This is a genomic window from Bradyrhizobium sp. GCM10028915 (assembly GCF_042666195.1).
In the GTDB taxonomy this organism is placed as follows: domain Bacteria; phylum Pseudomonadota; class Alphaproteobacteria; order Rhizobiales; family Xanthobacteraceae; genus Bradyrhizobium; species Bradyrhizobium canariense_D.
Genome location: NZ_JBHTFN010000048.1, coordinates 53,799 through 111,469 on the forward strand (window position 1 = coordinate 53,799; position 57,671 = coordinate 111,469).

General features: G+C 60.2%; 46 protein-coding genes and 2 pseudogenes (1 of these 48 only partly in view). 28 read left to right on the top strand and 20 right to left on the bottom strand.

Going from position 1 to position 57,671, the window contains the following annotated elements; genetic code table 11:
- Together ACFQX9_RS28250 and ACFQX9_RS28255 are read right to left on the bottom strand one after the other, a co-directional pair.
- A protein-coding gene (locus ACFQX9_RS28250; RefSeq protein WP_377791173.1) for a 4Fe-4S dicluster domain-containing protein crosses the window boundary here: on the bottom strand, nucleotides 1–2,219 show its 5' portion. The gene continues 637 nt to the left of window position 1, outside the view; the window shows 2,219 of its 2,856 coding nt (coding positions 1–2,219); its start codon is at nucleotides 2,217–2,219; its stop codon lies beyond the left edge, outside the window.
- Complete coding sequence (locus ACFQX9_RS28255; protein WP_204512652.1) at nucleotides 2,207–2,860, bottom strand: cytochrome c3 family protein; 654 nt, start codon at nucleotides 2,858–2,860, stop codon at nucleotides 2,207–2,209. The genes ACFQX9_RS28250 and ACFQX9_RS28255 overlap by 13 nt, the downstream gene beginning before the upstream one ends.
- A 1,028-nt stretch (nucleotides 2,861–3,888) precedes the next feature.
- Between ACFQX9_RS28255 and ACFQX9_RS28260 the strand changes: the two are divergent.
- A pseudogene (locus ACFQX9_RS28260) lies at nucleotides 3,889–4,716 on the top strand (YihY/virulence factor BrkB family protein).
- Here the strand turns inward: ACFQX9_RS28260 and ACFQX9_RS28265 are convergent.
- From ACFQX9_RS28265 to ACFQX9_RS28275, 3 genes are all read right to left on the bottom strand, one after another.
- Entirely contained in the window at nucleotides 4,679–6,055 is a 1,377-nt protein-coding gene (locus ACFQX9_RS28265; protein WP_204512649.1) for a DUF2254 domain-containing protein, read from the bottom strand. The pseudogene ACFQX9_RS28260 and the gene ACFQX9_RS28265 sit on opposite strands and share 38 nt — an antisense overlap.
- An 83-nt stretch (nucleotides 6,056–6,138) precedes the next feature.
- Entirely contained in the window at nucleotides 6,139–6,894 is a 756-nt protein-coding gene (locus ACFQX9_RS28270) for a PRC-barrel domain-containing protein (RefSeq protein WP_204512648.1), read from the bottom strand.
- Between the two features lie 73 nt (nucleotides 6,895–6,967).
- Nucleotides 6,968–7,390 (bottom strand): BA14K family protein, encoded by a 423-nt coding sequence (locus tag ACFQX9_RS28275; RefSeq protein WP_377791174.1) that lies wholly within the window; start codon nucleotides 7,388–7,390, stop codon nucleotides 6,968–6,970.
- A gap of 475 nt (nucleotides 7,391–7,865) precedes the next feature.
- Between ACFQX9_RS28275 and ACFQX9_RS28280 the strand changes: the two genes are divergently transcribed.
- The 5 genes from ACFQX9_RS28280 to ACFQX9_RS28300 all read left to right on the top strand — a co-directional run bounded on the left by ACFQX9_RS28280 (nucleotide 7,866) and on the right by ACFQX9_RS28300 (nucleotide 13,698).
- The gene (locus ACFQX9_RS28280) at nucleotides 7,866–8,039 is read left to right on the top strand and encodes a DUF1328 domain-containing protein (protein WP_204512647.1); all 174 of its coding nucleotides are present in this window, start codon (nucleotides 7,866–7,868) and stop codon (nucleotides 8,037–8,039) included.
- Nucleotides 8,040–9,030: 991 nt separating this feature from the next.
- Entirely contained in the window at nucleotides 9,031–10,770 is a 1,740-nt protein-coding gene (locus ACFQX9_RS28285; RefSeq protein WP_204512646.1) for a molybdopterin-dependent oxidoreductase, read from the top strand.
- A gap of 134 nt (nucleotides 10,771–10,904) precedes the next feature.
- Nucleotides 10,905–11,225, top strand: a complete 321-nt coding sequence (locus ACFQX9_RS28290) for a hypothetical protein (protein WP_204512645.1) — start codon at nucleotides 10,905–10,907, stop codon at nucleotides 11,223–11,225.
- Nucleotides 11,226–11,458: 233 nt separating this feature from the next.
- Nucleotides 11,459–13,291: a PQQ-binding-like beta-propeller repeat protein gene (locus tag ACFQX9_RS28295; RefSeq protein WP_231189956.1), complete on the top strand. Its 1,833-nt coding sequence runs from the start codon at nucleotides 11,459–11,461 to the stop codon at nucleotides 13,289–13,291.
- A gap of 200 nt (nucleotides 13,292–13,491) precedes the next feature.
- Entirely contained in the window at nucleotides 13,492–13,698 is a 207-nt protein-coding gene (locus ACFQX9_RS28300; protein ID WP_204512643.1) for a hypothetical protein, read from the top strand.
- 596 nt (nucleotides 13,699–14,294) lie between these two features.
- On the opposite strand, the gene ACFQX9_RS28305 is transcribed toward ACFQX9_RS28300, so the two are convergent.
- Entirely contained in the window at nucleotides 14,295–14,699 is a 405-nt protein-coding gene (locus ACFQX9_RS28305) for a DUF1622 domain-containing protein (protein ID WP_311979605.1), read from the bottom strand.
- Nucleotides 14,700–15,128: 429 nt separating this feature from the next.
- On the opposite strand from ACFQX9_RS28305, the gene ACFQX9_RS28310 reads away from it, so the two are divergent.
- Nucleotides 15,129–16,289, top strand: coding sequence for a sensor histidine kinase (locus ACFQX9_RS28310; RefSeq protein ID WP_377791175.1), 1,161 nt, complete (start codon nucleotides 15,129–15,131; stop codon nucleotides 16,287–16,289).
- A 134-nt stretch (nucleotides 16,290–16,423) separates the two neighbouring features.
- On the opposite strand, the gene ACFQX9_RS28315 is transcribed toward ACFQX9_RS28310, so the two are convergent.
- Nucleotides 16,424–17,224 carry a Crp/Fnr family transcriptional regulator gene (locus ACFQX9_RS28315; protein ID WP_231189973.1) on the bottom strand — a complete coding sequence of 267 codons (801 nt, stop codon included), beginning with the start codon at nucleotides 17,222–17,224 and terminating at the stop codon, nucleotides 16,424–16,426.
- A 371-nt stretch (nucleotides 17,225–17,595) separates the two neighbouring features.
- On the opposite strand from ACFQX9_RS28315, the gene ACFQX9_RS28320 reads away from it, so the two are divergent.
- The gene (locus ACFQX9_RS28320) at nucleotides 17,596–18,309 is read left to right on the top strand and encodes a PRC-barrel domain-containing protein (protein ID WP_204512639.1); all 714 of its coding nucleotides are present in this window, start codon (nucleotides 17,596–17,598) and stop codon (nucleotides 18,307–18,309) included.
- Here the strand turns inward: ACFQX9_RS28320 and ACFQX9_RS28325 are convergent, their stop codons facing one another.
- Entirely contained in the window at nucleotides 18,310–18,693 is a 384-nt protein-coding gene (locus tag ACFQX9_RS28325; protein WP_377791176.1) for a hypothetical protein, read from the bottom strand.
- Nucleotides 18,694–19,413: 720 nt separating this feature from the next.
- Between ACFQX9_RS28325 and ACFQX9_RS28330 the strand changes: the two genes are divergently transcribed.
- Nucleotides 19,414–19,986 (top strand): mechanosensitive ion channel family protein, encoded by a 573-nt coding sequence (locus ACFQX9_RS28330; RefSeq protein ID WP_268738924.1) that lies wholly within the window; start codon nucleotides 19,414–19,416, stop codon nucleotides 19,984–19,986.
- Between the two features lie 1,476 nt (nucleotides 19,987–21,462).
- On the opposite strand, the gene ACFQX9_RS28335 is transcribed toward ACFQX9_RS28330, so the two are convergent.
- The gene (locus ACFQX9_RS28335) at nucleotides 21,463–22,713 is read right to left on the bottom strand and encodes a cation:proton antiporter (protein ID WP_377791177.1); all 1,251 of its coding nucleotides are present in this window, start codon (nucleotides 22,711–22,713) and stop codon (nucleotides 21,463–21,465) included.
- Between the two features lie 321 nt (nucleotides 22,714–23,034).
- Between ACFQX9_RS28335 and ACFQX9_RS28340 the strand changes: the two genes are divergently transcribed.
- The gene (locus ACFQX9_RS28340) at nucleotides 23,035–23,265 is read left to right on the top strand and encodes a hypothetical protein (RefSeq protein ID WP_204514109.1); all 231 of its coding nucleotides are present in this window, start codon (nucleotides 23,035–23,037) and stop codon (nucleotides 23,263–23,265) included.
- 684 nt (nucleotides 23,266–23,949) lie between these two features.
- On the opposite strand, the gene ACFQX9_RS28345 is transcribed toward ACFQX9_RS28340, so the two are convergent.
- Nucleotides 23,950–24,624, bottom strand: a complete 675-nt coding sequence (locus ACFQX9_RS28345; protein WP_085402319.1) for a response regulator transcription factor — start codon at nucleotides 24,622–24,624, stop codon at nucleotides 23,950–23,952.
- Entirely contained in the window at nucleotides 24,596–26,689 is a 2,094-nt protein-coding gene (locus ACFQX9_RS28350; RefSeq protein ID WP_204512636.1) for an ATP-binding protein, read from the bottom strand. Before ACFQX9_RS28350 ends, ACFQX9_RS28345 begins: the two co-directional genes overlap by 29 nt.
- Before the next feature lie 985 nt (nucleotides 26,690–27,674).
- Between ACFQX9_RS28350 and ACFQX9_RS28355 the strand changes: the two genes are divergently transcribed.
- From ACFQX9_RS28355 to ACFQX9_RS28390, 8 genes are all read left to right on the top strand, one after another.
- Nucleotides 27,675–28,013, top strand: a complete 339-nt coding sequence (locus ACFQX9_RS28355; protein WP_204512635.1) for a hypothetical protein — start codon at nucleotides 27,675–27,677, stop codon at nucleotides 28,011–28,013.
- 404 nt (nucleotides 28,014–28,417) lie between these two features.
- A complete protein-coding gene (locus ACFQX9_RS28360; RefSeq protein ID WP_204512634.1) occupies nucleotides 28,418–29,185 on the top strand; it encodes a gluconate 2-dehydrogenase subunit 3 family protein in 768 nt (255 codons plus the stop codon).
- Between the two features lie 12 nt (nucleotides 29,186–29,197).
- Nucleotides 29,198–30,964 carry a GMC family oxidoreductase gene (locus ACFQX9_RS28365; RefSeq protein WP_377791178.1) on the top strand — a complete coding sequence of 589 codons (1,767 nt, stop codon included), beginning with the start codon at nucleotides 29,198–29,200 and terminating at the stop codon, nucleotides 30,962–30,964.
- Nucleotides 30,965–30,977: 13 nt separating this feature from the next.
- Nucleotides 30,978–32,225, top strand: a complete 1,248-nt coding sequence (locus tag ACFQX9_RS28370; protein ID WP_204512632.1) for a cytochrome c — start codon at nucleotides 30,978–30,980, stop codon at nucleotides 32,223–32,225.
- Nucleotides 32,226–32,252: 27 nt separating this feature from the next.
- Complete coding sequence (locus ACFQX9_RS28375) at nucleotides 32,253–32,477, top strand: hypothetical protein (protein ID WP_204512631.1); 225 nt, start codon at nucleotides 32,253–32,255, stop codon at nucleotides 32,475–32,477.
- 831 nt (nucleotides 32,478–33,308) lie between these two features.
- Complete coding sequence (locus ACFQX9_RS28380; protein WP_283842365.1) at nucleotides 33,309–33,434, top strand: hypothetical protein; 126 nt, start codon at nucleotides 33,309–33,311, stop codon at nucleotides 33,432–33,434.
- Nucleotides 33,435–33,500: 66 nt separating this feature from the next.
- Nucleotides 33,501–34,232: a peptidoglycan-binding protein gene (locus ACFQX9_RS28385; protein WP_377791179.1), complete on the top strand. Its 732-nt coding sequence runs from the start codon at nucleotides 33,501–33,503 to the stop codon at nucleotides 34,230–34,232.
- A 258-nt stretch (nucleotides 34,233–34,490) separates the two neighbouring features.
- Complete coding sequence (locus tag ACFQX9_RS28390) at nucleotides 34,491–36,251, top strand: peptidoglycan-binding protein (RefSeq protein WP_377791180.1); 1,761 nt, start codon at nucleotides 34,491–34,493, stop codon at nucleotides 36,249–36,251.
- Between the two features lie 317 nt (nucleotides 36,252–36,568).
- Here the strand turns inward: ACFQX9_RS28390 and ACFQX9_RS28395 are convergent, their stop codons facing one another.
- Nucleotides 36,569–36,766 (bottom strand): hypothetical protein, encoded by a 198-nt coding sequence (locus tag ACFQX9_RS28395; protein ID WP_204512627.1) that lies wholly within the window; start codon nucleotides 36,764–36,766, stop codon nucleotides 36,569–36,571.
- A gap of 885 nt (nucleotides 36,767–37,651) precedes the next feature.
- Between ACFQX9_RS28395 and ACFQX9_RS28400 the strand changes: the two genes are divergently transcribed.
- The gene (locus tag ACFQX9_RS28400; RefSeq protein ID WP_204512626.1) at nucleotides 37,652–38,215 is read left to right on the top strand and encodes a DUF488 family protein; all 564 of its coding nucleotides are present in this window, start codon (nucleotides 37,652–37,654) and stop codon (nucleotides 38,213–38,215) included.
- A gap of 304 nt (nucleotides 38,216–38,519) precedes the next feature.
- Here the strand turns inward: ACFQX9_RS28400 and cax are convergent, their stop codons facing one another.
- The 7 genes and pseudogenes from cax to ACFQX9_RS28435 all read right to left on the bottom strand — a co-directional run bounded on the left by cax (nucleotide 38,520) and on the right by ACFQX9_RS28435 (nucleotide 45,597).
- Nucleotides 38,520–39,578 (bottom strand): calcium/proton exchanger, encoded by a 1,059-nt coding sequence (gene cax / locus ACFQX9_RS28405; RefSeq protein ID WP_311979603.1) that lies wholly within the window; start codon nucleotides 39,576–39,578, stop codon nucleotides 38,520–38,522.
- Nucleotides 39,579–39,625: 47 nt separating this feature from the next.
- Entirely contained in the window at nucleotides 39,626–40,669 is a 1,044-nt protein-coding gene (locus tag ACFQX9_RS28410; RefSeq protein ID WP_204512625.1) for an AI-2E family transporter, read from the bottom strand.
- 85 nt (nucleotides 40,670–40,754) lie between these two features.
- Nucleotides 40,755–40,835: pseudogene (locus ACFQX9_RS28415) on the bottom strand (BA14K family protein); the annotation flags it as partial.
- 571 nt (nucleotides 40,836–41,406) lie between these two features.
- Nucleotides 41,407–42,159, bottom strand: a complete 753-nt coding sequence (locus ACFQX9_RS28420; protein ID WP_231190011.1) for a carbohydrate ABC transporter permease — start codon at nucleotides 42,157–42,159, stop codon at nucleotides 41,407–41,409.
- Between the two features lie 94 nt (nucleotides 42,160–42,253).
- The gene (locus ACFQX9_RS28425) at nucleotides 42,254–43,183 is read right to left on the bottom strand and encodes a carbohydrate ABC transporter permease (RefSeq protein WP_204512624.1); all 930 of its coding nucleotides are present in this window, start codon (nucleotides 43,181–43,183) and stop codon (nucleotides 42,254–42,256) included.
- An 11-nt stretch (nucleotides 43,184–43,194) separates the two neighbouring features.
- Nucleotides 43,195–44,226, bottom strand: coding sequence for an ABC transporter ATP-binding protein (locus tag ACFQX9_RS28430; RefSeq protein ID WP_204512623.1), 1,032 nt, complete (start codon nucleotides 44,224–44,226; stop codon nucleotides 43,195–43,197).
- Nucleotides 44,227–44,304: 78 nt separating this feature from the next.
- Nucleotides 44,305–45,597, bottom strand: a complete 1,293-nt coding sequence (locus ACFQX9_RS28435) for an ABC transporter substrate-binding protein (protein ID WP_204512622.1) — start codon at nucleotides 45,595–45,597, stop codon at nucleotides 44,305–44,307.
- A gap of 1,184 nt (nucleotides 45,598–46,781) precedes the next feature.
- Between ACFQX9_RS28435 and ACFQX9_RS28440 the strand changes: the two genes are divergently transcribed.
- From ACFQX9_RS28440 to ACFQX9_RS28480, 9 genes are all read left to right on the top strand, one after another.
- The gene (locus ACFQX9_RS28440; protein WP_204512621.1) at nucleotides 46,782–48,557 is read left to right on the top strand and encodes a thiamine pyrophosphate-requiring protein; all 1,776 of its coding nucleotides are present in this window, start codon (nucleotides 46,782–46,784) and stop codon (nucleotides 48,555–48,557) included.
- On the top strand, nucleotides 48,558–49,655 hold the full coding sequence (locus ACFQX9_RS28445; RefSeq protein WP_204512620.1) for an enolase C-terminal domain-like protein: 1,098 nt from the start codon (nucleotides 48,558–48,560) through the stop codon (nucleotides 49,653–49,655). It begins immediately after the preceding gene.
- A gap of 156 nt (nucleotides 49,656–49,811) precedes the next feature.
- Nucleotides 49,812–50,603, top strand: coding sequence for a hypothetical protein (locus ACFQX9_RS28450; protein ID WP_231190086.1), 792 nt, complete (start codon nucleotides 49,812–49,814; stop codon nucleotides 50,601–50,603).
- Nucleotides 50,596–51,264 (top strand): gluconate 2-dehydrogenase subunit 3 family protein, encoded by a 669-nt coding sequence (locus ACFQX9_RS28455; protein WP_377791182.1) that lies wholly within the window; start codon nucleotides 50,596–50,598, stop codon nucleotides 51,262–51,264. Before ACFQX9_RS28450 ends, ACFQX9_RS28455 begins: the two co-directional genes overlap by 8 nt.
- The gene (locus ACFQX9_RS28460) at nucleotides 51,254–52,906 is read left to right on the top strand and encodes a GMC family oxidoreductase (RefSeq protein WP_204512618.1); all 1,653 of its coding nucleotides are present in this window, start codon (nucleotides 51,254–51,256) and stop codon (nucleotides 52,904–52,906) included. The genes ACFQX9_RS28455 and ACFQX9_RS28460 overlap by 11 nt, the downstream gene beginning before the upstream one ends.
- 38 nt (nucleotides 52,907–52,944) lie before the next feature.
- A complete protein-coding gene (locus ACFQX9_RS28465; protein WP_204512617.1) occupies nucleotides 52,945–53,388 on the top strand; it encodes a PPC domain-containing DNA-binding protein in 444 nt (147 codons plus the stop codon).
- Nucleotide 53,389: 1 nt separating this feature from the next.
- Complete coding sequence (locus tag ACFQX9_RS28470) at nucleotides 53,390–53,764, top strand: sensory rhodopsin transducer (RefSeq protein ID WP_204512616.1); 375 nt, start codon at nucleotides 53,390–53,392, stop codon at nucleotides 53,762–53,764.
- A 55-nt stretch (nucleotides 53,765–53,819) separates the two neighbouring features.
- On the top strand, nucleotides 53,820–54,866 hold the full coding sequence (locus ACFQX9_RS28475) for an SDR family oxidoreductase (protein ID WP_204514017.1): 1,047 nt from the start codon (nucleotides 53,820–53,822) through the stop codon (nucleotides 54,864–54,866).
- A gap of 124 nt (nucleotides 54,867–54,990) precedes the next feature.
- On the top strand, nucleotides 54,991–56,196 hold the full coding sequence (locus ACFQX9_RS28480) for an ABC transporter substrate-binding protein (protein ID WP_377791183.1): 1,206 nt from the start codon (nucleotides 54,991–54,993) through the stop codon (nucleotides 56,194–56,196).
- A 226-nt stretch (nucleotides 56,197–56,422) separates the two neighbouring features.
- Here the strand turns inward: ACFQX9_RS28480 and ACFQX9_RS28485 are convergent, their stop codons facing one another.
- Nucleotides 56,423–57,526 carry a DNA topoisomerase IB gene (locus ACFQX9_RS28485; protein WP_377791184.1) on the bottom strand — a complete coding sequence of 368 codons (1,104 nt, stop codon included), beginning with the start codon at nucleotides 57,524–57,526 and terminating at the stop codon, nucleotides 56,423–56,425.
- Between the last annotated feature and the right edge of the window lie 145 nt (nucleotides 57,527–57,671).

Sequence of the window (57,671 nt, forward strand, 5' to 3'; positions counted from 1 at the left end):
CCGACCACGGGCACATTGTTCTCGGCTTGACACGCGACGACGCATGCATTGCAGCCGATGCACAGCGAGGTGTCGATGACCATGGCCCAAGCGTTTCCATCGCCGCTGCGAGGCGGTGCTTCCGGCAGCAAACTGGGGGGGCGCTCCGCTTCCGGAGCAGTGAGCGTCCTTGCAGCATCGGCGACTTTGCGCACCGGGTAGAGCTCGGAAACATAGTCCGAAGCGCGGACGATATTCTGGGTTGTGAGCGGTTCTTGATTTCGGCCGGTCCTTGTGATGACGGCTTCCGCGATGGTCCATGGGTTTTTTGTGTTCCGAAGCCGATTTGCATCGCATCCGATGCCATTTCCGATAGCGCCGGCGCGATTGCGGCCATAGCCGAGCGTCAGACTACCGACACCCAGGGCAGCACCCGGCTCTACAAGCACGGGGGCCTCGATCGTGGCCCCGCCTGATCGGATCGAGATCACCTCGCCGACAGAGACACCGAGCTGCCGAGCGTCTTCAGGGTTGAGCGCGAGAGCGTTTCCCCAGACCTGTTTCGTCAGGGGCTTCGGACATTCTTGCAGCCAGGCGTTGTTTGCGAACGAGCCGTCCCAGAGACCTGGATCGGGCTGCAGCACCACCTGGAATTCGGACGCGGCACGAGGTTCCGGCATCTGCGGTAGTTTGGGCTCTGCAGGTCGCAACGGCTCCGCCGCACTGCCGGCGATGACACCATCGTGAAGCGCGCGTGTCCACCAGGTCTCGAAGTCAGCTCCGGCCTGCGCCTGCCAAGTCCGTCGAACGAGATCGCGCGGCGAGGCCATATCGCCGTTCGTGAGAAGCGCAATGTATTCGTGCTCCGTATGGCTGCGATACAGCGGTCGGATCAGCGGCTGAACCAGACTGGCTGTCCCGTCGATGCTACGCAGATCAGACCAGGCCTCGAGTGGATGGCTCAGGGGAACGTGCCAGTTTGAAAGCTCTGCGGTCTCGTCCGCATAGCAGCCCGCGTGCAGTCGAAACGGCGCTTTTCTGGAAGCGTCGGGGAAATTGAGATCGGCAGGAGCGTCGTACGCAGGGTTGACGCCGAGCGTGACGAGCTGATCGACGCCGCCCCCTTTCAGATCGCGAACCAGTTCATCGAGCGCTTGGGGCTGGCGCCCGGCAGGTGTGCGGCCCACTGGATCAATGAGGTCCACTGGCGCATTGAGGCGAGCGTTGATCCAGTGCACGACCGCGTGGGCTTCGGCGGAAAGCGTTCGGCCCGCGAGAACGATGGCGCTGCCGGGACTGGAGTTCAGATCGGAGCTAATTTTCCGCACGAGTTCTTTCAAATGATCGGGCACCGCGGCGTCCCGGACAGCTGCGCCAAGCGACTTGGCAATCGCGAGCGCCACTTCGCCGATGATCGCCGGCCGGAGGGCGAGCCGATGATCAGCTTTCGCCCCGGTTAGCGTCGGGACCGCCTCAAGGCAGTAAAAACGCGAGAAGCCCTCGTTCTGCGGCTGACGGCGCTCGGCAAATCCCCTTGCGCTTCGGAGTTGATCCGGACCATGGCCCAGCGGGTCGGCACCAAGCGCGATTACCACGCGCGCGCGCGCGAGGTGTGGCACTGTCTCGATCTCTCGTCCGTAGGCCAACATTGCGCCGGCGCGGGCACTGCCATCGTCGGCGGGATCATAGGCATGCCACGCGGCTTTCGGAAATTGCCCTAGCAGATCGTCGATCTGTCGTAGCAGGGTGGGCGAACTCACCCGACCTGTGACAAGTCGTAGCCCCTCGCCACTGCGTTGCTTGAGCAGTCGGTTCTGGCCAAGCACAGCTGCGCGGAATGCCTCAGCCGGAGCGATGGCCCCTTCGTGAAGCGTTGTCCGCGAGCGGTCCGGATCGTAGAGGGACAAAACGGCGGCCTCCATGAACACGTCGGTCGCACCGAGGCTCGCAGGATGCTTAGGGTTGCCTTCGAGCTTGATCGGGCGCCCGTCGACGGAACTAACGAGCACTCCACGCCCGTAGCCCGAGAGCGCCAGAGTGGTCGCAAATTTCAAGGGCTCGCCCGGCACAAGGCGGTCCGGCATTCTCACGTAAGGAATTATCTGTTCGTCCGGACGGCTACAAGCGGCCAGTCCCGACGCGACGCCAGCTGCGAGGAAGCTCAATGCCTGCCGGCGGTCCAGCTCGGGGCGGGCTACGCGTGAGACCCGTTTGACGGGCAACTCATCTACCTGTGACATACCGAGCAATCCGTCAGATGATCAACACGAATGTGGTACTTCGCCATTAGCTCGCGGCCGAGCTGTTCCTGATTCTTTGCTGGTGACCATCCGGTGTCGAACACCGCCTCGCGCGGGCGCAGTGCTTTCTCGGGCGCTCGGTGGCAATCGATGCACCATTGCATGGTCAGGGGCGCCGCTTGGCGCATCAGTGGCATCTGATCAACCGCGCCGTGGCAGGTTGTGCATCCAACCCCTTTCGCGACATGTATTGAATGGTCGAAGTAGACGTAGTCGGGGAGTTTGTTCACCCGCTGCCAGGCGATTGGCTCATCCTTCGCCAGGCTCGCACGCACCGGGGCGAGCATGCCTGCGTTTGTCCAAAGCTGGGAGTGGCAGGTCATGCACGTCTCGGTCGGTGGCAGCCCGGCGAAGCGCGCCTTTTCGACCGAGGTGTGACAGTAGCGGCAATCAAGCCCCAAGCCGCCGACGTGATGCTGATGGCTGAACGGAATGGGCTGGTTGCGCGTCACATCTTGTCCAGTCGCGTAAGGCGAGCTCATGACACCGTAGGCTAACCCGACCAAAAGGATCGGGGCGGCGCCGCACGAGGCCAGGAGCACCTTCGCGATCGTGTCAGCGCCTGGGCGGAAAATCTGCATGCACCTGGCTCTGTCGGCGGCTTCTCATCGCCAATCCCGTTCATTGGTCAATCTCGGTTTAGGGCTGCTGGTGCCGAACTCTGCGCTCGGCCTGCTTACGTCGCCGTGAGCGTTCGTGAGCGCGCTTACTGTCGGTACGCAAGGTGGCCGAAGAAAAGGTGTGATGGATCCATCTTCCAGCATGAGCCGGCCCCCGAACGCGCTTCAGCCTGCGGCGGCCTGCGGCCGAAGCGACTGCTCAACGATTTGACCGCAGCTCTGTGCCTCCGGGGAATGCGAGGCGCTCAGAATCTTTGCGCGGTAGCGTACAAACGGAGTTCGCGGGCGCGGCCCATTCGGAAACTTGCCCGGCTGCTTCCGATGACACATCCCGAGTACATCGCCAGATCGCGGGCGAACGGCCCCTAGCTATTGCCACCGCTTCGCAATTGGGCGCAGAGCTTCTAGGTACCAGGTGCCTACGTGCTCGTGGATGGTCGGGGCGACGCCGCGCGGAGTACCGCTTTTGGCAGAATGACCGCAAGCGCAGCCGCAGCAGCGGCGTTCGCAAGGTTCTGCAGCCTGCCGGAGGTTCGATGCGCCCAGCCGTCGAAGGTTCTGCTGCGTCCGCACCGGCTCAGATGCTCGACGTTGACTCCCAAATGGGTCCTGTCCAACCGGAGCGCCAGGCGCATCCTCCCCGGGCTGTCGGCCGGAAGCGGGGAGACGAGAATCCGGACGGAGGAAGCTCGGCCATTCGGGGTAGAGACTTTAATGCGTTGCTCCAGATCCAAAGTGCGTCCGAGGCTGTGGTTCCCAAACTTGCGGGTACGCTTTCGGAGGGCGGTGCTCTCTCGGCCCGGCAAATTCATTTCCTCGAGCGGCCCTCAGCGCCCGTTGAGATGGCCATTCATCTCTCGACGATGGCGTGGAACGCCAGCAGCAGCTGAGGGGTTTTGTGTGCTTTCGTGAAAGCTGGCTACGGGATCAACCTGAACGGAAAGGCAAATTGCAACGTCGAGGTGGTAAGCGCCGGTGGCCCCGGACTTGTGCGCAGGCTCATCTCCGTCGCGGCCGCCGTTTGGGCCAGGCTGGACGATCACAACATTTCGATCTTGTCTGCCGCCGTCGCCTTCTATTCCTTTCTCTCGATTTTCCCCGCGATTGCCGCGCTGGTGTCAGTCTACGGTCTCCTTGCCGACCCCAACGATATCGTGCGAAAGCTCAATGCGCTCCAGATCATCCTGCCAGGTGAGGCGACTGCGCTCATTTCAGAATGATTGAAAGTGCTCGAGCAAGGCACGCATCCTCCCTTCGGCCTCGGGCTGATGGTCAGTGTAGGGATCTCGATTTGGAGTGCGCGTTACGCCACCGGGACGCTCATGACCGCCTTGAACGTGACTTACGCGGTTTCCGAGGAGCGTGGGCTTGTTGTCTTCAATGCCGTCGCTCTGCCGCTGACCGTGGCGTTGATCATCCTCGCAGGCGGCGCCGTGATCCGAATAGCGTTGATTCCCCTCCTGCTCAGCTACCTCCCAATTCCAGCCGGGTGGCGGACTACGGCAATGTTGATACGCTGGCCGCTGCTCGTGTGCATGATCATCGCGATTGTCGCTCTGCTCTACCGCTGCGCACCCAACAGGTCGAAGCCGACATGGGACCTTGCTTCGGCCGGCGGGCTCCTCGCTACTACCGGATTGATTGCCGGTTCTTATGCATTCTCAACGTACGTGAACACGTTCGCAGCCTACCAAAAGACTTACGGATCGCTCGGCGCAGTTGCCGTGTTGACGACATGGCTCTGGGTCGCAGCCTACTTCATCCTGGCGGGCGCCGAGCTCAACGCCGAGATCGGAAGGCGGCTGACTCAGCGTTAAGCTTTGGCGCATCATCATCCGGCAGAGGCAAGATCTCTTCGGTGAATCGCCCCATCGGACCTGCCCGGACCATCAGAGTAAACAGCTGATATCGGCCTTCGACATCCTCCCTATCGCTGCGAGCGTCAATCAGGCGATGAGCGTCCGCAAGGACAAGGTCGGCGTGGCTGGAGAGCGCCGATAGCCGGGCGGGATCGCGCTCGCAGCTTGCGACCTGGGTCATCACCTCGATCATCCGGATCGACACTGCAGGTTGTGCGCCTGCGCTTTGCCGGATCATATGGAACATCGTCCCGAGCAATTGATCGTATTGCACATGCGGCACCACCAGGACCGGCTGACTTCCTCGGATCGACACTCCTGATGGCAGATGCAGGGGCACAAGATCGCACAACGCCGCGCCCAGTCGATCCAGGACCGAGAGGGCGGTGTGCGGATCATTGATGCCGGGGGAAAGAGCCCTCACCGCGACTTCGACAAGTTGGCGAACGGCAAAGCGCAGATCGGAAGCAATGCTGCTTGTTGCGCCGAGCGCCGTCGCATCCCGGATAGCCGCTTCGGCACCGTCGACGGGAGGGTTAACCAGAGCGACGGTCGCCCCCGGGAAAACATAGTCGCCGGGGCCGATCAACAGCCGAATGGTAACTCTATGCTTGGCCGCCCAGGTGGCGAGGCCCTCTTCGTCAAGATGTTGCAGATAACCGCGCCGCGAGTCCTTCAGGGGCAGGGAGCCGGTCCAGTACTCGCCCGGAGGAGGTTTCGGCTGCGGATCCTTGACGGTTAGCTGGCGCATAGCGCCGCCGAGGTCTTCACTGACGAGTTCGATGACAGTTTCCACGTTGATCCGGCCGGCAACGTGACCGACGAAATACACGAGCATCGCCACACAAGCCAAAGCGAGCAGAATTCGAACGCTCATTGATAGATGAGGGACGAAGCCGCCCTCGGCCTCCGTCCGGATGCTTCTCAGCACCACGAGGGTATAGCAGAATGTGCCGAGCAGCATCCCGAGCGTGGCTTGATTGCCGCGATCGCGGATGAGATTGCGCAGGAGCCGCGGCCCCACCTGACCAGCAGCGAGAGACAAGGCGGCGATGGTAATAGAGAACACCGTTCCCGCGACGCCGATCGTCGCGCCGGCGACTGTGCCGAGCAGGGTACGCGCGCCCGTCGCGCCGCCATCGTACAGCCAACCCTGCAGATCTGCGAGCGAGACATTGCTCCGGTCGATGTGAACGAGAGCGAAGGCGCCGCTCAGGCTGCGAAGCACCAGGAGCATGGGCAGCAGCCAGAATGTCTCGCCCAGATCAGCCAGCAATTGTTCAGCGCGGGCAAGCATAATCGAGCCGGCAAGACCGAATCCACTTGGAAGCAACAGCCGGAAGGTGGAGCGGTTCCGCTGAACCGCTCCACCTCACACAATTACCCGTTGCTTGGGTACTTGAACTCAGGCGCCGACTTCAACTGGTCGGCCGTCGTGTCCATCGTAGCGGTCCACTTCTTGGCCGCATGATCGAACTTCAAATTGATCGCCGAAGGTCGCACTGCAACGTAGTGGTCACCGATGCCCAGGAACCCTCCCACGGAAAGAATATAGCCGTCGATGCCGTTTTCATTCAGCGCAACATCCTTGATCGTGCCAATGTCCTGTTTCGAGTTGTTGTACACCTGCAGACCCATCAACTGCGAGCTCAGGCCGTCCTTGGGAGGCACCGACGTGAAGGCTCCGCCCGGGCGATCCGAAGTCGCGTTGGCGCTGCCGCTGGATGAGTTTGCGTTTGAGGAGTTCTTCTGCGCATTCGCCCCGATCGTTTTCACCTCGGCGAAAGTGTTGGGGCCAACGAACATCGTCACCGGATTTCCTGACCGATCTCTAGCCTCCACCAGGAATGACTGCGGCCGTACCTTTACGTCGGAGAAACCGGCCTGCTGCAAGTCGTTGACCATCTGCTGCCGAACGCCCGCCTCACTGCTGTCGGACTGGATCGCGTCGGCCTTGTTTGTTCCCTTGTTGTTGGTGGTGCCACCATCGGCGCGGTGGTCCACCGACTGGTTGGGAGGCGAGTTCTGCACAGCGCCATGATCCGCAGAGCCGGCAGCTCGCGGTGCGTTTTGCGCCACTGCAACGGATGATACGCCAACAAGAAATGCCGCAGCCAAGAATGAGGTTGCCTTCATAGGTAGATCTCCTTTTGCTCAGTTTCGGATCTTTGACATGCCGGACGGCCGGGTGCCGCGGGACACCTCCGGCCTAGGGACACGGGTGCCTGATGCCGTCGTAGCCCATGTAGGTCCCGGAGCTCGGGTCGTACGATTTGTACCGCTGGGAACAATACGTGTTGTTCTCAGCGGCTTGCGCCCGGCTATTGGCGAGGGCGCTTCCAATCGCCGCACCTGCCACAAAGCCGCCTACGGCTGGACCCCAGCCCCGACCATAGCGGTGCCGGTATCCGTCCCGCCAATGGTGCAAACCATGGCGGCGGTCATGCCTCCATTGAACCTTCACCAGATTGGCATCGTTTTTGGCTGCTCCACTCGCCGTTATCATCGGCGCTGCCTGCATCGGCGCTGCCTGCGCGGCTCCAATCGGGACCGCCAGAGCCAGCACGGCGGCCGCGCCGCACCATTTATTCGAGTGATAACAAGTCTTCATGCGCTCTGCTCCTTGCTGCATTCCATCAACGGAAATGCGCGAGCGGCGGTGCCGTTGCAGAGACACTCGGTACGGATGTGTACCTCAGTGCTGGCTGCAGTCGCTGGTGGCGGCTGAGTGCAGCTCTTGAGCTGCAAAACGAGCTTCAGCTACGAAGCGAGCTCCCGGCCGTTGCGGAAGCGGACAAACTTTGCGCAAACGACTCGGCCGCGGCTCGATCACCGCGACGACCAGTGACAGTCCTGCACCAACGTGAGGCCAAGGCATATCTCATTGTGGCGCGGAGTTCTCGGCCAGGCAATTGCTCAAATGCAGTGCTAGTCAGGAGTACGTTAGCGCACCCACCGTGTACCGTGGCAGGCGTTTTGATCGGAACGCCAAAAACTCATGGCGATTGTCGCGGGGTAGGCCGACAGCGCTTTGCGAACCGTCGGCCTCGATCTATCAGTCACGGAATTGGCATACCTGTCTGTGACGAAGCCAGTAGGAGCGTGGCATGCTGAAGTGGGCGTTGATATTTTTTCTAGTGTCAATTGTGGCCGGATTCTTGGGCTTCAGTGGAATCGCCGCTGGCGCATCTGCGATCGCCAAGTGGCTATTTTTCGCGGCCGTCGCGGTTTTCTTGATATTCCTGGTCTTAGCCTTCGCGGCAGGTGAGGTGCTTCTCTAGCTCTCGTCAGGGAGCGCCACGGCGGGCGAAGCCGATCCGTAGGTTCGACGAACACGTTCAAACCGAGGGGCTCGATAGCGATACGTGCGAGAGACGTGGCGTTTCAGGAGTCTGTCAGTGCGGAACTCTGGCAGGCTCGCACGCGGCTCTTCGTTGAGAGCTCATAAGTCGTCGTTGGAGAAGATGCCGTGTCCACTAAGCGAATCGGAAATGTAGCGGCCGGGATAATTGCTGCGTCCGTTGTGTTAGTGAGCTCGGAACGAGCCAAAGCCCTGGAGTGCCCCACACCTCATCCGAACCACTCGGAGTTGGCAATACCTCAAACCCAAACGGAGATCAGATCTTATTCTAAGCTCATTGCCGCGCAGGGGGGGGCGAGCAATACCTACCATCCTTTATGGGCTGAAGAGCCGCTATCCTCACGCGACCGACGCTGCGCTGACAAACTTCATGATCGGCTTGTTCTGTCCATTAATCAAAAACAATGCGGCGTTGTCGGAGGAGCAAAAGAGGCGCGCCCTGAAGGTGATCGCAAAGAAAATCTACGCCCGGATAGCCGAGTGAAGCTGTTGTCGTGGTACCCGACTGATGAGCGTTGGCGTATGCGATCGAGTGCCTGTTACTAGCCCTCGCGCAGCGACCCACCCTAAACGGGCACGACCGCACTGTGGTTAAATCGCCATGCTTGAAGACGCAGCAAAGGGTGCCGAGCAGCCTGTGCGGGTCCAGAGAGGCCAAAGCGCGGCGGCAGGAGCTAAGACGATAGCCAGAGAGAAGGGTTCTGAGCTGAACCCCGGCGGCAGTCTTTGGTTGGTCCGTTACCGCACAATGCACAGCGATAAGTCGGAACGCAAGATCCTGCGTTCATGTTGTTAGGTACCGCTGTTGTCGCTGCCGCGAAACTGTGGTGCGAGCTCCCACGCACGCAGCTCCCTAGAACACTTCGCGTTCGAGATCCGCAGAGCGGGCCGTCAGAGCGACGAGAGGCAGAATGCACGACTCTGTCGAAATCAAACATGCGCGGGATGGAGCAATCAACGACACGTTGAGCTCGGCGGATGATCGGATCGTGCTTTCGAAATGGACGCCACCCCGTGAGGGCATCGTTCCGCACATCCGGCTCGGGAATCGATGGTTCAACGTTTTGTGGGTCATCCCACTCGGCGCTGCAGCATTAGTCCTCCTGATAGCCTTGGCGCAAAATCTTCGAGAGCTCTCAACCGTCCAAGACTTCATCAGACGGTATCCAGGAATCGCGCAAAACGCACCCTCCGTCGATACTGGTTTTCCATGGTGGCTCCAGCTCCAGCATTTCTTGAACATGCTCTTCATGATGTTGATCATGAGGGCGGGCATCCAGATACTGGCCGATCATCCTCGCCTGTATTGGAACAGGGATTGTACGCCAGGTACAGAGTGGTTCCGGTTTCAGCACCCCGTACCCAAGGATCGTATCTGGACCGCAAAGGACGATGCGGTGAGCCTTCCGGGCTGGCTCGGCATTCCCGGGCTGCGCCACACCATTGGCCTCGCCAGGTGGTGGCACTTCTCTGTTGATCTTCTTTGGGTGCTGAACGGCGTCGTCTTCTACATCATGCTGTTCTCCACGGATCAGTGGCTGAGACTTGTGCCCCTGACGTGGGACGTCTTCCCGAACGCCCTCTCGACCGCCATCCAGTACGCCTCCCTGAACTTTCCGACGGAATCCAGCTGGACCCGCTATAATGGTCTGCAGCAGCTCAGCTACTTCGTGACGGTCTTCATAGCGGCGCCGGTTTCCATTGCGACAGGACTCCTGCAGGCTCCTGCGATTTCCAACCGTCTAGGCTTGCTCGGGACCGTGCTCAACCGGCAGGTCGCCCGCTCGATACATTTTATCTCATTCACCTGGTTTGTCTTCTTCATCCTCGCGCACGGGATAATGGTTTTTATCACTGGGTTGCGGGAAAATACCAACCACATGTTCGCTGGGGTGAAGAGCCAGCACTGGGTCGGATTTCCGCTGTTCCTGCTGGCGCTCATTTTGGTGGGCTTGGCTTGGTGGGCCGCTTCGCCGTTCACGGTCAAGCACGCCCGTCTGGTGCAAAAGACAGGGCGTCTAATGGTCGGCTGGATAAAGGCCGTCGCGGAGTGGTGGGCACCGACCGCGGAGTTGCGCAAATCTGACATATCGCCGCATTTCTGGCCGAACGGCACTATGCCCAACTCCGCCGAATACGAACGTCTGCTCGAAGGCAAGTTTCGCGACTATCGCTTGCGGGTCGGCGGGCTAGTGGAGACTAGCCGGGAATTCTCGCTGGCCGATCTCAAGCGGATGCCGAAGCAGAAACAGATCACCACCCATTTCTGCATCCAAGGATGGTCGGGCGTGGCCGAGTGGGGCGGCGTGCGCATGAGCGATATCCTTGATGCGGTGAAGCCCTTTCCAGAGGCTCGCTACGCCGTCTTCTACTCGCTCGCGGACGGCTCTGACGGAGGCCGCTACTACGACGTCCACGAGATGTTCAACATGCGTCACCGCCTGACAATCCTGGCCTACGAAATGAACGGTCATGCGCTCAGTGTGCTGCACGGCGCGCCGCTGCGGCTCCGGTGTGAGAACGAACTGGGCTTCAAGATGGTCAAATGGATCGAAGCCATAGAGTTCGTACGCGAGTTTAGCGATCTCGGCGCCGGACAGGGCGGTTACAACGAGGATCATGAATTCTACGGCTACCGAATGCCGATTTGAAACTGGACGCTTCCGTCCTCGGCCGGCTGCGACCACAGAAGAGAAACGTGAGGAAACGAATGGTTAGAACATCGGCTCGGCCCACGAGTTATGGGCTTTGGGTGCTGCTCTCTAGTTCTCTAGCTGGCTGCATCGTGGCAGGGATCGCCACTTTTGATCAGGGCAATGGAATCGCCCATTCCGGCGGAGCCTATCTCGTGCTGGTCACCACGCTCCTTCTCGCCGCGGCGTCTCTGTTCCTCGCGCTTTATCAACACAAACGCAAATGGCTAAGGGTCGTTCTTGCCGTCCTCGTCTTGTTCGATCTCCTCGGCACCGCATTTGCCGCCTACTTCCTGGAGACGCCAATCCTCGTCGGATCCATGGCACTCGGGCTCGTCGGATGGATTGTCTACATTCTCTCAAATCCGAGCCAGAATAATTTTTTACTCGCCTCTTCAAGGAGCAACAGATGAGTACAACCCACGGAATTTCGTTCTCTTTGGCAGCGTGCCTCCTGCTCCTTGCGGCCCCCTCCCTCGCATTCGGACAATCAAAGGGCCCGGCGCAGACTGCAGGCGAACCATTGTCTGTCGGCCAGGATGGAGTTGCAACAAATGGCTCTGCCAACCGACTGCCGAGAGGAGAGGAAGGCTCCTCCGAGGCGACTGCTCAGGTACAGCCCTCACGCAAGGGACCTGACAAGTGGATGAACGCGCGGAACACGTGGGCGACATTCAACGGTGACCTCAACGCACAGAAGTTTTCGACGGCCGACCAGATCACGCCCGAGAACGTTAAGGGCTTACGGAAGGCCTGGGAATACCACACGGGCGACGTCTCTGATGGTACTGGCGAGAAGCCAATGAGCGTTTGGTCCGCGACGCCGCTGTTTGTCAACAAAACCCTGTATGTCGGCACTCCGTTCTACCGGATCGTAGCGCTCGATCCGGGTACCGGAAAAGAGAAATGGAAGTTCGACCCCCACGCGGTGCTCAAAGCGCTGACGCAGCCGGACCTGAAGAACCGCGGCGTAGCCTACTGGCAGGCCGAGAATGTGCAAGGTGGAATGGAGTGCCAGAAGATTGTCTACATCGGCACGATGGACGCCAAGCTCTACGCCGTCGACGCCGACACCGGCAAGTCTTGCAGCGATTTCGGTCAGCATGGCATGGTCGATGTCAACCAGTGGAACACCGTGAATGCGAAATGGCCGCTATCGCTTCTGCAGCCGCCGACCGTTTATCATGACACACTCTATCTCGGCTGGGCAGGCAAGGACTGGGCTGACGAGCAGGCTCCCCCGGGTACCGTATTTGCGCTCGACGCCCGCACCGGAAAATTGAAATGGACCTTTCACGCGCTCGACCCCACCATTGCTCAGCACAGTGGGACCTCAAACGTCTGGGCATCAATCTCGATCGACGCCGAAAGGGGACTCCTTTACATCCCGGTGAGCTCCCCGAGCCCCAACTTCTACGGAGGGGATCGGAAGGAGAAGATCCCGCTGGCAACCTCCGTAACGGCACTCGATGCGGAGACAGGCAAGATGGTCTGGAGCCGGCAGCTCGTGCACCACGACATTTGGGACCTCGATACCAACGCAGCGCCCACCTTGGTCGACCTGGAGAAGGACGGAAAGAAGGTCCCTGCGCTAGTGCAGACGACAAAGCAAGGCTTCTTGTTCGTCCTCAATCGCGAGACCGGGGAGCCGATCTATCCTATCGAAGAACGACCGGCGCCGAAATCTGACGTCCCGGGCGAAGAGGCTTCGCCAACACAGCCGTATGTGGCGACGCCAGCTCCCACGATACCCGACAAATGGCCGGGCGTGTTTCCGCTCGCCGACTGGATCGGCTTCGGCAGTTGCAGCCGGGAAGCCAAGAAGCTGCGTTACGACGGTCGCTTTACGCCTCCCAGTCTGCAGGGCACGATCACATATCCTCCGACAACGGGCGGGACCGAATGGGGCGGCGGCGCCATCGATCCGCGCACGGGCGTGTTCGTCGTGAACTCCAGCAGCGTCGTGCAGATCTATCGGCTGATCAAGCGCGAAGATTTCAAGCAACAGGCGCAAAATGGCGAAAGCTCAGGCTACTACGCTCAGGAGGGGTCTCCATACGGCTTCAAACTGGAGACCTTCCTCAACTGGGCCGGTATGCCGTGCTGGAATCCGCCTTATGGCATGATCGCAGCTTATGATCTGAAATCGGGTAAGCGTCTGTGGAATGAGCCTTTTGGGCAAGTGCAGAAATACGGGTTCTACATGCCGAAATCCTGGGGCTCCGTGACGATCGGAGCACCCGCGATTACCCAATCAGGCCTGATCTTCATAGGCGCATCGATGGATTCGCGGGTGCGCGCTTTGGACCTGAAATCGGGTACGGAATTGTGGAGTAACCTGGTCGATGCGCCGGCTGTCGCCATGCCGGCCATCTATAACTACAACGGGAAAGAATACGTAACATTTGTGGTGGGCGGCAATTCGATCCTTTTGCCGAAGGTGAGTGATCAGGTGGTCTCTTTCGCTTTGCCGGGCTGAAAAACAGGAGCTAAGGCGGCGGGCTGCGGCAACCGAGATCAACGCGATGCTGCTTTGGAGACCGTGCCCATAAGCGGAAGGCACAAGACCGTATCGAACCCGCTACTCCGTCACTCGAACCTTTCCCGACGGGAGGCTTTTTGGGAGGAGAGAGCGAAGGCGGGTTGCCGTGAAACGACAGCGTTGGCGAGTTCTTTGAAATGGCGACGAAACAAACAACCCCGCAACAGAAAAAGGCGAAGCAGATGACGCGAGCAGATAGGATCGCCAGGCTCAACGAGAACGTGAGCGGGCAAGTCGCGCGCCGCCGGCAAGAAGCGGATCAGCTAGGTCCCCCCTTTCCGGAAGCGAACTCCAAAGCCAAAGAACCAGTGATCCAGTCCGACGAGTCGCTCGAGCCCGAGTAGACGCTGGCTCGAATGACGCATCAGAGTTTAACAGAGATTGTCGGGCATACGGTGAGCCAACGGAAACGTGAGATTCATGCGGCGAAGGAAGGCCCATTGATGGCTTCGAGTGTCCATAGTAACCATGCATCCGCTGCGTCACCACCACGCCGTTCTGTGCTCGACGCGAATGTACCTATTGAGACGACCGACCAGTTGCGTATCGCGATTGATCAGGGGGGAGCCGGGAGAAGGTCGACGCCACGGATCCTGCGGCGGCTCCGCTCGGGACAGACGACGAAGCAGGCGGATCGCCGGATAGTGCAGCTCAGGTTCGCCTAGCTGCTGCGCAAGAGGTGAGGGCTTGGCCTGGCGCGGAGCGACAGCGCAGGTCTGGCCTCGGTAGTGCATGGTGGCTTATCGGATTTTCGGTTTTGATGAGCCTTGGTATTCTCGCTTCCTTGCTTTGGGTTAGAACCTAGAACTGACGTGTTAGTCACGACTATAGGGTATTAGCGGCTCCGCAGTATAGTGCAGGTTGGCGCCGCAGCTAACCGCTTGTGCGGCGACGAATCGAGTTCAAGTTTCTGCAAGAAAGTGCCACGCCTCGCGTCCGGCTATCCGCTGGCGGCGATTAACTGATCTTCGCGACGCGGCTGTGTTAGCCCTCCCGGCGGCGGAGGGCCCGGCTGGTGCTTGGCGCGCGCCCCTCTCGGTCCTTTCCTGCCACGGAAGGGGGCTTCAGGTGCGACCTCCAAACTGAAGCTCAGGAAGGTTCTAATCAGCATAACGCCAGCAAGTACGGCCACACTCGTTGGCGTCGGAGTGACTGCGACTGTTCTAATGATGTCAGCGGCAACGAGAACCTCCAAGCCAAGTAGGATGGGCCGACCAGTGTCTTGGCGGAAGAGTCGGCCATCTGGCTGCTGCCGAAGCGCGAACAAGTACGGCCGGTTGCGACCAGCAGCCCGACGATGATCAGAAGTACACCCGCAACATTCGTAGTCTTGCCCCGCAGCCACACGGGCCCTGTCCTGCTTCAGGCCAGGGCGGTGTCCTGGTCGCCCGCGAAGCGAAGCCGGACGACGGGACCATCATGGTGCAGATCCTGACAGGACCATCCAAGTGGACAATGGCCAAGGAACGGGCGGCAACGGGTATTGCTCACCGTGCCGTTTGACCGAATCGCCGAGCAAGAGGGACCCGTCGCATGACAAAGCCGAGACCCGCGGCGTGGGCCAGCTTGCCCGACACGATAGCTCCTCCTGAGGAAACGTGCCAAGAGGCTGTGCTCGTTCTATGCTCTACGTTCTACGAGCCCTAGCCGGAGAGGCGACGATGTTTCCCTTTGATCCCTTTTTCCGTATTTTTCCGGACTGATGTTTCTGGTTATCAAAATAGTAGGCTGTCTTCAGTGATCGGTTGGTAGACGCTTAGCGGGGTACAAGGCAATGCAGCCCGAAGTCGCATCCGTTTTCATCACTGATCAGCTTGCCCTCAGGGGTGCGGTGCGTCCGCGACTTTTTCAGGAGCGGCTGCCCATGCGGGATCTCGCCCGCGCTATGATTGACAATCCGCAGCAACTGCTCCCCGTTCTCGTTGATACGGCTATGGATCAGTGCGAAGCGGTGTCTGGCGGCATGAGCCTTTATGAGACTGAGCCTGCACCTGGCATTTTCAGATGGCATCACCTTCGCGGGGACCTGCAGCAGTTCAATGGCGCGGTGACGCCAAGGTTCTACAGCCCCTGTGGCGTTACCCTTGATCAGAGGAAGCCCATTTTGGTGCAGAGGCCCGAGCGCGTCTACCAGTGGCTTCAGGACGCGAACGTCTCCTTGCCTGAATGTCTGCTCGTTCCTCTCTACAGGGGTGCAGACGAGCCGCTTGGAACCTTGTGGCTTGTCTCTAAAGATGAAGGTCATTTCGACGCTAACCATGCCCAGATCGCAACCGAGATGGCGTCGTTTGCAGGCTTGGCACTCCGGCTGGCCGACCACGACCGAAAATTGGCGGCGGCGCTCGAGCGTCAGGAAATGCTTGTTAGGGAAATGTCGCACCGAATGAAGAACGTACTATCCGTTGTTCAGTCGCTGCTAAATATGGCGGCGCATCGCGAAAGTACGGCTCAAGAGTTAGCGCAAGCCATGGCCGGCACGTTGCAGGCGCTTTCAGCGGCGCATGACACAATGCGCACTCCTTCGGATGAACGAAACGCGCCGCGCTCAACTCTAAAGGGTCTTCTTAAGACTATACTCCTACCGTACTCAGGACACACGAGTTGGCTGGAAGGTGCTGACATCCCGATCGGCCCGAACGCAGCCAACGTGCTCGCACTCATCTTCCATGAACTCGCCACAAATGCCGCCAAATACGGCGCGTTCTCATTGCCCGGGGGAAGGCTCGACGTCGTTTGGCAGGAAGGTGATCGCGTTCGCCTGACGTGGAAAGAGAGTGGCGGCCCGCTGCTTACGGGTGAACCAAAGACCAGCGGTTTCGGATCTCATCTCGCAGCGAAAAGCATCATTGCCTTGAGGGGATCCCTGACACGCAGTTGGGGGAATAGCGGGCTAAAAGTGACGATCGATGTACCCATGGCTCAGCTGAACTCGTGACTTCGAACACAGCTTGATTCAGAGAACTGCTTTGAGGTGACAGGCATCCACACTGACGGCTTGGCTGCTTCGGTCAAGGCACCGGAGACAGATTCGCTCTGGAGTGCCGCCGCCGCAGTGTGACCAGCTTGCAATTACGAACAAATCTCTCGCGTATCGGTCGCACTTAGGGAGTTCTCATGGGCAGACAAGATCACACGATAGCAGTTGCAGGACATCTCCTTCAGGCGCGCCTTATCCACAACCTCGATGTGAGCACGGCGTTGCATGACGATGCCTCGCCCTTCCATTTCGCCCATGGTTGCTGTGATGCCAGCGCGCCGTACTCCGAGTGCCTGCGCCATGCATCGATGCGTGAGCGGGATTTCGTCAGAGGCTAACTTGTCCTGTGCAACCAACAGCCACCGAGCCAGCCGCTGTTGCAAGCTGTGTCGTGAGTTGCACGCTGCAAGTTGCGAGCTTTGGATCAGAGTAGCCTGAACATAGCGCAACAGCAATTTTTCGATTTCGGTGCGTGTCCTCACCAGTTCAATCAGTGCATCAGCTTCTATTTGCAGCGCTCTGCCCGGAACCTGAACGATGCACCGGTGAGAGGAGACACGCATTCCAAGGATCAAAGCAATGCCGATGAAGTCCTTGGCTCCGATGGTCTGGATTTCAACTGGAAGGCAATCTCCGGCCCTGGCGGTCAAGGAGGCTGCGCCGTCTTCGAGGAAGTAGGCATACTTTAGCGGGAGATTCCGCTCTTGCAACATTTGTCTCGGGGTCAGGCGTACCTCGCTGCAACGTTCAATCAGCAGGCTGCGTGATGAAGATGATAGCCGACGGATCAGATCGTTGCTTGATCGGCGGGCAGGCGGCGCTTCCTGTGCCGGTTTGAGCGATCGCGTCTGACTTGACGGCGCAAGCCCGCTTTCGAGTTCTTCCCTCAACATGATCGCCTCCGTGCGAAAACCGTTTGTCCAGATGTGGGGAGGGTGCTCTCCGTGTCACAGTCAGGCTGAAGTGAAGGTGGGTCAGGAGAAACCTGACAATCAGCAGGACCTGACCCACAGGCTTTGCGACTTCGTCTACCTGAGGCGCTCAAGCACCGGGAACGAAACGGATCGTGAGCGAAAGCATGCTGAACGCTTCGCTGGCTCGTGGGCGCATCTGCGCTTTCCAGGGAGGGCTCATCGTTGGACGCGGGCTCCCTGTGCTTGGCACGGCAGCGGACCATCTGTTGGGTGATGCGTAGAACTAGAAGCGCCGCAAGCGATTGTGAGTAAGGAGCAACGGTCGCATCTCAGGTCGCAGGAGTATTGGAATGCGTGGTAAGAGCAGGATCGCCCTCGCACTTCTTCTTGGTGCAATTGCAAACTCAGCTCTTTCCGGTATCGGACGAGCCGAGACGGCGAAGCCGGTTGGGATGGAACAGCCGGCCCAATCCCAGCAGTTCGCAAACACGGTTTATAGCGGCTACCGTGCCTCCCGCTTGCTCGGGAGTGCGGTGTTTTCGCTGAAAGGTGAATATTTGGGGAGCGTCCGAAACGTGATTGTTGCAGACGACGGGCAGATCGTTTCCTTGGTCGTTGAGGGATTTAGAACCAAAGACGAACCGGAGTTCATCTCTCGAATTCCGTTCAAGCGGGTACTACGGCCGCTTCATGAAGGCGCTATCGTGGCGGACTTCTCCGACTTGAGGTCCCGAGAATATGGGCTCTTTTTTGATCCCGGTCGGGCGCAAGAAGAGTCACACGAGTTCTCGATCTCGAAAATAATTGGAGACTACGCGCGTTTGCAGGCAGGCCAGGGTTACGGCTATGTCTCCGATTTAGTATTCGATAGGGCCGGAAAGCTTGCGGCAATTGTAATATCTCGGGAAGCGTCTGCCGGTGGAGGCACCTATGCCTTCCCGTACCCGGGCCAGACGGGGCACTGGAGCCCGACACTAAGCTATTACGGCCTGCCTTACGTCACGGCAGATCAAGCAAACAAAGCCGGTCTGCGCCTCGACATGAAGGAGTTTCAGAACTCGTGATCACGGCGGCGGTAGATTGTTGCCCCGGTCTCCTCCGGATCCATCGCTGGCTTCACGCCGGCGGCCTCGAGCTCCTTCTTGACGCCATGTGATGCCGGCCTTGCTGGCGAGCGAGCGCGAACAGGTGACGAATTCGGCGTTGAACCGCTCGATATCCTCCGTCGGGACGATCGTGACCGGGCAGCGGCTCACGGGGTTGATCACGGTGACGGCGCGCAGGTGACCGCCTGCGATCAGCTTGCGGGTGACCTTGTCGGCGACGCGCAGCCTGTCTGCCCACCTCTCGGTGGTGAGCCGCCGATGTCGGCGCCGCGGACGAGGACGGACCTCCTCCAGGTCGGCAAGAAGGGCCATGTAGCCGCGCTGGCAGGCGAACCCGGCCATCCGCGTCGGGCGGCTGTCGAGGACCGCCCGCGTGACGTCGACCGAGCCGCAGCAGGCCAGCCTGCGGCGCTCGGGACAGCCTGGGTGGGCCCGGCGGCCGCGACGGGCATGGCGCCATCGAGCAGGCGGACCAGGAAGGCGTCCAGGTCCTCGGGCGCGAACGTCCCGGACGGATAGGGTGGCCGGAGCCACCGCCTGAGCCAGGGAAGCGGTCTTCTCGGCATCGTTGCGTGGCGGCGAGTGGAACCCCGTGGCCTCCGCGGCGTCGTCACAGCATCTTTGATTCAGCATGAGAGCAGAGGTGGAACCCTCACACGCACCCGGGTTCAAGCTTTTCGGTGTCCCTCTGATCGGCGCGACGCCCGAAAACGCACATAAGCTTCTCTTGACGATCGGCCTCGTAGGATGCGTGCTTGCGCTCGGGTGGGGCTGCGCAGAGTCGTCGCGCCGGGCAAAGACTGGTCAGTTGGCACAGAGTCCTGTTTTGGGTGCGGCAGGCGATAAACCTTCTGCTCGCTGTGACCCTCGTCCTCGGTGTGCTCTCGATCTGGTTTGATGATCCAGCGCGGCTCGGTACCGCCGCTGGCCTTCTGTCGGCGGGGCTCGCTTTTGCTTTGCAGAAGGTCATCACAGCAACGGCAGGATACTTCGTGATCCTAAGGGGCCGAACATTCAACCTCGGTGATCGCATCGTGATGGATGGGAGGCGTCCGCGGAGACGTGATCGCGCTGAGTTTCATGCAGACTACCATTCTTGAGATGGGGCAACCTCCACCCGTTCAGTCGGATTCGCCTGCAATGTGGATTAGAAGCCGTCAATATACGGGACGCATCGTGACTGTGTCGAACAGCAAGGTGTTCGACGAGCCGGTCTACAACTACACCAGAGAATTCCCGTTTATATGGGATGAGATTAAGATACCGGTACGGTACCAGGATGACCGATCAAGGGTCGAGGAGTTGCTGGTCGACGCCGCGCGGGCGCATACCGCGGGTTTTAAGTCGACGGCCGAAGAGTTCTCGGACGAAATGAAGCGCGTCTACGGTCACACAATGTCGGATTTTGATCCCCGCGTTTACTGGCGATTGACCGACAATTGGCTCGAGTTGACGCTTCGCTTTCTCGCTCCAATCCACGGTGTTCGCGAGCTGAAGGACGCGATCAGCCGGGACATCTTGTCGGGCCTCGATGGCGAAGGAATTTCCGTGGCTTCTGCGACCTACGACGTCGTTGGAATGCCAACTTTGCGGATCTCGGCAGATGCTCGCCCAGGGGCCCCGCCTGCTTCTTAGCACGCCAGATCCGCATCGTTGCGTTGCGGGTAGGGTGGCGTCACAGGGCGCCCTGACCCACGACGCGGATCGGGATGATTAGTACCAAACACGAGAGCGCAGCGACCATTGCAGCGCGGATGAGCGCGTGCCAGCAACAGGCAAATTTAGCCGTACAGTAGCTTCCCAGCAAAGTGCCTGTCCGGCGCGTTCCTCTGATGAGTGAATGTGCGGGCACTTCGGTAGAAGCGCGGTGCATCACCAACGATGATACGCGCGGATGACCCCGTGATGATGATGATGCCGGTGGTACCTTGGCGCCCAACCGTAGCTATGACGCCAAGCGTGTGCGTGCCGGACGGTATATCCCCACGGCCGCGGCGCGGACCAGCCGTAGCTATAGCGCCAAGGCCGAGGCCCCCAAGCGTACGGTCGCGGTCCCCAACCATAGCCTCCCCAGTAAGGCGTATAGGCGTATGCTGGATAATACCCACCGTAACTGTACTTGTACCGGAAGCCGTAGTACGGCGGTTCATAATAGTAGGGAGCCGCGATGGCGGAGCCTATCAACGCTCCTGCAAGTAGTCCCGCGCCGATCCCCCAGCCGCCACGCCAGCGAATCTGCGTGAGATTATCCTGCACTGTGGACGTGTGCTGCGTCGGGCTCGCGGCAGCCGAGAGCGCGGTCAAGGGTGCAGCCTGGCTACTGCCCACCGGAGAAATCGCGACGAGGCCGGTGAGAGAAAGCGCAATTGTAAATCTCCGCATCTGTGGCTCCTGTAGCTTCAGAATGCGGTCTCAACTTGAGCCTGCTATCTTGGTTTCTCGCGTCAAGAGTTTAGGACACTTTGTCGCGCCGAGTGCCCGGCCAGAGTCGCGAGTGTACGACACCGTACCAACTGAGAGGACACCGATCATGGCCCGGCAACGATCAACCCAATCAAGAGAGTGCTCAAACCGGTTTGGGAGAGTATCCTAAGTGCGGGCGGCAGCGAGACCGTTGGTTTCTGAATCCATCGTGCGATGACATTTTCATCCAACAGCTAGATCGTCAAAGCAAGAGAGCGATCCAAGCGGCAAGGGCTGGAGACTGTGCCAGAGCCACAAGGATCGCCGGCGCTGCGCGCCTGCAAGTGCCCCGATGCAAGTTCAGCAGGGCCGCAGATAGTGGCAGGGGCAAGCCGATGAGGAGGACCCATCCAGGAGCAGGCCGCACGATCAGCATGTCGACAGTTGTCCGAGAAACCAGAGCTTAAGCGTAGCCACGGAGCTCTCCATCAACTTCGCGGCCGCGAGGTCGCCACGCCGTTTTCAGGTGAAGCGCCATCGGGCCGGCGCGGCAATGGCGGTCCGCTCTGCCTCGCCCCGCCTGAACGATATAGTCGGCGTCCTAACCAAACGCGCGGTCGCAGATGCTGGCATCGACAGCTGCGAGGATTGAACCGGGTAGAGCGAGCGCGTCTAGCCCCGCGCTTTAACGACAGTTCGAGACGAGACTTATTGTCCGACCGTCCGCTTTGCCACCCAGCCTAGAGTCGAGCCTTGGATGATGATGCTGAACAGGACCACCCCATAGGTTGAGGCGAGCATTGCGGCCTTGGCCGGGTTATCCGGCATGGACAGGGCGAGTGCAACTGAAATTCCGCCTCGGACGCCGGCCCAGGTGAGAAAAGGCGCGTTGCGCAAGGAGAGCAGCCGAGTCCATCCGAACAGAAATGGTTGAACCGAAACAGAAACAAAGCGGGCGAAGAGAACGATTGGCACCGTCGCTGCTGCCAGACCGAGGCTGCGAGGATCGAAGCGCAGTATCAACGTCTCGAGCCCGATGAGCAGAAAAAGGACCGAGTTGAGAATTTCGTCGACGAGAGTCCAGAGCGCGAACAGATATCCTTGTGTCCGCTCGCTCATTGCGTATCGAGGTCCTCGGTCGCCGATGAGTAGGCCCGCGGCGACCATGGAGAGCGGGCCACTGACGTGCAGATGCAGCGCAAGTGCGTAGGTTCCAGTGACGAGGGCAAGCGAGATCAGCACCTCGATGGCGTAGTCGTCGATGAGCCGCATCGCGCGATACGCAACATAGCCAGTCAACAAGCCCAACATTATTCCTCCACCAGCTTCGCGAACGAGTAACTCAGCGACATCGGCGGCCGAAACCTGACCGCCGTCTCCGGTGCGCGCAAAGCGAAGCATGATCGTGAACAGAACAATCCCGACGCCGTCGTTGAACAATGCCTCGCCTTCCGTCTCGATCTGCAGTTCTTTGGGCACTTTGGTGTTGCGAAGCGTACTCAGGATGGCAACGGGGTCAGTCGGGCTGATCAGTGCGCCGAACACGAATGCCCAAGCCAACGATACGGGTAGGTTCAAAAGGCCGCAGATGAACCAGAACATCAGGCCTACGAGGACGGTTGAGATTGAGGTGCCTAGGACGGCCAGAATAAATACCGGAATGGCGCGGCTTCTGAGTGTGTCCAGATCTACGTGCAACGCGCCGGCGAACAGCAGAAATGCAAGCATCCCATTCACCACGACTTCGGCAAAGTCGATCTGCCGGAGCCCATTGGCAAGCTGGTCTAGTAGTTGAATCGTCGGAAACGCCGCATCCAAGCCGATCAGGAGCAGTGACGTCAGGACGCTCATCACGAGAAGACCTACGCTGCGGGAGAGCGGCAGGAACTTGTGATTGAGCCAGCCGAAGACGGCACACAATGTAAGCAGAACGGCAGCGATATCCATCAGCGAAAGCACGACAGGCTCCCTTGTGCTCTGGCGAGAGTGCCTGTTCACTCCCTTCCATTAAGGCCGCTGTTCGCTCTACTCATTGAAGGCAGTGCGTTCGAGATGGCGACTTTTGAAACGTTAATAATCAAAAGCAACTTCGGCAGTTCCTGCGGGACATGTAAGCGGACTAGGATGCGCCTCAATCCCAACCCGTCTCCGCGACCGAGTCAGCCGTCGATTCTGCATCTGCGGCGAAAGATCGCGACGACGATTGTCAGTATCGTCGTTCACTCCGCATTCATTGGACCGACCTAGAAGTGCGGAGGGGGCGTACGACAAGGAAAAACTATGAAGAAAATCGCCTATGGATTTGCGGCCGCTGCTATGCTTGCGGGCACTCAGTTCTTGGTTCCTGCCAATGCGATGATGGCGCCACCGGTCGGCGCCGCGGCAACATCCGAGACGATGCAGGCTGGCTATCACTATCATCATCATCGGAGGGTCTGCACCGTGCGGACCGTAGTCACCCGCGGCTATCATGGTCGGCGTATCGTCAAGCACGTGCGTGTCTGCCGATAAACGCAAACTTGGAGGGCCGTCGATCGGGGCGGCCCTCACCTTGCATAAGAGCAATCTTTGCGCAGTGAGATGGGTGCGCCGCACGTTACATCGGAAGCTGACGCTCAAGAGTCCGGGAAAATCGACGTGCCGCGATCTCCAGCGCCGCGATACAAAGAGCCGTGAACAACATACCGAGCACCAGGAGCACCGCGACTGTATCCATGATCGAGCGAGTTCCTGCAAAGGATCGGGGCGACGAATCTGACTTCGTCATTCCTCGGTGTCGGTTGCCACACGCCTATTGCCGTCAAGCAATCGCGTATGCCGAGAACAGAAGGCAGGTGAGATAGATGCAAGCGAGGCAAATGCCAGCGGTTCTCGCCGTGCGGGCATCTAGCCGCGAGCTCGTTCGGGTAGCGAGCCCGGGCAGTTTCTCATACTGTGCAAAGAGCTGGCGACCGGCACGTCCTCGAAAAAGTACATTTCTCATGTGTGCCTCCACACAAACCTGATCCGATCCAACAAGGTGCGGAGCGCAGAAGCCGGAAAGAACGTGGCCGGCGATCCGCGTTGGTTCTCTCGTCCGCTTCACGCAAGATAGTGGACGGCGTCCCATCGGTCAGTCAGGAGATGAGCGGGGCTTGTCGGGATAATCCTGACGTCCGCACGTACGCACGGCCGTTTGGCCCACCTACTTCCCGGTCAAACTTGATCCGCACTCTTTCCCGAATGGCTCAACCAGCCAAGGGCCACGCCGTAGCGCACTATGTCGGCACGCGTGAACAGTCCGAGCTTTTCGACCGCCCTGGCCTTGTAAGTTTCGACGGTCTTGATGCTGATGCTTAGCTGAGTGGCAATTTCCTTGTTGCTGAATCCTTGTGCGATGAATCTGAGGACCTCACTCTCGCGCGGTGTCAGCTCGCCGGCTGTGGAAGCGCCGGAAGACGAGTGGGCGCCCTGCGCCGATGGAAGTGCTTTCTCCGCTATTGCTGGATCCAGATACAAACCACCGCCAGCGATCGCGCGAACTGCGCGCTCGAGTTCGTCGGCCGCAGAGCGCTTCAGCAGATAGCCGCGAGCTCCCGCTTGCAGCATCGGCTGAACGTAGGCGTGATCCTCGTGCACGGTCAGCGCCAGAAGACGAACTTGAGGAAGCTGCGTCGCTAAGGTGCGAGCAACTTCGAGGCCACTGATACCGGGAAGTGAAATGTCCAGGATGGCAATGTCCGGTGTGGCCTGGCGAATGATGTCTAGGGCGGCCTGTCCATCCGTTGCTTCCCCGACGATCTCGATGTCATGCACGTCCTGAAGCAACGCCTTCATTCCGGCCAGAACAAGCGGATGATCGTCAGTCAACGTGATCCGGATCGGGCACATAGCCCATCTCCTCTATTGGCACCGGTATTCTCATGAAAAGAGAGGTGCCGTGGCCGGGTTCAGATTCAATCGCCAAAGATCCACCGAGCAGCGTGAGGCGCTCCTCGATGACGGACAGGCCCAATTTTGCGTGGCGGCTCTCACCCTGCGAGAATTCCTGAAAGTCGAAGCCGTTCCCGTCGTCTTCGACGACGATCCTAAGCTCCGTTGTGCGTCGGTCGATGACCACGCTGACGTTTCGAGCTTGCGCGTGTTTGACCACGTTGTTCACGGCCTCCTGGACGGCGCGGTAAACCGCGATTTCGACGTCCTGGCCGAGACGATCTCTTCTGCCCAGAGGCTGAAAATCAACGCTGATCCCGAACCGGCGCCGGATCTCCGCGCAGAATGCCTCCAGCGCCTTGTAAAGTCCCAGGTCATCAAGGGCGGTCGGGCGCAGGTCAGAGGCGATTTGATGGATATCGCGCCCAATTCCTCTCGCGAGTCCTTGCAGCCAATTGAGCCTCTCCAATCCGAGCTTGCGTTTGGGGCTCGTGCCCAGAAGCGGCTCCAGGTTCTTCAGACCGAGAAGTAGACCTGTGACCGTCTGGCCGATCTGATCGTGAAGCTCTCTTGCGATTCTACGGCGTTCATTTTCTTCCGCTTCGGAAAGACGTCGAAGCAGTTGCTGTCGCTCCAGCTCGGCTCGCTTGGTCTCGTCGATATCCAGAATGACGCCATACACGACGTCCAAGTTCTTATCATCGATGCGAGACAGCCGCCCGCTGGCCCGCAGCCACCGGCTGTGAGGGGGAGCGGTCCGGAAATCAGCAATCGCCACGTTTCCCGAACGGCAACTCAGCAAGGAAGCCTCAAAGTTCCGCTGGTCGGCGGGATCAATACAGCTCAGTATCCGATCGATCGGAAGGATCGTATCTCCTTCGGAGCGCGAACCGTCTATCCGGAGCATCTCTCGGGCGCGGGGCGACACGATCGCTTCTCTGCTCGCAAAATCACAGCTGAACACGCCGAGATCTGCGGCATCAATCGTCAGCCTCCGTCGCTCTTCACTTGCGCTGAGTGCCAATGCTGCCTGCGCTTCTTGCTCGCGCCGGCGAAGCGAAATGTCGCGTATGGTGTACCAGGCCAAAGTCAGAGCCAACACGAAGCTCAATACCCCACCCCCGGCTAGGAAAATGGCTGAGCGCTGGACGGGACCATTCAGTTCCTGCGTCGGTATTCCGAAATGGACCGACCATCCGCTGGTTCCGGGGATGACTTTGTAGATCGAGTCGACTTGTTCGCCGGCAGGCGTGGTTTTGACGTAGCTTCCTTCTGGCGCTGAGGCTATCGCCTGGCGGACCGTAGCGCTGGCAGATTGTCCGAGTTCGGATTGTTCACCGAAGGTGCGGGCGACGATGTTCCCCTTGGCATCGACCACGAAACCGACCCAGCCGGCCGGGGCTCCTGCGCTCTTCAAAATCTGGCTTATTGCATCAGGCACCAGGGCCACCGTGAGTACAAACTTCAATTGCCCATCGCGCTCTACAGGGGCCCTGACGGCCACCACGCGTTTGCCGGTGATGGGACCACGTGGCCCAATTCCGCCGATCGCCGGCTTTCTCGTTTTCAGGATCTGTTCGAAATTCTCTCGGTCGGCGGTGGCGCGCATCCCATCTCCGAGTGGACGGCTGACATCAAGCACCTGATTCCCATCAGGATCGACGAGCTGAATCGTCTGCCAAAGAGGACGTGCTTCGTTGACACGCGTCGCTTCGCGATAGAACGCGTCAAGGTCCGGCTTGTCGAGTGTTGCGGACGCCGCGACGGTCTCGGCGATCTCGAGCTGGAGACTGATTTCGGAGGCAAGCCGGTTGACGACGCTGTCGAGCGTCTCCACGGCGGCAGCCTGAGAGCCCCTGCGCTGCTGCTGCGCGTTCAGGAAAACGACCCAACCCGCAAAAAGCGCAAGAGGCATCGCTGCCGCGATGAAGACGAGGATCAAGGGGCGGCGGGCTGCGCGCCGGGAGATTGAGGTGGGGGCCTCCTTGCCGGTGGGTATCAAATGAGACAGCAAAACGCCCACGTGCTGGCACTTCCTCGATGTTTTCTGGGTCAGGTTTTTCCCGACAGGACTAACGGACGCCCGACTCCCAGCATCGCTCGACCCGTCCCATCGTACAGGCAATCATTGTTGCGGTCTAGAATCGGGAATTGACATGGAACATCAGCATTGCCGCTGCTGCCGAGCGAAGGAGATCGTAGGGACGGAAATGTCATCGCAAGAAATCAAAGTCCGAACCGATATCGAGGTGCTGGTTGGGGCCTTGGAAGAGGCACAAAGGCTTCTTGCGACTTACGAGAGCCCTTGCTGCAATCGTAGCAGGGACGACATTCTCGCTATGCTCGAGTTCGTCATATGCGACCCTTCCGTGAGAACTGCGCTGCTTCGTCAAAGGAGCGCAGCCGCCCTAGGGGATAGGTCTTGCGCGAGAGCGCAGCTCCCAACCAAACGAAACTCCCGAGCGTGCTAAAACGGGCGACACTTTGTATCCGTTCTTTGCCACTGTGTTTGTGATCGACGCGTCCAGAGTTTTGCTGCGTGGCGCCGCGGCGGGTGAAGGCTCCGACTGTGAGTGCGGCATCCGTAGTGGCCTAGCCGAGGCCGCCGGGGTATCAACGTCAGCTGACCCTTAATTCACTGGGGCATGCTGCTAGAAGCGATTATCTTCGGCCCACGCGCAGCAGCGTGCTCCATGACGAAACCCGGTGGCCCTCGAAAATCGTCAAGAGAGGTGCCCTCGACAAGAAGCCATACTCTGCGTCTGATCGCAGCTCCCTGCCTCCCGGAATGGGAGGCGCTCAGGATAGTTGTGCGCCAGAGTACAAACCGCCTCGTGGGTCGGGAGCGCGAGGCCTTACCATCTGTGTTCGCTTACGTACCGACCTTTACTCGGCGTCGGCCCTAAGTCTCGGAACGTAGTGGCCGCCCGTTAGCTATATGGATGTTAAATCCTCCAAGTTGGAAAGGTCATCACATGAACAGGATGCTCATTGCGGGTTCGGCCGTCGTGCTGATGGCGCTGGCGACCCCCGCCGCCGCACAGAACGCCACGAACGGATCTCAGGCCTCATCACAACCTTCCGGTAACTCGAACCAGAATCTTGCCGCGGCGCAAAAGATCCAGCAGGATCTGCAGAAGGCCGGCTTCACCGACGTCAAGGTCGTAGCCGAATCCTTCGTCGTGCAGGCCAAAAGCAAGGACGGCAATCCGGTGCTGATGACAATCGGCCCGCATGGAATGTCGGTTTTCGAAGCCATGAATGTGAATCCGCCCGATTCCAAGTCGGGCAGCTCATCTCAAGGGACCACCGGGTCGAATTCGCCGCGGCAGGGCACTTCCAAATAGAGGCCGAGACGCCGGAGTGCTCGTTCGGAGGGAACACGACATGCAGCGGTTGGCTCGGCGAACTGTCCGAAAGAGTCCGAGAAAACGCCGGCGTCGGAGTCCTGACGTACAGCTCTCCTCGCTCCCCGAGCGGTTGAAGCAACTGGCGGACCGAGCAAAACGGGAGGCTGCTGATCTGCCTCCCGGCGAAGAACGGGAGAGCTGTCGTCTCAAGGCAGCTCAAGCGGAGAACGTGTTGGAGTTCGTACGCTTGCTGCAGAGCCAACCTTGAGCTTATCACATGGTGCGGGACCGTACCAACCTTCGATAAGCCGCCGGCTACCGTGCGAACCCGCGGTTCTCGCGAGCCGTTGATTGCTTCTCGTAAGTTGTTGGAGCCTTCACGAAGGTATAAGGGGCCCGCGATGGCGAACACAGAACGAGCCGCGAGTCCTGGCCTCAACCGCCGCGCGCTACTCACTGCGGGAATTGTCGCCGGATCCTCCCTGGCAATTTCTTCCGGCAGCGCAACGGCTGACACAATCTCGCAGCAGGTCCCCTGGGCGCCGGGCGAAGCCAACAACCCGGCGCCAGTTGCCACCGGCGGCTATCAGTTTTTCACCCAAGACGAAGTTGCCTGGGTGGATGCGGTTGTTTCCCGATTGATACCCAAGGACGAGCTAGGACCGGGCGCGCGTGAGCTTGGCGTCACGGTCTTCATCGACCGGCAGCTTGCAGGAGCGTACGGGCGAGCCGAACGCTGGTACATGGGTGGCCCTTGGGCAAAGGGCACGGAAACTCAGGGCTATCAATCACGGATGGCGCCAGCCCAATTGTATCGAGCCGCGATCAAAGCCGTCGATGGCTATTGCCGAAACGGGTTCGGTGGAAAGGCTTTCGTGGACCTCGGCGCGGAGCAGCAGGACAAGGTGCTCGGCGACCTCGAGGAGGGAAAAGCAAAGCTCGAGCAGGTCGACGGGAAGGCATTCTTCAAGCAGCTCCTCCTCAATACCCAGGAAGGATTCTTCGCAGATCCCTTGTACGGCGGAAACAAGAATATGGCAGCCTGGAAGATGATCGGCTTTCCGGGCGCGCGATACGATTACCGTGACTTCGTCAGTAAGCACGGCCAGCGCTACCCATTACCGCCGGTGTCACTCTATGGCCGTCCCCATTGGACTCCGAAAGGATAGGGAGACCTCAAGATGGCTACCAAGCTCCCTCCCGTGGATGCGCTCCTCGTTGGGTTCGGCTGGACCGGCGCGCTGCTCGGCCAGGAACTGAGTGATGCCGGGCTGAACGTCGTGGCACTTGAGCGCGGTGGCTGGCGGGATACGACGACCGACTTTGCCACAACGTTCATTCAAGACGAGCTCCGCTATTACTATCGCCATGCACTCTTCCAAGAGCCTGCGCGTGAGACGCTGAGCTTCCGAAACTCGAGGAGCGAGACCGCTCTACCAATGCGCCAACTCGGCTCCTTTCTCCCAGGGACGGGCGTGGGCGGGGCGGGAATTCATTGGAATGGACAGAACTGGCGTTTCCTGCCGAGCGATTTCCTCGCCCGGAGCCACAACACGGATCGCTACGGCGCGGCAGCAATACCACAGGACATGACTATCCAGGATTGGGGCGTCACGTATGACGACCTGGAGCCGTACTTCGACAAATGGGAGTACCTCTGCGGCATCTCGGGCAAAGCCGGAAACATCAAAGGTCAAATCCAGCCCGGCGGAAACCCGTTCGAAGGCCCGCGGACCAGAGAGTATCCCAATCCTCCCATGGAGATGACGTACGGCCCGACACTCTTCGCGCAGGCCGCGAATGACATCGGCCTAAAGCCGTTCCCGGCTCCCTCCGCCAACATGTCTCGCGCTTATACCAATCCACTCGGGGTGCAACTCGGCCCATGCACCTATTGCGGGTTCTGCGAGAAGTTCGGCTGCGGGAATTACTCCAAGGCAAGCCCGCAAACGACGATTCTGCCGGTTCTGCTTCGCAAGAAGAACTTTGCGCTCAAGACGGAGTGCGAGGTCATCAAGATCAACCTCGACAGCGACAGGAAACGGGCGGTCAGCGTCACATATGTCGATACCCAAGGTGAAGAGTACGAGCAGCCAGCTGATTTGATCGTTCTCAGCGCGTTCGTTCTGCACAACGTGCATCTGCTGCTGCTATCGGGGATCGGCACACCGTACGACCCGAGCACTGGAGCAGGTACGCTCGGCAAGAACTACGCCTACCAGATCGTGTCCAGTGTCGACGTATTCTACGACGACAAGATACTGAACCCGTTCATCGGCGCCGGCGCGCTGGGAATGGTCGTTGACGAATTCAACGGAGACAACTTCGATCATTCCAATCTCGGGTTTTTAGGAGGCGGCTATATCGCCTGCTGGAACACGAACGGGCGGCCGATCGAGACCCATTTGGTGCCTGACGGGACTCCGAAATGGGGCGCCAAATGGAAGAGGGCGGTCGTCCGGGACTACCTCAGGTCGATGTCCGTCGCCACGCATGGCGCCGTCATGAGCCATCGAGGAAACTACCTCGATCTCGACCCGACATACCGCGATTTCCTGGGCAGGCCGTTGATGCGGATGACCTTCGACTACACCGACAACGAGCACAGAATGTCGGATTTTCTGACCGGCAAGGCAGAGCAGATCGCCCGGGCCATGAAGCCGCGGGAGATCAGGAGCAATCCCCGTAAGGGACATTACGACATCACGCCATACCAGACGACGCACAACACCGGCGGTGCGATCATGGGTTCGAACCCGCGGGACAGCGTTCTCAACCGCTACCTGCAACATTGGGACGTTTCGAATCTTTTTGTGATGGGGTCGTCCACTTTCCCGCAGAACCCCGGCTACAATCCGACAGGTACTGTTGCCGCGCTGGCGCTGTGGTCCGCGCAGGCCATCAGAACGCAGTACCTCAAGAATCCCGGCCCGTTGGTTCAGGCGTAAGGAGATCGGGAAGATGTCATCCAGTGCTCTGAAACTCGTATTGCTTGCTTCTTCCTGCGCCTTTGCTTGTTTCGCTTCGCCCGCTCGCTGCGAGCAGTTGTCCTTCGGCCAAGTAGAAAGAGGACGCTATCTGGCCGCGGCCGGAGACTGCGAGGCCTGCCACACGGCACCCGGAGGCAAGCCATTTGCGGGCGGCCGCGCGATTCCGACCCCGTTCGGCACGATCTACTCGGCGAACATCACGCCGGACCGAAAGACCGGGATCGGCACTTGGTCCGATGATCAGTTCTATGGGGCGCTACATCAGGGAATTGCTGCGGATGGAAGCTATCTCTACCCCGCGTTCCCATATCCCTGGTACACCAAGGTGACGCGCGAGGATTCAGATGCGCTCCACGCCTTCTTGAGCTCGCTTGAGCCGGCATCAAAGTCCCTTCCGCCGAACGATCTTGTTTGGCCGCTGAATGACCGGTTCGTCATGAGGGGGTGGAACGAACTGTTCTTCCGGGCAGGAACATTCAAGCCGGACGACCAAAAGTCGCCCGAATGGAATCGCGGAGCATATCTGGTCGAGGGCTTGGGACATTGTGGCGCCTGCCACACGCCCACCAATGTTCTGGGCTCCGCAGAGAAGCAGTCCGCCTTGCGCGGCGGCAAGCTGCAGGATTGGTACGCCCCGAATTTGACGGCCGACGTTCGGTCGGGGTTGGGGCAATGGAGCATCGACGAGATCGTCACGTTTCTCAAGACAGGCCGGAACGACCGAACCGTCGCTTACGGTCCCATGTCGGAGGTGATCACCTTCTCGACCTCGAAGCTGAACGATGACGATCTCAAGGCTATGGCGACTTACCTCAAGGATATTCCAGCAGCTACCGAGGACAACAAGGTTGCTGAGCCAGATCCGAAAGCTATGGCCGCCGGCGGAGCGCTCTATGTCGACAATTGTTCGGGATGCCACCAGGCCGAAGGCCAGGGCGTGTCGGCTATGTTTCCGCGGCTTCAGGGAAGCAGCGCCGTACAGGACCGGGACCCGACCACTATCATCAGGTTGATCCTGAATGGTGCGCACGCGGCGACGACTGATGCCCGGCCGACGCAGGTATCGATGCCGGCCTTCGACTGGAAGCTTTCGGACCAGCAGATTGCAGACCTCGCTACTTACGTCAGGAACGCTTGGGGCAATTCAGCAACTCAAGTAGCCGCATCCCAGGTGGGAGAGTTGCGTCGTTCAACTCCCCAGGAGCTCAGTGGCCGATAGGTATTCTGCTTCCGGAGGAGAAAACCCATGAAGTCCAAGAACTGGTTCGGCGTACTGATCTGCGCCCTCACGCTCGTGCTGGTAGCTCCGGCTTACGCTGGGCGAGACAAATCCAAGGAGACGCCAGGAATGGCCGCATACCACGCTACAAAAGGCGCCTTCAAGCGTGATCGAAAAATCACCCGGCACATCCTTCGGAGCGAGCGGGAAAAACGGGAGCACCATGACCGCCACGCAACTTCCTCTCGTTAGCAGCTTTCAAGGTTCTCCAAACACTCCGGTCTGGCGGTGCCTCCGCAGGTTCATGGCGCTACGTTGACTGCGCTGCGAGACTTACCGGGGGGTCCTCAAGCCGGAAGAATGAGGAAGAAACCGAGTGCTGCGCAAATGATTAGGCTCAACGTAGCGAGATTTGTCCCGCTTACTGGAACTGAGGCGGCGCGCTGGGAAGCTACGCTTGGATCCCAGGACGTAACCGGCCCGGCGGCAGTGGCCGCAATGCAACGCCGATCATGATCGGCGGAGCCGCTCTCCGAGTCGGCCCCATATAGCGGGATTGAGGCGCGGAGCCCGGAGTGCGTAGGAGTCTGAGTTCAATCATCTCTACGCCGGTGCGGCGATGTTCGCCTTGACGCATCTCAAGTGCGAATGGGCCGGCCCTCGGTATCTATCGGATCGCGCAACACGGCTACTCTCCTTCTCAGTCTCGCTTCCTGCTGCATGGCCCTAGTTAAGCCGAACGGCACTTGCTCCACTTACGTCAAAAGTTCAACTCAGCATGCCCGGACGCATCGGGAAAAAGCGGAAACTTTTTGACCTCGGAGGACGTTGATCAAACCTAACATCTCCGCTTTGGAGCTTGAGAATGGTCGACGCCGTGGGCGTCCGCACGGCCGTAGAAACAGCTTGGTCGATCTTTCGCGCGACCCACGACGGTGTCGATGCCGCCGACCGCCGTCGGTGCTTGCCCGGGCGACATCTCCAAAGGAGATGCGAAACGCGCAGAGAGGACATGGAGGAGCTCGCGAGCTTGCGACTTGCGTACCTCGCGCGTCTTCCTGAAGGCGAATGCTGAGGCCGCTGATGAGATTGGCGGAGCGACTCGCCGCCCGTACCGCGCTTCCAGAATGGACCCTCCTGGCGATGTCCTATCTGATGTCGGGTGCCGTTGTCTGGGTCGTGCGGGCGTTCTTCGTAGAGGCCGGGTAGAAGGCGGGACCAATGAAAGGGCACAGCATGTGGTCTCGGAGAGGATACCCGATCCTGGTGTTGGTCTTGATGCTCGCTGCGAGCCCGGCCTGGAGCGCCGGACTGAGCCCCGAAGCGATCAATTCGGCTGAGCCTTCGAAGAAATCGCTGTCCAGGGACAAGGCGACGCCCGCCGGTGTCCGATTGCAGGTCCTGCTTGACAGGGCGCACTTTTCGCCGGGCGAGATCGACGGCAAGTTCGGACAGAATGCGAGCAAGGCCTTGCGTGCGTACGCTGAAGCCCAGCAACTGCCGAGCGCCGATCAACCGACCGACGATGTCTTGAAGGCGCTGCGCGTTGATAGTCGGCCGATTACTTCCGATTACATGATCACCGAGAAGGACGTGGCCGGTCCATTCCTCGAGAAGCTTCCATCGACGATGGAGGGCATGAAGGATATTCCGAAACTCAGCTATACCAGCCCCCGCGGGGCGATTGCCGAGAAGTTTCACATGAGCGAGCAGCTTCTAACAGCCCTGAATTCCGGAAAGAAGTTCGAACGCGCGGGCGAAGCCATCGTCGTGGTGGACACGGGCGGCACGGACGGCGAGGCCTCCAAGACCGACAGGGTCGAGGTGGACAAGACCCGGCAGACCGTCAAGCTCTTCGACAAATCGAACACACTGATCGGCGGGTACGCGCCGGCTTACTACGGGCCTCGCTATCGTCGTGTCATTCGGCCCGCGTTCGCCTATTACGGTGGTCCCTATGCGCGCCGCGTCGTCCACCACGATCGCTGGCATCGCCACCACTGGTGATCACGGCTCCTCAAAGCCTTGGCTCGGCTCCGAGCGCACATGCGCCGAGCCGAGCTTCTCGAGGCGCATCGTCCCGCAACGTGCCACTGGTCTTGGGCTACTCCGTGGTTGGATCGCCGGACGTAACCGAGGTGCAAGGAGATCCAAGGAACGATTGCATCTCCTCCCGGTTGCCCGCGACGGACACCCCCGTCGAAAGGGCGTCGGTTGTGTCCTGTTTCATCTGAGAACACACGAACGATCGAGGAGGAGTTTTTGATGTTGAAGAGAGTGAAGAGTAGGTTGCTGGTCACGACGGCGGTACTGCTTGCGAGCGTGGGCTTCGCGTCTGCGCAAGGCGTGGGCGGTGGCGCGGGCAGCGCCGGCGGCGCGGCGACCGAAAAGGGAATGTCGGCGGGCGGTCATTCCGGCGGCGGGATGGGCAGCGGCGCATCCAGCCGCGAAGGTACTTCCCACAACGATGGAGTAACGCAGGGCCGCGGGTCCGAATCTCGCGACAGCGGCCGAGCCGAAGGACCATCCGCGCCAGGCGGCGAGTCCAGCCGGGCGCAACGCGATGAATCCGGCACGCAGGAGCGTGGCCACGCCGGAGGTCAGCGCGACAGCAGCAAGGATCCGACGGCGGGCCAAGGGCGAGAGTCTGAGCGTGACAATGCGCGCCACTCGCAGGACTCCAGCAAGGAGCAGCGCGACAGCAACAAGGAGCGCGCGCAGCAGCACGGCCAGAAGGACAAGGATCAGGCGGCCGGTCAGAACAAGTCCGAGCGCGACAACACGCAGCGGACGGAGGACCGCTCGCAGGACAAGGGCAAGGCCGACGCAAAGGCGGACAACAAGGCTGACAACAAGTCCAGCCCGCAGAGCGGATCCGGCCAGAGCGCGCAGGAGCGGGATCCGAACTCCGGCACCAACCAGAACGCCGCCCAGGGCCACACCAACACGCAGGGTCAGACCCAGAGCCAGACCACTGCCAACAGCCAGATCCAGACCGAGAGCGGCAAGACCGTGTCGGCGCAGCAGCGCACGACACTGCAGCAATCGGTTCTGCAGGCCAGCAACGCTCCGCGCGTTAACGCGAGCTCGATCAACTTCCAGGTTCGTGCCGGCATCGCGGTCCCGCCGAGCGTGACCATCGCGTCTGTCTCGACTTATCCGGCGCTGATCGACGTCTTCCCCGCCTATCGCGACGATAGCTTTTTCGTCGTGGAGGACGAAGTCGTGATCGTCGACCGTGATCGCCGCATCGTTGACGTAGTCCCGGTCGGTCCGCGGGCGCGCTTCGCCGGCGCCGGTCACGGCGGCGGCGGCGCGAGCAGCGGCGGCAGCACGATGGCGGTGGTCGATCTTCCGCCGGACGACATCCGCGTCATCCAGCGCGTGTTGATCGAGCGCGGTATCCTGCATGGTGAAGCCGACGGCATCTGGGGTCCGGAAACCCGTGAGGCAATCACGGTGTATCAGCGTCAGCAGGGAATCGCGGTGACCGGCAGCATCGACATGCGCACTGTGTCGTCGCTCGGCGTCTCCGGCCGGCTGAGCCAGCAGGCGAGCCAGAGCATCCAGTCGCAGTCGTCGACCGGGGCTCAGACCTCGACCGGCACCCAGACTCTGACGGGCACTCAGACCTCGACAGGTCAGGGCCAGAGCGGCACCGGTACCGCTCAGGGCCAGACCAGCCAGCCGTCGAACCAGCAGAACGCGACCGGTCAGACGCCGAGCCAGAACTCGGGTCAGGCGCAGAACCAGCCGTCTTCGACGGGGCAGAGCTCACCCAGTCCGTCGGGTACGACGGGTCAGTCGCCATCGCAAACGGAAGCTCGTCGACGGCCAACCAGCCGAGCGCAAACCAGCCGAGCGCGAACGAGAGCAGCTCTCCTGGTTCGTCGGGCTCAGGTCCGAGCAAGAAGTGATCGCCTGGAGCAGGCCAATGAGGGGTCCCGCTTCGGCGGGGCTCCTTTTTGTTTGCCGCCACTAGCGCGGCGCAATGTCGTTTTTCGCGGCCTTTGCATTTCAGTGTGACGGCCCCCAGGAAATAAGAGGCACGTCGAACTCATGAGGCTGCACGTTTGGCCTGCGGCATGGTGCCGGGAACGATCGGCAATCCGCGTACCTCGCTCCCAGCATTGCCTCGAGCCTTGGGAGTGAAGCCTATCGCGTCAATAGATTAACCGCCCGGGCTGAAGGGCCCCGAGCCCTTTTGGGCCGGCTATATTAGGATGTCGCTCGCAAGCCGAGAGCCCTCGCGGCAGCGTTCCCGACGCTGAAGCCTATTGTGCGGCCGAATTGTCGCTGCGTCTGCGACGATGCTCGACGGGCCGGTCGGATGTGAAAGCGGACTACTTAGGTGGCGGCTCGGGAGGAGCTGGCCTCGCCTGATCCGATGCTCCCGTCTGTGATGCAAGCTCGAGGCCGATTTCGAGCTCCATAATGATGTCCTGCAGCAGCCGCGTCGCCAGGGGATCGGTGGTGCCGGCCCGCATCTCCCGGAGGCGGGTCAGCTCTTCAACTGTCTTCTGTTTTTTCTCGAAGGTCATGCAAGTAGCTCCGAGTCCTTCTACGTCGATGCCGGATTTCGGTTGCACCGGCCCTGAAAAATCGAAGTGCGGTTCGGGCTAGGCGTCGATCGCACGTCATCGTTCCCATGTGCGTGGTCAGCAGCTTGATAAACCGAGTTCCTGGTCCGCTCTTCACCTCGCTTGAGCAGCGACGCCGTCGGCCGGGACGCAGACCAGGGTCCGATCCTCCTTGGCGGGCACGTCGACCTTGACCGGTACGGAGCGACCGCTGGAAAGACGCATTTGAAGCCATCGGTGACGAGTTCGTCGACGATGAGCCCGATGGACGCTGCCTGCGAGGTTCGCGCCGAGCGCAGCTTGGCGAAAAAAGCGATGGCGACCAGCCATAGGGTAAGAACTACCTGAGCCAGATCGGGAGATCCGATCGCCTGTTCAGCAAGCGATGCACAGTCGCTTGCATAGCTGGCAACGGACTGGGCGGGGACCCGGGTTCCCCTACGCTTCGTTCTCCAGACATCGTCCGGAGCGCGGCGGTAGACGTGGATGCTATTCGCGGGATCGTCGGCTCTCGATTCCCGTGGACCCGGGGATCATGTACGCCTATCCGGTGGCCCCAGCGTGGCCGCGCTCTTCTAGCAATCACGGGCTTGGCGTTCCCGGGCGAACCAATGAAGCCGACCGTCGAGTCGCTGCGACGGCACTGAAGGATTCCGGAGAGCCTTGAATCCTGATCGGCGCATTGGACCCATCATGCCGCCGCAAAGTTCCAATTCTCGGTTCATCAGCCTCCTCTCGAAGGAGGGATCGGCCGCTGCTGACATTCCGCTCGAATCCGACGCCGAGGCGCTGGCGTGCGGCGGATCAAGCCCCAAATTGGATTCTAGGTGGAGAGGAAGATTCGGAATGGCACACCCCTTCTACACTATCGGTCACGGCACGCGGCCGCTGGATGAATTCGTCGGCCTGCTGCGAAGCGTCGAGGTGACTCTGCTTGGCGATGTGCGCACGATGCCGCGTTCCAGCACTAACCCGCAGTACAACCGGGAGCTACTCCCGGATTCCCTGCGGCCGCATGGCATACAATATGAGCACATGGCCCCGCTCGGGGGGCTGCGCAGTCGCGTGCGCGAGGTAGCGCCGGAGGTGAACGCGTTTTGGACGAACAAGAGTTTTCACAACTATGCCGACTATGCCATGAGCGAGCGCTTCCGTGGCGCGCTTGATCATTTGCGCCGGCTGGGCGCAACCCAGCGCTGCGCCATAATGTGCGCCGAAACGGTGTGGTGGCGGTGCCACCGGCGGATCATCACCGACTACCTGCTCGCCGCCGGTGAGCAGGTGTTTCATATCCTCTCAGCGGCAAAGATCGAACGAGCGATCATTACCGAGGCGGCTCGGCCGCAGGATACCCGCCTTTTGGTGTACCCGGCCGACCCGCCGGCGCACCCGGACCTGTTCGCCGACTAACTTCCAAGGAGGCGTTTCGCCGCCAGAGATCTGCCAGCTTGCCCACTCAATGACCGCGGATGGCGCGATGGAGATATCCTCACACGATGAGGCCACGACGGGACGGACTGTCTCGACCATGTCGAGACGGAAGGACCGCCAGCGTCGATTCGCCGGCGACCGCGCAACTTCGGGTCAGCCAGGCAGCGCAGGGCTCTCGAGCGCTTCGGTCTGCGGCGCCTCCGAGCAGCGCACAACGGTGAAGGCGTGCAAGGCACCGCGCGTCCGGGCTCGGTTTGAGGTCCGATAGCGTCAGCAGGGGCGGTCACCCTGGACCAATGAAGAAGAAACCGAGCCCGAATAGCAAATACACGCCCACCAGAAGCAGGCCCTCGAACCAGGTGGTCTCGCCGTCGCGTGCGATCGCGTTCACGATGAATGCCGTGCTCGCGATTGCAAACAGATAGAGCGGATTGCCGAACACCAGGCTCATGGGCTTTGCCATGAACGCCGAGATAAGGACCAACAGCGGCGCGACCACCAGCACGAGTTGGATGGCGGATCCAACGCAGATGTTCAACGCGGCCGTCATGTTATCGCGGTGAGCGAACCAACTCGCCGCGAAGATGTCGGCGCTTGTCCCGACGAGGGCCAGTACGATCACGCCAAGGAAAGTCGGCGAGATGCTGAGCGCTGTGGCCGTCTGGGTCAGCACGTCAGAGAGGATTTCGGCTTCGATCGCGATTATCGCGGTGCAGCCAACTATGATGCCGATCGATAATGCCAGACCCCACGCAGGATCGCCCTCAGCTTCTTCGTCGGCGAAGGCGTCTCGATGAGTGATCAGTGTGTAGACGATGTTTCCTGCATAGAGCAGAAGCAAGACTAACGATGCACCTAGGCTCAGCTCCTCATCGGTAAGTCCGATGTTGTGCAAGTGATCCTGCCGACCCGTATAGTCGAACACCGCCGGCAAAAGCAGTGCGATAACTGATAGAATCAGCAACGTCGAAAGCAGCCCGGCCTTGGCTGGGTTAAATGTCTGCCGCTGCCGCGACAGGCCGCCTATCAGGATCGCAATCCCCAAGCCGAAAAGGCTCGTGCCGATGATCGAGCCGGTGATCTGGGCCTGAACGACGGCCGTTTCGCCGCTCGCAAGTATGAATAGAGCCAACACCAGTTCCGCGACGCTGCCGAACGTAACCATGATCAGGCCGCCGATGGTAGGTCCTGCGTGCCGCGCGAGCTGCTCCGTCCCGCGTCGGATCCACTCCGCCAGAACAGCAATCGCCGCGGCGCTGGTCACAAACCGCAGCGCCGGCGGCGCGGCCATGTAGGCAGTGCCGAGTGAGAGTGGGATCACAGCCATCAGCAGGAGGAGCACCCTCGATGGCCCGCCAGCGCAGTTCCTGGTGTGTATCTTCCCCCGCACTAGAAATGGTCCCGCGCTTGATGACGAGAAGTGGCTTGCGTTTGCCCTGAACCAGCGTGCGCAGTTCTCTCCTTTGGAGCCATTGTCTCCAGCGCGGCATAAATCATGACGCTGATAGGCGCGGCGAAAATTACGCCCGCCATCCCGAAAAGGCTGCTTACGGCCAAGATGCTGAACAAGATCATAGCCGGCGGAACGGCGATGAGCCGCCGTTGGATGATCGGGAGCAGCACGTTTCCCTCGATTTGCTGAATGGCAATGTAGGCCAGCAGGGTCCAAAGCAGCGTGGACCAACCCTGCGCGGTCGCGACGAGCAGCGCAGGCACCGCGGCAATGAAGGGGCCGGCGTACGGGATGAATTCGGCAAGCGCGGCGATGACACCCAGAGCGAGCGGAGATGGCAGGCCGATAAGCCAGACTGCCGCTGTCGTGAGCACTCCCACGAGTACCATCTGGATGGCCTGCCCGATACTCCAGAGCTGTAGTGAGTGGACGACGTGCTTGGCTGCCGCTTCTAGCGGGCTTGCCCATCTGCGAGGAAGCAACTTGCGGACTTCCTTTCGATATACCCCTGGCTGAGCCGCCATGTACGCGCCCATTGCGATCATGACCACCAAGGAAGCGAAGACGCTGCTGCTCACGCTGGCGATGTTGCCGGCCCAACTTGTGAGCGAGAGCTGGCTGGCATCCACGTGCTGCAGGAGTGAGACCCCCCAAGCGGAATTCTGCAAGGCGTCGGCGATTGTTTTGGCTGCGATATCCGCGCGCTTCAGCACGTCTTCCATCTCGCTCGATAGCGTGGTGCCGAACATATAGGCGGTGGCACCGAGCGATCCGAACAGAAGAAGCACGGCAAGCCCAACTGAACCGGCTCTCGGGATTCGGCACCAGCGCAGCGGCCGGGACAGAAGGTCCAGGACGACGGAGAGGAGCGTCGCGCCAACGGCCACCAGCAGCACCGACCGGAGATACCAGAGCAGGAACGGAACGGTCGCGATCGTCACCGCGATCGCGACGCGTTTGGTGAACTCGCCCGAGTCCATTCAGTATGTTCCTCGAGCAGGCCACATTTCGGGGGCGGGCCGGCTTGAGATCGGAATAGCCCGCTGCAGCGGTCTACCCGAACGGTTAGGGGCACGGATGCCGGACGCCATCGTAACCGAGGTATGTGCCGGATGCGGGATCATAGGATTGATAGCGCTGCACGCACTAGGTCATTGGCATCGGCTCTCGCATCGCTAATCGCGCTGCCAATCAGAGCTCCGGCGGCGAGGCCGCCGACCATGGCGGCACCGGGTGCGTAATGTCCGCGCCAGTGCGGCCGATTCAGGCCACGATGCCACGGCCGGTACTGCACCGGCTGAACGGATGCCGTCGCTCCAACCATCGGCGCCGCGAGCAAGGCCGAGGTCGAGTTAAAGGAAATCGCACCAGCAGTAGTGAGGACGAGAAGAAAACTTCGCAAGTTCATCCATGCCTTCGTGGCTGGGTTGTGTACGAATGCAACGATGTCTCGCGAGCTTGCGTTCCGATGAGCCTTTGGGGATCCAAGCGTCAGAGGGTCGCAGGTGCGCTGTTGCTCAGCGGCCCGCCAGGATACGTAGGCGGATGATCTCGGTCCGCCACCGTACAATACCTGACACCTGCCCGTTATGAGGGCACGCAGGCGAGGTCGCGACGACCGACACAGCAGCAGCGGCGCGTCACCCGTTTGCAGGCGCAATTCTGGCCTCCTGTACTCCTCGATCCTCCGGGATCGAGATGTTCGTCGCGGCCGTTACTATTTGACGGCGCCGCCGGTGATGCCAGAAATGAAGCGATCTAGGAACAGATTGTAGGCGATCGCCACCGGAGCGGCGGCGATCAGCGCACCCGCCATGATCTCGCCCCAGAAAAACACATCGCCGCGAATGAGGTCCGTCGACACGCCCAGCGTGATCGGCTTCTGGTCAGACGACGAGATGAAGGTCAACGCGTAGACGAACTCCTGCAGGGTCAAGGTGAAAGTGAATATCACCACCGTCAGGATTGCTGGGACTGACAGGGGGACTGCCATCTTGATGAACGCGCCAAAGAGGCTACAGCCGTCGACGATCGCTGCTTCCTCGATTTCGATTGGAAGCGCCTTGAAGAACCCCATCAGCAGCCACGAGCAGAACGGGATTGTGAACGTCGGATAGACCAGCACCAACGACCACATCGAATTTTGAAGGCCAAGTTCGGCAATGATTCGGGACAGCGGCAGAAACAGCAGAGTCGGCGGGACGAGATAAGTCAGGAAAATCGCGATGCCTAGCGCTTCTCCCTTTCGACTCGTCATGCGGGCCATGGCATAGCCTGCAGGCACGGCAGTAATGACCGTTATTATGACGACGCAGAGGCCGATGATCAGCGAGTTCAATAGCCAGCGCGCGAACAATGTCTGATCGAAGAGATAGATCACATGGTCGAGCGTCGGTCGTTGGTTGAACCAGAACGGGTTGTTGCCGAGATTATAGAGGTCGCTGTTCGGCTTGAATGCGGTGATCACCATCCAGTAGAACGGGAAGGTCGCAAGGATTACGAAAAACGCCAAGGCGACAAAGAACGCGACCTGGCCGAGCGAGCGGGTGATCGTGCGGGGCATTTCAGATCTCCCGCCGCCGAATGAAACGGAGCATGAATATAACGACGACCAGGAGCACCGGCAGCATGAACAGAGAGATGGCCGCGCCATGCGAAATGTCGCCTGAGACGATGCCGGTCTGGAAGCCCGCAAAACCCAGCACGGAGGTCGCCCCCACCGGGCCGCCCTGGGTCAGCAGAAATACAATGGATAGATCCGTAAACGTGAACACGATGCCGAAAATCAATCCGATCGCCACGATTGGCAAAATCATGGGCAGGATGATCTGGTAGTTGCGCCGCCAGAAGCCGGCGCCGTCGATCGTTGCCGCATCAAGTACGTCCTGCGGAACCGCGGTAATCCCGGCGAGAAAAATCACGATGGCAAACGGAAAGAAACGCCAGGCATTGATGATGATCACGCACAGCATTGCCAGATGGGGATCGCCAAGCCAGTTCGGCGCGTTTACGCGTTCCACGAGCCCCATGGCGATCAACGTCCACGTGATGACGCTGTAGAGCGAATCGAACATCCACCGCCAGGCAATCGTGGCGAGCGCAACGGGCACGGCGAACGGCAGGATGATTAGCGCTCTGACGATTTTGCGTCCGGGAAATGGCCGTAGCAACAGGAAGGCTCCGAACTTTCCGAGCACCAGCCCAAGCAGCTGGGATCCAAAAGTGAAGATGAAGGTGTTGGCCAAAGTGTGGGTGAAGGTCGGGTCTTGGATGATCTGCTCGAAGTTTGCCAGCCCGACAAAGTGCCACGTGGGATTGTAGAGAGTGTAGGCGCTGACCGAGTAGTAGATCGCCAGCAGCAGCGGCAACCCGACGAGCAAAAGGACGTAGAGGATGGCCGGTGCAATCAGGACCGCTTCCAGCGCATCGCGCCGATCGAGCAGAAATTGAAATCGTGTTGCCGGTCTGGGGAGTGTTTCAGCGACAACGACCATATACGCTCCGTTCAGTGTTGGGCGATTCGGTTGCCGCTGCTGTCGAAGTGCCGAAGAGAGCTCCTCTTCACCGCGAACGCATGCCACTCGCCGGTGCGGATACTTGCCTCGGCTACGTGCGCGCCAGGCAGTTTTGCCGTGATCAGTTGTTCCGAACTAAAGCCTTCTAGCACCCCGTATACGATCCGCTCCGAGCCAAGATATTCCGATCGATCAACCCGGAACGAAAACTCGGCTGCACTTTCATCTTCGACCATGGCCTTGGGTAGGAAGTTCTCGGGGCGGAAGCCGAGGTATTCGCCGCCATTTTGGGTTACGATGTTCATGGGTGGTGCGCCGACAAAGGTTGCGACGAAGAGGTCGGCGGGGTTGTTATAGATTTCGACCGGTGTCCCCACCTGGCGAATTTTTCCCTTATCAATGACGGCGATTCGGTCGCCCATCCCCATGGCCTCAACTTGGTCATGGGTCACGTAGATGGTGGTGAGGCCGACGCGCTGCTGAAATTGCCTGATCTCCTGACGGGCCGACGTGCGCAATTTGGCGTCAAGGTTGGAAAGCGGCTCATCGAGCAGCAGCGCGGTCGGTTCTCGCACCAGCGCGCGCGCCAGCGCGACACGCTGACGTTCTCCCCCCGACAACTGGCGCGGTCGCCGGTCGAGTAGATGGCCAATGCCGAGCAGTTGAGAGGCCCACTCGACCTTCTTGCCGATTGCGGCCCTCGAGACCCGCTGCGTGCGTAGCGGGAACGAGATGTTATTCCGCACTGTGTAGTGAGGATAGAGACCATAGCTTTGGAACATCATCGCCACGCCACGGGCGCGTGGGGGTATCTCGTTTACGATGCGGCCGTCGATCAAAAGATCGCCGCTGGTCTGTCTTTCGAGGCCGCAGATGATCCGCAAGAGCGTCGTCTTGCCACAGCCTGATGGGCCTAGCAGCACCATGAACTCCCCATCGGGGACCGTCAGACTGATTCCATTGACGGCAGGTACATCGCCCCCAAACGATTTGACAATGTTTTTGGCAAGTACTGCGGCCATTGCACATCCGGACTTCGGCTTGAGCCTCGTCCGTCCTCTCGTTTCCGACCTCGCACACACGCTATCCGCGGCCGAGGCCTAGCTGCCCTGCCATTTTTTGAAGACGGCTTCGGCTTGCTTGGCGGCCCATTTGACCGATTCCTCGGCAGACATCTGGCCAACGGCCGCCTTCGCCATCATGTCGCAGATGACGAAGTCGTTATAGACCTCGTCCACAGCAGGCCACGACGGCCCGGGATAGCCAGGAGCTGCCGACCAGGCATCCGAGCCCTGTAGCACCATGAGTTTGTCGTTTGGCGTAGAGGTCGGGTCGCTCGACAGGATAGGCATTGGCTTCGGCACGAGGTTGGCGAAGCAAGGATTGTTGTAGCCTTCGCTCGCCTTGAATGCCTCCGGCCAATGGTCCGCGTAGTACTTGAGAAAATCGATCGCGCCCTCCCGGTTCTTGGCGAAATTCCAGATGCCGTAGTACTCCGCCGAGCCGCCCATGATCTGGCGCGCCGGTCCCTTTGGCGGCATCATCACGAACGTGTCGTCGGCTCCTTTCGGATTAGTTTTCTGGAATGTCCGGTACGCCGAGATCGGGTTGATGATCATCGAGCCGATACCGGAGGCGAGGTAGCGGTTATTGCTGGAATCGTCCCACGACAGCACTTCGGGCGTCATAGCATCGTTATAGAGTGCCGCTGCGAACTTGACGGCTTCGACCGTCTCCTTCTTATCGAGCACGACATTCTTGCCAGCTTCGTCCTGAAGCGCGCCACCGAAGGCCCACAATAGCCCGCGCCAAGTCGTATTGGGGTCGTTACTATGGCCGAGCGAAATGCCCACCGGGTGACCTTTGGCCTTCAGCTTCGCCCCGCCTTTGCGCACATTGTCCCAAGTGTCCGGCGTTATACCGATCTCGTCCCACATGCTCTTGCGATACATCGAGGGAAAGCTGATGTAGAAATCGGGAAAGGCGGACCAGGTCTTGTCGTCCTGGTTGTAGCCGATCTGGCGGCCGATCGTGGAAATCTTGCCGTACTTCTTCTCGGTTGCCTCGACGAGGCCTGTCAGATCGACGAGGAATTTACGATATAGATGCGCTCCCCCGGAGCCGTTCCATCCGAAGATGTCGTGACCCGATCCAGCGGAGGCTTCGGCAGCTGCGCGTGCCGCAATATTCCCCACCGGAATGTGGTCGACGGCGACCGAAACGTTGTTCTTGTCGCCCCAATCTTTAGCAAATGCGTCGAACCATTTATCGTACTCGGGGACGAAGTGGCTCCACTGCACGATTGTCAGCGTCTTGGTATCGGCTAACGCCCGCGTCACGAATGGCGCGGAAATGAGTGGGGCAGCAGCAACCGCAAGGCCGGCCTGCTGCACGAAACGGCGTCTCGTGACGCGCGATCTGCGTCCTGTGTCCATCGTCGGTGCCTCCTCTGTTGATTGTCGGTGGGGTGAGGTGCCTCGGGCCGCCGCCTAGCATGAGCACCGGCTTTGGGACCACAATGCCGATGCTCTCACGCTTGGGTATCAGCGCTCTCGCTAAGGTGGCGAATGCCGTCGGTGGGCGGGTAGGGATCAGAGCTGCCCTACCGTCCACGCGCCGCTCCCAGCTACATAGTATGGCTACATCGGCTAGACGGTCGACGAAGTAATCGGCGGGGGTGCCGAGGGCATCGAAGCAATCATGCCATCCGGTCGCACTCCCAAGGCTGGAAGTAACCAGGTCTCGGCGACACTGAACTTCACGTTCGGCTTTTGCGGGAGAGAGGACGTCGATATCGAGCGTTGCCATGAAGGGCTCCTTCCCAGCACCTCGTTTCGTTCAAGGGCTGGGCCCTGTCCCATGAATGCGTTGGTCGATTGAAGGTTTCGTATCTACGTTGGTAGACCTTAGATGCAGTGGTGGGGACTGCATAAACAGATGCAGGCCAACACAATGACCCCCATCCCTATGAGGGCCTTTTAGCTCGCAGGTGACGGAGCGAGCTCGCAAACTGCCATCCGCATCTGGATCACTAGATGTAGAGCGGAAGCTCGCCTCGTGAGCCATCGCGTCACAGATCGCCGCCAGCTTGCACGACCGGTGCCGGATCAATATCGACCATTGCTTCTACGTCTGTGCTGCTCGCACTTGAACACCCAATGTGCGTTCCCGTACCGAGTTCGTGGCTTGTCCCGGGCTGCGGCGCTGCCGCCTTGACTGGTGGATCGCTTGTCGCAGGTCAATTTGGAGGACTGTCGGCAGATCCTGTCGCCCGATTTGTCATTGAGCTGCCACTGATCTCAAGTCTGGAGTCGATCTTGTGAAGGGCCAAGCGCAGCGCTTCCTTACGTGACAGAAGCGAGACGAGATATGCAGGACGTCACCTCGTTGGCTCTACGTCCGAAATCCCGCCTGTCGAATCCGATTTAGCTCGTTAGGGGACTTCGTCGGCGCTTAGCGGTACGTGACCGTACAGACAGCGTAGCGCCCGTGACCAGCAGACCGAAACGTTAGTCTGTTTTTCACGTTGGTCTTTACATCGTCCGCTTGTGGCGGCGCCACCCCGAAGGCAATTCCAATGAACGTTAGCGATTTTGTTTGGCATCGGCTGTCCGAATGGGGCTTGAGCCGGGTTTATGGATACCCCGGAGACGGCGTCGGAGGTCTGGACGTCGCTTTAGAAGGCGCCAAGGACAAAATGGAGTACGTGCAGGTCCGGCATGAAGAGATGGCCGCCTTCATGGCCTCGGCGCACGCGAAGTTCACCGGTCAGGTGGGACTTTGCTACGCGACGTCCGGACCGGGTGCAATCCACCTGTTGAATGGCCTGTATGACGCCAAGATGGACCATGTTCCTGTGGTCGCTTTGGTCGGGCAGCAGGCGCGAAGCGCGATCGGAGCCAGCTATCAGCAGGAGGTCGATCTCCAAACACTCTTCCAGGACGTCACGGAGTACGTCGCGCAAGCGAGCGTCCCCGACCAGGTTCGCCACCTGATCGACCGGGCTGTTCGGATCGCGCACTTCAGACGCGCCGTTACGTGCGTGATCTTGCCGAAGGACGTGCAGGAGCTCGACTACAGCGATCCGCCGCTCGCACATGGCGCGACCCACACCGGGCTCGGCTATGCGGGGCCCGCCAAGATACCAAGCGAGGCCTTGCTCCGTGCCGCTGCTGACGTGCTCAACAGGGGCGACAAGGTGGCCATCCTGGTCGGCGCAGGCGCGCTCGAAGCAACGGACGAGGTCATCGCTGTGGCCGAGCGTCTCCAAGCGGGCGTCGCGAAGGCTCTGCTCGGAAAGGCCGCGTTGCCCGACGATCTGCCATTCGTGACCGGCTCTATCGGCTTACTCGGAACCAAGCCCAGTTGGGATCTGATGAAGAACTGCGACACATTCCTCATGGTGGGGTCCGCATTCCCCTACAGCGAGTTCCTGCCCAAGCCGGGAGACGCGCCTGGCGTGCAAATCGATATCGACGGCTCGCGGCTCAGCCTCCGCTATCCCATGGAGGTCAACATCGTTGGCGACAGCGCGGCAACATTGAACGCGCTGCTCCCCCTTCTTGACCGAAAGCAGGACTCGGCTTGGCGGCGGGACATCGAAAGCGGTGTGCGCGAATGGTGGGGCACGTTGGAACGACGTGCCATGAACTCTGCCGATCCGCTCAATCCACAGCGCGTGTTCTGGGAGTTGTCACCGCGGCTTCCGGATGATGCGATCATCACGGCCGACTCCGGGTCCGTGGCGAACTGGTATGCTCGGGATCTGAAGATCCGCCGCGGCATGAAAGCCTCGCTCTCGGGCGGATTGGCTTCACTAGGCGCGGGCACTCCTTACGCGCTTGCGGCCAAGATGGCCTATCCGGACCGGACCGTCATCGCGTGCATGGGGGATGGAGCCATGCAGATGAACGGGCTCAACGTGCTGATCACCATCTCCAAATACTGGAAGGAATGGTCGAATCCCCGACTCATCGTTCTCGTGCTAAACAACCGCGATCTCAATCAAGTCACGTGGGAAGAGCGCATCCAGCTCGGCTCCGGCAAGACGGAATCCACGCAGAGCATCCCGGATTTTCCATATCATCGGTACGCCGAGCTGCTCGGGCTGAAGGGAATATTTGTCGACAATCCGGACAGGGTCGGGGCCGCCTGGGATGAGGCCCTCGCAGCCGACCGTCCCGTGGTGCTGGAGGCCTACACCGATCCGAACGTGCCGCCCTTGCCACCGCACATCACGCTGAAGGACGCGAAGAACTTCATCAGCATGATTCCGTCAGAGCCTGAGCTCGGAAGCGTGCTCAAGAACAGCGCAAAGGAGCTGCTGACCAGTATCGTGCCTGGGAAGGAATAGATGAAGCCCGACATTCCCATCGACCGCCTGCGCGCGCGAGCGTTTTCCGTTCCGACCGATCGGCCGGAAGCAGATGGGACCTTCAGCTGGGATTCGACGACTCTTGTCGTCGTCGAGGCGTGGGCCGGCAACAAGAAAGGCCTAGGCTACACCTATTCGAGTGCGTCTATCGTCGGCCTGATCGACGCCGAATTGTATCCGTCGATCAAAGGTCAGGACTCGATGGCTCCTCAGAGCTCGTGGTCATCCATGCACCGTGCAGTGCGCAATCTGGGTCGAGAAGGACTCGCGGCGACCGCTATATCTGCGGTGGATGCGGCGCTTTATGACCTCAAGGCCCGGCTCCTGGAGATGCCATTAGTCGGCATGCTGGGCAGCTACCGGCTTCGCGTCCCAATCTACGGGAGCGGAGGCTTCACCACATATTCCGATGATGAACTTCAAGAGCAGCTCGGAGCTTGGGTCGCCGAACAGGGGTGCGCCTACGTCAAGATGAAGGTCGGCTCGCAGCCGAAACGCGACCCCGAGCGAGTGAGGCTCGCCAAGCAAGCGATTGGAGAACGCGCCAGTCTCTTTGTCGATGCAAATGGAGCATATACACCCAAGCAAGCGCTCGAGCTTGCAAACGCCTTCGTCCAGGAAAGCGTGAGCTGGTTCGAGGAGCCCGTCTCGTCGGATGATCTCGATGGTTTGCAAGCGGTTCGCGCGCGCGTCCCGGCTGGAATGGAGGTCGCGGCGGGCGAATACGCCTACACGGTGGACTACGTGCGGAGGATGCTCGCTGCGCGTGCGGTCGATGTGCAGCAGGCGGATATGACGCGCTGTGGCGGGATCACCGGTTTCCTCCAGATCGCTGCCGTGTGTGACGCATTTCACGTCGATTTGTCCGCCCATTGTGCGCCTTCGCTGCATCTGCACGCAGCCTGCGCTGCGCCGCGCTTGCGTCACCTGGAATGGTTCCATGACCATGTCCGGATCGAACACTTGCTGTTCGAAGGCGCTCCCGTCCCGAAGAACGGAGTCATCCGTCCCGATCTGTCGCGACCGGGAAACGGGCTGGCCTTCAAAGAGGCGGATGCCGCGCATTATGCTGTTTGAGTAAACCACATGACACGAACAACACAGTCAGCTTTCCAGTATGCTGCGGATGTCTCGCGTTCGCTGGCCCACCGGCCGGCAAGCCCGACAGGATCAGCAGTTCTCTCGCGACCGAACAAATCGACGCAGAAGAAGTCCGTAGTCGCGGCGCGCCGATTGAACCGCGCGGCCGGGGGCCTGGCAGCCTCGGTGCTCGCCGATAGCGCGGTCGAGCACTACCGCGGCTCCTTCAAGAACAAGGCCATGTTCGTGCCGCTCGTCGTATCGGCCGTGACGCTTGCGATGAGTGCCCACGGCACTGCGGACACGCGCCCGCTCGCTCATGGAGCGCGTGATACAACTTATCTATTGGCCGCCGCGACCGGTCTGATTGGGACCGGCTTTCATTTGTACAACGTGACGAAGAAGGTCGGTGGCTTCAGCTGGCAGAACCTATTTTATGGCGCGCCTGTCGGCGCTCCTATGGCGATCCTGCTCTCTGGCCTTTTGGGATATTGTTCGGAGCGCGTGCGCGAGAGCAAGTCACAAACAAGGCCCAAGGTCCTCTCGTTGCCAGCCGGTCGGACGATCGCGGCGGTGACCGCAGCTGGGTTGCTGGGGACGACGGGGGAAGTGGGATTGCTGCATTTCCGTGGGGCATTCCACAATCCGGTGATGGCCGTTCCGGTCACCCTGCCGCCGATCGGAGCCGGGTTGCTTCTGGCGGCATCAGCCGGCGCACGACGCCCACATCGGCTCGCGCGCTGGTGGATGCGACTGCTTGTAGGGATGGGCGTGGCAGGGGTCGGTTTTCACGCCTATGGCGTATCGCGGAATATGGGTGGCTGGCGCAATTGGAGCCAGAATCTTCTCAGCGGGCCACCGCTGCCGGCGCCGCCGAGCTTTGCCGGGCTCGCCGTTGCCGGTCTTGCGGCGCTCGATCTGATGAGGGAGTACCCTGATGCATGACAGGACGCGCCCTGTTACCTCAAGCGAGCCTTATCCCGACTACGACGTTCTGAACAAGTGTAGCGGACCATCATGGAATGACCAGACCCGGGCGGTCGTGGCGCGCCGTTTGGCGATTGCATCGGAGCCGCGGTTCTTCACAGTCCCCGAGTTCGAGACCGTTTCGGCAATCGCCGCCCGTATCCTCCCGCAGCCGGCCGATCGGCCGGGAGTTCCAGTTGCCGCGCTCCTCGACAGCAAGCTGCAGGAAGGTACTTGCGACGGCTATCGCGTTGCCGGAATGCCGCGAGACCGGGAAGCGTGGCGGCAGGGGCTGAAGGCCATCGATGCCGAAGCGCAACTGGCCTACCAGCGACGTTTCAACGAGATCACCGAAGCGGAGCAAGATGAATTGCTTCGTCGTGCTGAAGCTGGTGCGCTCACCGACTCGGAGTGGGGCACGATGCGCTCTGCGGACTTTTTCAAACGCAGATTATTACGCGACATCGTGCTTGTTTATTACGCACACCCGACCGCCTGGAGCGAGATCGGTTGGGGTGGACCGGCAAGTCCGCGCGGCTATGTGCGTCTTGATTTCAACGAGCGCGATCCCTGGGAGGCAGCTGAAGCAAAGCCGGGCGCTGAGGACAAGGCAGCGAGGATCAATCGCCATGTCCGATGACCCCCTGCAAAGTCCGCGTGCCCGGAACGGCCGCGCCCCGGATGTCTTCCGACCCGGCGCTTGGGTGCCGATGAAGCAGTACCGCGAGAACGAGGTTGTAGACTTCGCCATCGTGGGAACGGGGGCGGGCGGCGGCACGCTCGCGTGTAAGCTCGCCGAATACGGCTTCTCGGTCGTTGCGCTCGATGCCGGGCCATATTTTCGGCCACTCGAAGACTTTGCCTCCGATGAGTCCGAGCAAACCAAGCTTTATTGGACCGACGATCGCATCGTGGACGGGGCTAATCCGCTGCAGCTGGGCAGCAATAACTGTGGCAAGGCCGTCGGAGGCTCGACGGTGCATTTTGCCATGGTGTCGCTTCGCTTCCGACCCGAGTGGTTCAAGGCGCGCACGCTACTTGGCTACGGGGCCGACTGGCCATTGGATTGGCGCGAGATGTGGGACTATTACACCGAGGTCGAGCAGGCACTGAAGATATCCGGACCGATCAACTATCCCTGGGGGCCGCCGCGACCGCGGTACCCCTATCGAGCCCATCCGCTCAACGCGGCCGCGCGTGCACTCGCCAAGGGTTGCGACGCGATGGGGATCAAGTGGACCGAAACACCACTTGCCACTCTTTCCGCTCCCCGAGGTCTGGCGCACCCTTGCGTCTATCGCGGCTTCTGCGTCGCGGGGTGCTCGACGAACGCGAAGCAGAGCGCACTGGTGACGTGGATCCCGCGGGCGCTCGCGTCAGGCGCGGAAATCAGGGACCTTGCCATGGTCGGCCTTGTCGAGGTGGGCAGGACCGGTCTCGCCTCGGGCGTGCACTATCATCGTGACGGCAGCTGGCATTTCCAGCGTGCGCACAACGTCGTCGTCGCCGGGTATGCGATCGAAACGCCGAGACTCTTGTTCAATTCCGCGACGGACAAGTTTCCCGAGGGGCTTGCCAACAGCTCGGGTCTGCTCGGGAAGAACCTGATGGCGCAGTCCAATCAGGCAGTGTGGGGCGTGATGGCCGACGAAGTACGATCCTACAAGGGGCCGCCCTCGCTCGCGATCACCGAGCACTGGAACTACGAGGATAGGGGCAAGGATTTTTTTGGCGGTTACGCCTACATGAGCCAAGGGCCACTGCCGCAACTCTGGGCGAATACGCAGGCGAGCGCGCACGGCCTGTGGGGGCCCAGGCTCATCGCCGAAATGAAGAACTACAACCATGTCGTCGGTCTGAAGATCGTCGGTGAAATGCTGCCCCAGGAAAGAAACTGCGTCACCCTGACCGAGGAGGTCGACCAATACGGTTTGCGAATTCCGCGCGTGACCTACTCATGGTGCGAAAACGACAAGCGTTTGATCGATCATTCGCTCCGGTTCATGAGCCAGGCACTTCGAGCCGTCGATGCCAAGGATATCTGGATCCAGGAGGATGATACCTGCCACTTGAATGGCACTGCGCGAATGGGCACCGATCCTGGAACCAGTGTGGTGAACGCGGATTGCCGAAGCTGGGACATCCAGAATCTGTGGATCTGCGACGGTTCTGTATTTCCGACGGTTGGGGGAGCCAATCCGTCCTTGACCATTCAAGCGATCGCGTGCCGTACCGCCGACCGCATTCGCACTCTCGCGCGTCAGGGAGAGATCAGAATCTGAGCGAACGAGAGTATTTAACAAAAAATAGGTGAAACCCGATGAAGCACAAAATTCTCAGCAAGAACGCAGGCCAGCGAACCTTCGCGGTGGTGCTGGAGACGGGTGAAGAAGCAATGCATTGCTTGGCTGCACTGGCGAAGGAGCAACGTATCTCGGCTGCACAAATAACTGGGATCGGCGCCTTCAGCGAGGTCGTTCTGAAATACTTCGATTGGGAAAAGAAGGAGTATTTGGAGAACCCCCTCAACGAGCAGGTGGAAGTGGCATCTCTGGTCGGCGACGTCGCTCTGGCGCCCTCGGGCGAGCCGTCGATCCACGTTCATTTGGTGGTGGGCAAGCGCGACGGGGCGGCGCTGGCCGGGCATTTGGGATCGGGGATGGTCCGTCCCACACTCGAGGTCGTCGTTACGGAGAGCCCGACACATTTGCGCAAGAGAAAGGATGCTGAAACCGGCTTGGCGCTGATCAGGTTGGAGGATTGACATGCGAGAGCTCGGCTGCACCATTTGGGCGATCCCGGAGGGGTATATTCCAAGCGGTGGCGTTAGCGAGGCCCACGATCTCGTCTCGCACGAAACAGCTTGCTTCCTGAACGCGGGAGACCGCGATGCCGAGGTCAGGATCACGTTGTTCTTCGAAAACCGCGCCCCCGTCGGTCCCTACGTCCTGACCGTACCTGCCAGGCGAACGCTGCACATGCGCTTCAATGATCTTGCCGACCCCGCGCCCGTGCCACGTGACACCAGCTACGCCTCGCTCATCGAGGCGAGTGCACCGATTGTGGTTCAGCATACAAGGCTTGATTCGCGGCAGCCGGCAATGGCTTTGCTGACCACGGTCGCCTTTCCGGCGAACTAGCCAGGCGTGCATTCGCTTCAGTGCAATGAACATCAGGAGCCAAGCCGTGAATTATCTGCCAGTCAAGCCAAGTCAGGTGGTCGTCATCACCGGTGCGTCTGCAGGGGTGGGTCGTGCGGCGGCCCATCGGTTCGCGCAGGCGGGTTTCTCGATCGGGCTCATTGCGCGGGATGGAACAGCTCTCCAGGAAGTTCGGGACGAGGTGGAAAAGCTGGGAGGCCGAGCCATCGTTCTCCCTCTCGATGTCGCGGATGCCGAGGCGGTATTTGCGGCCGCTGACCGCGTCGCAGCAACCTTCGGACACATCGATGTATGGGTGAACGACGCAATGGTCACCGTCTTTTCGCCGTCGTGGGAAATGACACCTGATGAATTCCGCCGCGTCACCGAGGTGACCTATCTCGGATTCGTGCACGGCACGATGGCCGCACTTCGCCACATGCGACGGGCAAATCGAGGATCGATCATCCAGATCGGCTCGGCATTGGCCTATCGCGGCATTCCGCTGCAGTCGGCCTATTGCGGAGCCAAGCACGCCATCAGAGGCTTCACCGATTCCCTGCGAGCCGAGCTTATCCATGATCGGAGCGCCATCAATTTGACCATGCTGCAGTTGCCGGCCGTCAACACGCCGCAGTTTGACTGGGCTAGGGCCCATATGCGCCGGTCGCCGCGGCCGGTGGCTCCCGTCGTCGAGCCCGAACTGATAGCGGACGTCGTATTCGGGGCTGCGAACAAGCCGGCGCGGGAATATTGGATAGGCTTGAGCACCCTCAAGCTCATCTTGGGTAACATGATCATGCCCAAGTTCCTGGACAGCTATCTCGCGAAGGTTTGCATCGGAGGACAGCAGACTGAGCACCCGATCGGTCCCGACCGAATAGACAATCTCTACCAGCCCGTGCACTCGCTTCACCGCACGCGCGGCAGCTTCAGCGCGGAATCCGGGACCACGGCTCTTCTGGCACCTGGCTCCCTCAGTCGGTGGGTGCCCTACGCTGCGACGGTACTTGGAGGGGCCGCCCTCGGGTTGTTCTTTGTATTGAACAGGCCCCAAAAGCAGCTTCAGCGCCCAACGCAAAAGGCCGCTTCGCGGAGGTAGACACGTTCGGCAAGTAGTGTTGAGCCGGAATTCGGTCCGATGGTCTGGTTGATTTCACCGAGCACCGCCCCACGATGCGAAGTCTTAAGACCTCGCGCTGAAATCAAAAAAGGAGGAACGTAAAATGAAATACATTGCGGTAAGAACGTTTGAATTATTGCTTGCAGCGTCAATGGCGGTGACGACTGCACACGCGGCCGAAAACAAGGTTGTGATCGGCGATATAGACGACATGTCCGGCCTCTATGCCGACGTGATCGGCCCCGGCGGCGTCGAGGCGGCCAAGATGGCGATCGAGGATTTTGGCGGCAGCGTGCTAGGTAACAAGATCGAGATCATGGTCTCCGATCACCAGAACAAGCCCGACGTCGGAGCGCAAAAATTTCGCGAATGGGCCGATCGCGACGGCGTTACGATGATTCTCGGCGGATCGAACACGGGAGTTAGCCTGGCGATGAACAATGTGGCCAAGGAGAAGAAAATTCCGTTCATCGCTATCGGCGCAGCCGGCGCATCACTGACCGGCAAGGACTGCACACCCTATACGGTGCACTACGTCTACGACACGACGGCACTCGGCAACGGTACGGCCAAAACCATAGTGAAGCAGGGCGGTAAAACCTGGTTCTTCCTCACCGCCGACTACGCCTTTGGCACCCAGTTGCAGGAGTCCGCCTCGAAGGTCGTCGAGGCCAATGGCGGCAAGGTCACTGGCGCCGTGCGCGTTCCGCTCTCCACGTCGGATTTCTCGAGCTATCTGCTACAGGCGCAAAACGCGGGTGCGCAGGTGCTTGGACTGGCCAATGCCGGCAACGACTTCACTAACTCAATCAAGGCTGCCGACGAGTTCGGCATCGCCAGGACAATGAAGCCCGCCGCATTGCTCGCCTTCATCAGCGACATTCACAGCCTCGGTCTCAAGACCGCACAGGGCCTCTACCTCACCACGGGCTGGTATTGGGATCTCAACGACAAGACCCGCACCTTTGCCAAGCGCTACTATGCGAAGACGAAGCGCGAGCCCACTATGAATCAGGCGGGCTATTATTCGGCGACCATGACCTATCTCAACGCGGTCAAGGCTGTCGGCTCCACCAATTCAGATAAGGTGATGGCCGAGCTCAAGAAGATGAAGATCGACGACATGTTCACCAGCAACGGCAAGATCCGTGCCGACGGCCTGATGGAGCATGAGATGTATATCATGCAGGTCAAGAAACCCGAGGAATCCAAACAGCCTTGGGACTACTACAAACTGGTTCACACTATGTCGGGCGAAGAAGCATTCGGGAAGTTGTCCGACTCCGCCTGTCCGCTGGTTGCACACTGATAGTGGTGTTGCAATCGCTTGGTCGCAGGGAGGAGCGCACCCGCAGGTGCGCTCTTGTTGGAGTGCGGAATGCGAGCGCCTTTCCGCCGTTCACGCAGCGTTGCATATAACTCGGATCGCTGCGCCCCGCAAAACGCCACTTCCCGCTCTGCCGACGAGAGCACCTGCCGAGGCGTGCGCGCAGGCATCGAGGAGGACGCGGGCGTTCGGAGACTGGTACGCGAGGCTAGGCGGGCGCCTTCAGAGAATTGAGACGCTTGCGGAGAAATGCCAGCACCACGATCTCGTCGGGAGTGAGCTTGGCGTACTGGCGCTTGAACTTCTGCGCGATCTTGGCATCTATCATCTTCACGAGGTCACCAGACATGTAGGCGTTCAGGACTTCCGGATGCACGTAGCACTTGCGGCAGATCGCCGGTGTGTTGCCGAGCTGCTTCGAGACGCTTTCGATGGCGGAGACGACGTTGCGCTTCGCCTCGGCCTGGCTATCGTACTTCTTGAATTCGGTCAGGGCCAACGCTGCCAGAACCGTTCCCGCCCAAGTCCGAAAATCCTTGGCACTGAAGTCCTCGCCCGTGATATCCTTGATGTAGGCGTTGACGTCGCCGGAATCGACGGTGCGGGGCTGTCCGTCGTCGTCCAGGTACTTGAAGAGCTCGTGTCCGGGGATCTCCGCGCAGCGCTTCACGATCGCGGCAATCCGCTTGTCCTCGACGCGAAGCTTCCACTGTTTGCCCGACTTGCCCGTGAAGTCGAACCGAAGAACGCCGCGCCCGACCTCGACGTGCTTGCGGCGCATGGTGGTGAGCCCGTAGGACTTGTTTTTCTCGGCATATTCGGCATTGCCGACCCGGATCAATGTCTTCTCCAGAAGACTAACGATCGTGGCCAGCACCTTCTCGCGAGGCAGTCCGTCCCGCTTCATGTCGACGGCGACCCGTTCCCGCAACGCGGGCAGCGCGGCCGCGAACAGGATGATATGCTCGTACTTGTTTTGGTCTCGGAGCTCGCGCCACTTCGGATGGTAGCGATACTGCTTGCGACCCCGCGCATCGAGCCCGGTTGCCTGGATGTGGCCGTTCGACGACGGGCAGATCCACACGGACTCGTAGGCCGGCGGGATGCCGATTGATTTGATGCGTCGGATGACGGCGGCATCGGTGATGCGCTTGCCGTCCTTGTCGTAGTAGCTGAAAGTGGTTCCAGTCCGCTTGCGCGTGTACCCCGGCGCGGAGTCGCTGACATACCGGAGGCCTTCTTCCGCGATGGTGGCCGCGACCTCGGCGGTGCGGTCCAGAACCTCTTCTTCGTTGCTGGTTTGTCGGAGCATGGGCCGGTCCCCTCGGAAGCACCCTGGGATCGAGGCTCCACTCATTCTAAAGGGATGAAGACACCGGTTGGTTCCGCTCGGAGGTCGGTGGACGCGAGGCGGGATCAGTGGCCTCCAGAACAGCGGGACCTCAGATGGAGAGCCG

What these genes read in the sequence shown, in the direction of transcription:
- ACFQX9_RS28255 (WP_204512652.1), bottom strand. Translation starts at nt 2,860, where the DNA reads ATGCAGATTTTCCGCCCAGGCGCTGACACGATCGCGAAGGTGCTCCTG.
- ACFQX9_RS28265 (WP_204512649.1), bottom strand. Translation starts at nt 6,055, where the DNA reads ATGCTTGCCCGCGCTGAACAATTGCTGGCTGATCTGGGCGAGACATTC.
- ACFQX9_RS28270 (WP_204512648.1), bottom strand. Translation starts at nt 6,894, where the DNA reads ATGAAGGCAACCTCATTCTTGGCTGCGGCATTTCTTGTTGGCGTATCA.
- ACFQX9_RS28275 (WP_377791174.1), bottom strand. Translation starts at nt 7,390, where the DNA reads ATGCAGCAAGGAGCAGAGCGCATGAAGACTTGTTATCACTCGAATAAA.
- ACFQX9_RS28280 (WP_204512647.1), top strand. Translation starts at nt 7,866, where the DNA reads ATGCTGAAGTGGGCGTTGATATTTTTTCTAGTGTCAATTGTGGCCGGA.
- ACFQX9_RS28285 (WP_204512646.1), top strand. Translation starts at nt 9,031, where the DNA reads ATGCACGACTCTGTCGAAATCAAACATGCGCGGGATGGAGCAATCAAC.
- ACFQX9_RS28295 (WP_231189956.1), top strand. Translation starts at nt 11,459, where the DNA reads ATGAACGCGCGGAACACGTGGGCGACATTCAACGGTGACCTCAACGCA.
- ACFQX9_RS28300 (WP_204512643.1), top strand. Translation starts at nt 13,492, where the DNA reads ATGGCGACGAAACAAACAACCCCGCAACAGAAAAAGGCGAAGCAGATG.
- ACFQX9_RS28310 (WP_377791175.1), top strand. Translation starts at nt 15,129, where the DNA reads ATGCAGCCCGAAGTCGCATCCGTTTTCATCACTGATCAGCTTGCCCTC.
- ACFQX9_RS28315 (WP_231189973.1), bottom strand. Translation starts at nt 17,224, where the DNA reads ATGTTGAGGGAAGAACTCGAAAGCGGGCTTGCGCCGTCAAGTCAGACG.
- ACFQX9_RS28320 (WP_204512639.1), top strand. Translation starts at nt 17,596, where the DNA reads ATGCGTGGTAAGAGCAGGATCGCCCTCGCACTTCTTCTTGGTGCAATT.
- ACFQX9_RS28325 (WP_377791176.1), bottom strand. Translation starts at nt 18,693, where the DNA reads ATGGCCGGGTTCGCCTGCCAGCGCGGCTACATGGCCCTTCTTGCCGAC.
- ACFQX9_RS28340 (WP_204514109.1), top strand. Translation starts at nt 23,035, where the DNA reads ATGAAGAAAATCGCCTATGGATTTGCGGCCGCTGCTATGCTTGCGGGC.
- ACFQX9_RS28345 (WP_085402319.1), bottom strand. Translation starts at nt 24,624, where the DNA reads ATGTGCCCGATCCGGATCACGTTGACTGACGATCATCCGCTTGTTCTG.
- ACFQX9_RS28360 (WP_204512634.1), top strand. Translation starts at nt 28,418, where the DNA reads ATGGCGAACACAGAACGAGCCGCGAGTCCTGGCCTCAACCGCCGCGCG.
- ACFQX9_RS28365 (WP_377791178.1), top strand. Translation starts at nt 29,198, where the DNA reads ATGGCTACCAAGCTCCCTCCCGTGGATGCGCTCCTCGTTGGGTTCGGC.
- ACFQX9_RS28370 (WP_204512632.1), top strand. Translation starts at nt 30,978, where the DNA reads ATGTCATCCAGTGCTCTGAAACTCGTATTGCTTGCTTCTTCCTGCGCC.
- ACFQX9_RS28375 (WP_204512631.1), top strand. Translation starts at nt 32,253, where the DNA reads ATGAAGTCCAAGAACTGGTTCGGCGTACTGATCTGCGCCCTCACGCTC.
- ACFQX9_RS28380 (WP_283842365.1), top strand. Translation starts at nt 33,309, where the DNA reads ATGAGATTGGCGGAGCGACTCGCCGCCCGTACCGCGCTTCCAGAATGG.
- ACFQX9_RS28390 (WP_377791180.1), top strand. Translation starts at nt 34,491, where the DNA reads ATGTTGAAGAGAGTGAAGAGTAGGTTGCTGGTCACGACGGCGGTACTG.
- ACFQX9_RS28395 (WP_204512627.1), bottom strand. Translation starts at nt 36,766, where the DNA reads ATGACCTTCGAGAAAAAACAGAAGACAGTTGAAGAGCTGACCCGCCTC.
- ACFQX9_RS28400 (WP_204512626.1), top strand. Translation starts at nt 37,652, where the DNA reads ATGGCACACCCCTTCTACACTATCGGTCACGGCACGCGGCCGCTGGAT.
- ACFQX9_RS28410 (WP_204512625.1), bottom strand. Translation starts at nt 40,669, where the DNA reads ATGGACTCGGGCGAGTTCACCAAACGCGTCGCGATCGCGGTGACGATC.
- ACFQX9_RS28420 (WP_231190011.1), bottom strand. Translation starts at nt 42,159, where the DNA reads ATGGTGATCACCGCATTCAAGCCGAACAGCGACCTCTATAATCTCGGC.
- ACFQX9_RS28425 (WP_204512624.1), bottom strand. Translation starts at nt 43,183, where the DNA reads ATGGTCGTTGTCGCTGAAACACTCCCCAGACCGGCAACACGATTTCAA.
- ACFQX9_RS28430 (WP_204512623.1), bottom strand. Translation starts at nt 44,226, where the DNA reads ATGGCCGCAGTACTTGCCAAAAACATTGTCAAATCGTTTGGGGGCGAT.
- ACFQX9_RS28440 (WP_204512621.1), top strand. Translation starts at nt 46,782, where the DNA reads ATGAACGTTAGCGATTTTGTTTGGCATCGGCTGTCCGAATGGGGCTTG.
- ACFQX9_RS28445 (WP_204512620.1), top strand. Translation starts at nt 48,558, where the DNA reads ATGAAGCCCGACATTCCCATCGACCGCCTGCGCGCGCGAGCGTTTTCC.
- ACFQX9_RS28455 (WP_377791182.1), top strand. Translation starts at nt 50,596, where the DNA reads ATGCATGACAGGACGCGCCCTGTTACCTCAAGCGAGCCTTATCCCGAC.
- ACFQX9_RS28460 (WP_204512618.1), top strand. Translation starts at nt 51,254, where the DNA reads ATGTCCGATGACCCCCTGCAAAGTCCGCGTGCCCGGAACGGCCGCGCC.
- ACFQX9_RS28465 (WP_204512617.1), top strand. Translation starts at nt 52,945, where the DNA reads ATGAAGCACAAAATTCTCAGCAAGAACGCAGGCCAGCGAACCTTCGCG.
- ACFQX9_RS28470 (WP_204512616.1), top strand. Translation starts at nt 53,390, where the DNA reads ATGCGAGAGCTCGGCTGCACCATTTGGGCGATCCCGGAGGGGTATATT.
- ACFQX9_RS28480 (WP_377791183.1), top strand. Translation starts at nt 54,991, where the DNA reads ATGAAATACATTGCGGTAAGAACGTTTGAATTATTGCTTGCAGCGTCA.
- ACFQX9_RS28485 (WP_377791184.1), bottom strand. Translation starts at nt 57,526, where the DNA reads ATGCTCCGACAAACCAGCAACGAAGAAGAGGTTCTGGACCGCACCGCC.